Annotated in this window: 46 protein-coding genes, 1 tRNA gene and 1 pseudogene; 40 read left to right on the top strand and 8 right to left on the bottom strand. The window is 69.8% G+C overall.

Going from position 1 to position 52591, the window contains the following annotated elements; genetic code table 11:
• Positions 1-96 precede the first annotated feature (96 nt).
• Positions 97-2841 carry an SCO7613 C-terminal domain-containing membrane protein gene (locus ACFQ7F_RS23135; protein ID WP_383273321.1) on the bottom strand — a complete coding sequence of 915 codons (2745 nt, stop codon included), beginning with the start codon at positions 2839-2841 and terminating at the stop codon, positions 97-99.
• A 93-nt stretch (positions 2842-2934) separates the two neighbouring features.
• Here ACFQ7F_RS23135 and ACFQ7F_RS23130 point away from each other — a divergent pair, with 93 nt between their 5' ends.
• Both ACFQ7F_RS23130 and ACFQ7F_RS23125 read left to right on the top strand, forming a co-directional pair.
• Positions 2935-3381 (top strand): SRPBCC family protein, encoded by a 447-nt coding sequence (locus ACFQ7F_RS23130; protein ID WP_383273319.1) that lies wholly within the window; start codon positions 2935-2937, stop codon positions 3379-3381.
• Positions 3382-3443: 62 nt separating this feature from the next.
• A tRNA-Val gene (locus ACFQ7F_RS23125) sits at positions 3444-3515 on the top strand.
• Positions 3516-3588: 73 nt separating this feature from the next.
• Here the strand turns inward: ACFQ7F_RS23125 and ACFQ7F_RS23120 are convergent.
• Positions 3589-4314 carry a 3'-5' exonuclease gene (locus ACFQ7F_RS23120; protein WP_383273317.1) on the bottom strand — a complete coding sequence of 242 codons (726 nt, stop codon included), beginning with the start codon at positions 4312-4314 and terminating at the stop codon, positions 3589-3591.
• A 169-nt stretch (positions 4315-4483) separates the two neighbouring features.
• On the opposite strand from ACFQ7F_RS23120, the gene ACFQ7F_RS23115 reads away from it, so the two are divergent.
• The 3 genes from ACFQ7F_RS23115 (at position 4484) to thrS (ending at position 8396) form a co-directional block, all read left to right on the top strand.
• Entirely contained in the window at positions 4484-5050 is a 567-nt protein-coding gene (locus ACFQ7F_RS23115) for a DUF4365 domain-containing protein (RefSeq protein ID WP_383273315.1), read from the top strand.
• Positions 5047-6288 carry a hypothetical protein gene (locus tag ACFQ7F_RS23110; protein WP_383273327.1) on the top strand — a complete coding sequence of 414 codons (1242 nt, stop codon included), beginning with the start codon at positions 5047-5049 and terminating at the stop codon, positions 6286-6288. Before ACFQ7F_RS23115 ends, ACFQ7F_RS23110 begins: the two co-directional genes overlap by 4 nt.
• Before the next feature lie 131 nt (positions 6289-6419).
• Positions 6420-8396: a threonine--tRNA ligase gene (gene thrS / locus ACFQ7F_RS23105; RefSeq protein ID WP_383273313.1), complete on the top strand. Its 1977-nt coding sequence runs from the start codon at positions 6420-6422 to the stop codon at positions 8394-8396.
• 38 nt (positions 8397-8434) lie between these two features.
• Here thrS and ACFQ7F_RS23100 read toward each other — a convergent pair whose 3' ends face one another.
• Positions 8435-9091, bottom strand: coding sequence for a potassium channel family protein (locus ACFQ7F_RS23100; RefSeq protein ID WP_383273312.1), 657 nt, complete (start codon positions 9089-9091; stop codon positions 8435-8437).
• 67 nt (positions 9092-9158) lie between these two features.
• Between ACFQ7F_RS23100 and ACFQ7F_RS23095 the strand changes: the two genes are divergently transcribed.
• Complete coding sequence (locus tag ACFQ7F_RS23095; RefSeq protein ID WP_383273310.1) at positions 9159-9722, top strand: HIT family protein; 564 nt, start codon at positions 9159-9161, stop codon at positions 9720-9722.
• Positions 9723-9728: 6 nt separating this feature from the next.
• On the opposite strand, the gene ACFQ7F_RS23090 is transcribed toward ACFQ7F_RS23095, so the two are convergent.
• Both ACFQ7F_RS23090 and ACFQ7F_RS23085 read right to left on the bottom strand, forming a co-directional pair.
• On the bottom strand, positions 9729-11396 hold the full coding sequence (locus ACFQ7F_RS23090) for a hypothetical protein (protein ID WP_383273308.1): 1668 nt from the start codon (positions 11394-11396) through the stop codon (positions 9729-9731).
• A 175-nt stretch (positions 11397-11571) separates the two neighbouring features.
• Positions 11572-13770: an elongation factor G-like protein EF-G2 gene (locus tag ACFQ7F_RS23085; protein ID WP_383273306.1), complete on the bottom strand. Its 2199-nt coding sequence runs from the start codon at positions 13768-13770 to the stop codon at positions 11572-11574.
• A 259-nt stretch (positions 13771-14029) separates the two neighbouring features.
• On the opposite strand from ACFQ7F_RS23085, the gene pgsA reads away from it, so the two are divergent.
• The 15 genes from pgsA (at position 14030) to ACFQ7F_RS23010 (ending at position 29465) form a co-directional block, all read left to right on the top strand.
• Entirely contained in the window at positions 14030-14695 is a 666-nt protein-coding gene (gene pgsA, locus ACFQ7F_RS23080; protein WP_383273304.1) for a phosphatidylinositol phosphate synthase, read from the top strand.
• A complete protein-coding gene (locus tag ACFQ7F_RS23075; protein WP_383273302.1) occupies positions 14692-15630 on the top strand; it encodes a phosphatidylinositol mannoside acyltransferase in 939 nt (312 codons plus the stop codon). The genes pgsA and ACFQ7F_RS23075 overlap by 4 nt, the downstream gene beginning before the upstream one ends.
• A complete protein-coding gene (locus ACFQ7F_RS23070; protein WP_383273300.1) occupies positions 15627-16787 on the top strand; it encodes a glycosyltransferase family 4 protein in 1161 nt (386 codons plus the stop codon). The genes ACFQ7F_RS23075 and ACFQ7F_RS23070 overlap by 4 nt, the downstream gene beginning before the upstream one ends.
• Positions 16788-16865: 78 nt before the next feature.
• Positions 16866-17411, top strand: a complete 546-nt coding sequence (locus ACFQ7F_RS23065) for a hypothetical protein (protein ID WP_383273298.1) — start codon at positions 16866-16868, stop codon at positions 17409-17411.
• A 150-nt stretch (positions 17412-17561) separates the two neighbouring features.
• On the top strand, positions 17562-18473 hold the full coding sequence (gene pdxS, locus ACFQ7F_RS23060) for a pyridoxal 5'-phosphate synthase lyase subunit PdxS (protein WP_383273296.1): 912 nt from the start codon (positions 17562-17564) through the stop codon (positions 18471-18473).
• Positions 18474-18530: 57 nt separating this feature from the next.
• Positions 18531-19136: a pyridoxal 5'-phosphate synthase glutaminase subunit PdxT gene (gene pdxT, locus ACFQ7F_RS23055; RefSeq protein ID WP_383273325.1), complete on the top strand. Its 606-nt coding sequence runs from the start codon at positions 18531-18533 to the stop codon at positions 19134-19136.
• 48 nt (positions 19137-19184) lie between these two features.
• A complete protein-coding gene (locus tag ACFQ7F_RS23050; RefSeq protein ID WP_383273294.1) occupies positions 19185-19943 on the top strand; it encodes a YebC/PmpR family DNA-binding transcriptional regulator in 759 nt (252 codons plus the stop codon).
• Positions 19944-20075: 132 nt separating this feature from the next.
• Positions 20076-20669 carry a crossover junction endodeoxyribonuclease RuvC gene (ruvC, locus tag ACFQ7F_RS23045; RefSeq protein WP_383273292.1) on the top strand — a complete coding sequence of 198 codons (594 nt, stop codon included), beginning with the start codon at positions 20076-20078 and terminating at the stop codon, positions 20667-20669.
• Entirely contained in the window at positions 20666-21274 is a 609-nt protein-coding gene (gene ruvA, locus ACFQ7F_RS23040; protein ID WP_383273290.1) for a Holliday junction branch migration protein RuvA, read from the top strand. The genes ruvC and ruvA overlap by 4 nt, the downstream gene beginning before the upstream one ends.
• A gap of 47 nt (positions 21275-21321) precedes the next feature.
• Entirely contained in the window at positions 21322-22404 is a 1083-nt protein-coding gene (gene ruvB, locus ACFQ7F_RS23035; RefSeq protein ID WP_383273288.1) for a Holliday junction branch migration DNA helicase RuvB, read from the top strand.
• A gap of 164 nt (positions 22405-22568) precedes the next feature.
• Positions 22569-23039, top strand: coding sequence for a preprotein translocase subunit YajC (gene yajC, locus ACFQ7F_RS23030; RefSeq protein WP_383273286.1), 471 nt, complete (start codon positions 22569-22571; stop codon positions 23037-23039).
• A gap of 170 nt (positions 23040-23209) precedes the next feature.
• Positions 23210-24949, top strand: coding sequence for a protein translocase subunit SecD (secD, locus tag ACFQ7F_RS23025; RefSeq protein ID WP_383273284.1), 1740 nt, complete (start codon positions 23210-23212; stop codon positions 24947-24949).
• 1 nt (position 24950) lies between these two features.
• Positions 24951-26084: a protein translocase subunit SecF gene (secF, locus tag ACFQ7F_RS23020; RefSeq protein WP_383273282.1), complete on the top strand. Its 1134-nt coding sequence runs from the start codon at positions 24951-24953 to the stop codon at positions 26082-26084.
• Positions 26081-26629: an adenine phosphoribosyltransferase gene (locus ACFQ7F_RS23015; RefSeq protein ID WP_383273280.1), complete on the top strand. Its 549-nt coding sequence runs from the start codon at positions 26081-26083 to the stop codon at positions 26627-26629. Before secF ends, ACFQ7F_RS23015 begins: the two co-directional genes overlap by 4 nt.
• A 223-nt stretch (positions 26630-26852) precedes the next feature.
• Positions 26853-29465, top strand: a complete 2613-nt coding sequence (locus ACFQ7F_RS23010; protein WP_383273278.1) for a RelA/SpoT family protein — start codon at positions 26853-26855, stop codon at positions 29463-29465.
• A gap of 92 nt (positions 29466-29557) precedes the next feature.
• Here the strand turns inward: ACFQ7F_RS23010 and ACFQ7F_RS23005 are convergent, their stop codons facing one another.
• Positions 29558-30790: a DUF349 domain-containing protein gene (locus ACFQ7F_RS23005; protein ID WP_383273276.1), complete on the bottom strand. Its 1233-nt coding sequence runs from the start codon at positions 30788-30790 to the stop codon at positions 29558-29560.
• A gap of 135 nt (positions 30791-30925) precedes the next feature.
• The gene (locus tag ACFQ7F_RS23000) at positions 30926-31747 is read right to left on the bottom strand and encodes a peptidylprolyl isomerase (protein ID WP_383273274.1); all 822 of its coding nucleotides are present in this window, start codon (positions 31745-31747) and stop codon (positions 30926-30928) included.
• Positions 31748-31892: 145 nt separating this feature from the next.
• On the opposite strand from ACFQ7F_RS23000, the gene ACFQ7F_RS22995 reads away from it, so the two are divergent.
• From ACFQ7F_RS22995 to rpsD, 5 genes are all read left to right on the top strand, one after another.
• Positions 31893-32597, top strand: a complete 705-nt coding sequence (locus ACFQ7F_RS22995; protein ID WP_383273272.1) for an MBL fold metallo-hydrolase — start codon at positions 31893-31895, stop codon at positions 32595-32597.
• Positions 32598-32607: 10 nt separating this feature from the next.
• Positions 32608-33870, top strand: a complete 1263-nt coding sequence (hisS, locus tag ACFQ7F_RS22990) for a histidine--tRNA ligase (RefSeq protein ID WP_383273270.1) — start codon at positions 32608-32610, stop codon at positions 33868-33870.
• A 152-nt stretch (positions 33871-34022) separates the two neighbouring features.
• On the top strand, positions 34023-34682 hold the full coding sequence (locus tag ACFQ7F_RS22985; protein WP_383273268.1) for a vitamin K epoxide reductase family protein: 660 nt from the start codon (positions 34023-34025) through the stop codon (positions 34680-34682).
• A gap of 44 nt (positions 34683-34726) precedes the next feature.
• Positions 34727-36076 carry a replication-associated recombination protein A gene (locus tag ACFQ7F_RS22980; RefSeq protein WP_383273266.1) on the top strand — a complete coding sequence of 450 codons (1350 nt, stop codon included), beginning with the start codon at positions 34727-34729 and terminating at the stop codon, positions 36074-36076.
• 380 nt (positions 36077-36456) lie between these two features.
• Positions 36457-37071, top strand: coding sequence for a 30S ribosomal protein S4 (gene rpsD, locus ACFQ7F_RS22975; protein ID WP_361834513.1), 615 nt, complete (start codon positions 36457-36459; stop codon positions 37069-37071).
• Here rpsD and ACFQ7F_RS22970 read toward each other — a convergent pair.
• Positions 37059-39239: an ATP-binding protein gene (locus ACFQ7F_RS22970; RefSeq protein WP_383273264.1), complete on the bottom strand. Its 2181-nt coding sequence runs from the start codon at positions 39237-39239 to the stop codon at positions 37059-37061. The two genes, rpsD and ACFQ7F_RS22970, sit on opposite strands and share 13 nt — an antisense overlap.
• A gap of 160 nt (positions 39240-39399) precedes the next feature.
• On the opposite strand from ACFQ7F_RS22970, the gene ACFQ7F_RS22965 reads away from it, so the two are divergent.
• From ACFQ7F_RS22965 to ACFQ7F_RS22900, 14 genes and pseudogenes are all read left to right on the top strand, one after another.
• The gene (locus ACFQ7F_RS22965; protein WP_383273262.1) at positions 39400-39849 is read left to right on the top strand and encodes a DUF948 domain-containing protein; all 450 of its coding nucleotides are present in this window, start codon (positions 39400-39402) and stop codon (positions 39847-39849) included.
• Positions 39850-39856: 7 nt separating this feature from the next.
• A complete protein-coding gene (locus ACFQ7F_RS22960) occupies positions 39857-40222 on the top strand; it encodes a DUF6167 family protein (protein ID WP_383273260.1) in 366 nt (121 codons plus the stop codon).
• Positions 40222-42891: an alanine--tRNA ligase gene (gene alaS / locus ACFQ7F_RS22955; RefSeq protein ID WP_383273258.1), complete on the top strand. Its 2670-nt coding sequence runs from the start codon at positions 40222-40224 to the stop codon at positions 42889-42891. The genes ACFQ7F_RS22960 and alaS overlap by 1 nt, the downstream gene beginning before the upstream one ends.
• 11 nt (positions 42892-42902) lie before the next feature.
• Positions 42903-43367, top strand: coding sequence for a Holliday junction resolvase RuvX (gene ruvX, locus ACFQ7F_RS22950; RefSeq protein ID WP_383273323.1), 465 nt, complete (start codon positions 42903-42905; stop codon positions 43365-43367).
• 124 nt (positions 43368-43491) lie between these two features.
• Positions 43492-45264: an endolytic transglycosylase MltG gene (gene mltG, locus ACFQ7F_RS22945; protein ID WP_383273256.1), complete on the top strand. Its 1773-nt coding sequence runs from the start codon at positions 43492-43494 to the stop codon at positions 45262-45264.
• On the top strand, positions 45264-46097 hold the full coding sequence (locus tag ACFQ7F_RS22940) for a shikimate dehydrogenase (RefSeq protein ID WP_383273254.1): 834 nt from the start codon (positions 45264-45266) through the stop codon (positions 46095-46097). The genes mltG and ACFQ7F_RS22940 overlap by 1 nt, the downstream gene beginning before the upstream one ends.
• Before the next feature lie 129 nt (positions 46098-46226).
• A complete protein-coding gene (aroC, locus tag ACFQ7F_RS22935; protein ID WP_383273252.1) occupies positions 46227-47411 on the top strand; it encodes a chorismate synthase in 1185 nt (394 codons plus the stop codon).
• Positions 47408-47923: a shikimate kinase gene (locus ACFQ7F_RS22930; protein WP_383273250.1), complete on the top strand. Its 516-nt coding sequence runs from the start codon at positions 47408-47410 to the stop codon at positions 47921-47923. Before aroC ends, ACFQ7F_RS22930 begins: the two co-directional genes overlap by 4 nt.
• Positions 47920-49023 carry a 3-dehydroquinate synthase gene (aroB, locus tag ACFQ7F_RS22925; RefSeq protein ID WP_383273248.1) on the top strand — a complete coding sequence of 368 codons (1104 nt, stop codon included), beginning with the start codon at positions 47920-47922 and terminating at the stop codon, positions 49021-49023. Before ACFQ7F_RS22930 ends, aroB begins: the two co-directional genes overlap by 4 nt.
• A gap of 161 nt (positions 49024-49184) precedes the next feature.
• Complete coding sequence (locus ACFQ7F_RS22920) at positions 49185-50123, top strand: Pro-rich N-terminal domain-containing protein (protein WP_383273246.1); 939 nt, start codon at positions 49185-49187, stop codon at positions 50121-50123.
• Positions 50124-50219: 96 nt separating this feature from the next.
• Complete coding sequence (locus ACFQ7F_RS22915) at positions 50220-51326, top strand: M24 family metallopeptidase (protein WP_383273244.1); 1107 nt, start codon at positions 50220-50222, stop codon at positions 51324-51326.
• Positions 51327-51386: 60 nt separating this feature from the next.
• Positions 51387-51953, top strand: a complete 567-nt coding sequence (efp, locus tag ACFQ7F_RS22910; RefSeq protein ID WP_383273242.1) for an elongation factor P — start codon at positions 51387-51389, stop codon at positions 51951-51953.
• Between the two features lie 2 nt (positions 51954-51955).
• On the top strand, positions 51956-52390 hold the full coding sequence (gene nusB / locus ACFQ7F_RS22905; protein ID WP_383273240.1) for a transcription antitermination factor NusB: 435 nt from the start codon (positions 51956-51958) through the stop codon (positions 52388-52390).
• A 39-nt stretch (positions 52391-52429) separates the two neighbouring features.
• Positions 52430-52591 (top strand): annotated as a pseudogene (locus ACFQ7F_RS22900) (methionine ABC transporter ATP-binding protein); the annotation flags it as partial.

Here is a 52591-nt window from a genome sequence, read left to right as displayed (position 1 = left end):
GGCTTAAAGCCTCCGGGCCGCAGTCGTATTGGCTTGTTTTCCCGTGCGGCGCAAAGGAATTGATGCCCCGTCGGCTGCCGCGCGGAAAAGGCGGGGTCAGTGCATTCTGCCGAGAACGTCCCGGACCCTTCGTGCGTCACGCATACGCTGTTCGTACGTCGCGCCGATGGCGAGAAGCAGGAGACCGGCGAGCGCGGGCGGCAGCCAGCGCGGCAGGGCGTCCACCACCTGGACGATGTAGGGCGCGAGTTCGTGCAGCGCGTCCAGGGCGAGAACCGTGCCGCCGAGCACAAGCGGAGCCTGCAGTCGGTGCCGGGCACCCACCAGCGTGATCAGCAGCGCCGCCGTGCCGAGGAGCAGCGGACGCTGCCAGTGCGTGTCACCCCAGGTGGCGATGAGGCTCGGCAGGAGCGTCGCTGTGAGGCCGGGGCCGTAGGCCGTCCAGGAGGACGTGTCCGGGACGCGACGGCGCCGCAGCGCGCCGATCAGGAGCGCGGGGACGGTGATCGGCAGGGTGTAGGCCTCCGGCGTTTCGACGTCCCAGGCGGCCAGGCGTACCCAGGTCGCCAGGAGGAACAGTGCCCCGGCCGCGTACCCGACAGGGCGGCGGTCCGTGCGGAGCGCGGTGCCCGCGGCGATGACACCGCCGAGCGCGAGGGCCAGGGCGAGGGTCGTCGCATGCTCCGCGGTGAGGACGACGGCGAATCCGCCCGCGAGCGCCCCGGCGATCTCGACCGGCAGCGTCAGCGGGTGACGGCCGAGCCGGGCCGCGGCGAGGGCGCTGAGCGCCGGGACGACGAGCATCAGGAGCCCTATGTGGTCCGCGCGCAGGTCCAGGGCGGCCCCCGAGGCGCAGGCGAGCGCGGTGGCGTACGCGACCGAGGCGCAGGCGGTGGTGACTGCCACGCCCGAGGTGGTCCCGGGGCGGCGGGCGGCGAACACGGTCACCGCCAGCGACAGCGCCGTCAGAGCGCCGAAGGTGCCGAGCGTCGCCGGAGCGGTGGCCAGCGCCAGAAACGCGACGCTCACCGAGGAGGCGACCGCCAGGCTCAGGGAGGTGAGGGCCACCGCATTCGACCGCACGCGCGACGCGGCGGCGAGCAGGGCGGCGGTGAGTGCGATGTACGCCGATACGCCGGCCGCGTAGGGGAGTTGGAGTGCGGAGGGGAGGATGAGGAAGGCGGCCCAGGCGAGAGCAAGGGCGCCGGAGCGGGCGATGCCGGGGTTGTCGAGGTGCGGTGCGGTGGGCGGCGCCGCGGCGGGGGAGGGGACGCTACGCCGCCCTCCGCCGGGGCCTGCGGTGGGGCCTGTGCCGGGCTCTGCGTCGGGACCTTCGCCCGGTCCTGTGCGGGGACTTGTGCCGGGTCCTGCGACCAGACCTGAGATCGGCCCTGCGTCGGGGCCTGCGTCGAGTCCTTCGCCCGGCTCTGAGCTGGGCTCTGTGCCACGGGCTGTGGTGGGGGAGAGGGGCGGTTCGCCGTGTCGCTGTGCTCCGGGGCCCGTTCCGGCCTCTGTGGAAGGGGTGGTAGGCCGTGCGGCAGGGGCCGGTGCTGCATGTGTCGGGGTTTCAAAGTGCTCGGTGGCCGTGGGTAGCAGTCGGGACGCCGCGACCAGGACCCCGGCGACGACCGCGAGTACGAGCGAGGCGGTAAGGGGGTGCTCCACGGGTAGTCCGGGCACGGCAACGGCGCCGTCCATGCCGTGCGGCGCACCCGACCAGACCTTCCCGGCCCAACTCGCGGGCCCGGCAAGTGCGGAGACGAGCGCGGGCAGCGTCCACAGTGCCGCGAGCGCGTGCACCAGGAGTGCCGCCCCGGCGACCCCACGCAGGACGGGGCGAGGCAACGCGGTGCGTACGAGTGCCAACAGGGCGACGGCACACGCCAGATAGCAGGGAACCGTCCACGCGGCGGGCAGCGCCTCGCGCAGCATGCCGCCGGCCCCGGCCGCCACGAGCAGACCGCCCGCGAACGCCGCACCCGACGCCTGCGGAGCCTGCGTGATCAGCCACGCCGCCACCAGTGCGATCGCCGCCGCAAGCATCAGGAGCGCGCCCGCCCGCAGCGCGTCGGGCACATCCGTGGCCGCCCAGGACAGGTAGCCGGCACCCACCGCACCCCACAGGCCCGCGGCGCAGGCGCCGACGGTGGCGACGACGCGTACGCCCGCGTCGCCGACCCGCAGCGCGACGGCGACGTCGAACGCCGCCGTCACCAGGAGCGCCGCCGCCGTCGCGTGGTCACCCGCGTCCGCGGCGCTCACCCAGAGGAACAAGGGCAGTTGCGCGGTCGCCATGGCCAGCGGCAGAGGCAGCCGCAGCTCGCGGAACGCCAGGCCGTACGCCGCCCACAGCGCGGCGAGCACCGCGGACGCGGCCGCCGTGTAGCCGATGCCGTCGGCCTGTGGCAGGGCGACGGCATGGAGGGCGTACGCGTCGAGGACGGTCAGGGCGATGCCGAGCGCGCCCACCGTCTCCGCCGTCGAACGCAGCTTCCGGCGCAGCAGCGCCGCGGGCACGCCGAGTGCCGTCAGCGTCACGGCAGCGAGGACGGCACTGCGCCCTCCGATGCCCAGATGCCCCCAGCTCACCAGCGTGAAGGCGATCGCCGCGATGGTCAGCAGAATGCCGCCCAGGGTGAGCAGCACGTTCTGCACGTTCGGCGGTGTGGCTTCGGGGCCGCGGACCGGCCGCGGGGAAGCGGGGGCGGGTGCGGCCGCCGCCTGGAGGGCGCCGAGCAGCCAGGCGCGGCGCTGCAGCAACTGTGTCCTGCGCACGTCGAGTCGACGCAGCTCCAGGTCGAGGATGCGGAGCTCCTCGGCCGGGGGCGGAATGTTCGTCATGTCGGTGGAGTGTGGTCCAGGACACTGCGGCGGGCATCGGTTCGGATACTCAGTACGTACTCAGATCGGGCGCCCTACCGGCAGACTCGGTCCATGGACTGGAGCCACTACCGCTTCCGCAGCGTCTGGAACGTGCCCGCGCCGACCACCGACGTGTACGCCGTCCTCGAACGCGCCGAGGACTATCCGGCGTGGTGGCCACAGGTGCGCGAGGTGGCGCCCGTGGACGAACACACCGGCACCGCGCGTTTCCGCTCCTTGCTGCCGTACGACCTGTTCGTCACCGGCGAGGAACGGCGCCGCGACCCGGAGGCCGGGATCCTGGAGATCTCGATGACCGGGGATCTGGAAGGCTGGGCGCGCTGGACCGTCACGAAGGTGTCCGGCGGGACGCGGGCCGTCTACGACCAGGAAGTGGTGGTGCGCAAACCGCTGATGCGACGCCTCGCCGTTCCCGGGAGACCCGTCTTCCTCCTCAACCACGCGCTGATGATGCGTGCGGGCGAGCGAGGCCTGAAGGCGCACCTCAGGCGGGGCTGACGGTCCTCGCGGAAGCGGTTTGAAGGAAACCCGCGAAGACCTGTATTGTTCAGTCCGTTCCCGGGCGATTAGCTCAGTGGGAGAGCGCTTCGTTCACACCGAAGAGGTCACTGGTTCGAACCCAGTATCGCCCACCCGGAGAATGCCGGTCCGTCACCGACGGACCGGTTTTTTCATGCCCTCAGGCCAGTGCCAGGCCGGCAACCCTCAGGCGGCCGCGGGCATTTCAGGACGCAGTGGCCATGCGGGATCCACCGTTTCCGGCGTACCGCTGCGCGCGAACCAGGCCTGCAGACCGCGCGCCTGCGCCGCGTGCCACACCGCCTGCAGCGCGTGCAGTTCGGCCGGCGAGAGCCGTTCGAGCCGGGAGGCGAAACGCTGCCCCACGGCGCGTACGACATCCAGCGCGGCCTGCGCGTCGGCCGCCGCGTCGTGCGCCTCGTCAAGCTCCACCGCGTAGTGCGCACACAGATCCGTCAGCGTGCGACGGCCCTTGCGGTACCGGTCGAGCTGCTTGTCCAGGACCCGCGGATCCAGGACGCACAGCGGCGAGCCCGCCATGTAGCGGTCGAGCGACGACGCGCGGTGCCTGCGCAACTCCCGGTCGAGGATCGTCAGATCGAACGGGGCGTTCATGACGACGATGGGGCGGCCCGCGGCGCCCTGTTCCGCCAGTTCCCTCGCTATCTCCTCCATCACCGGCGCGGGCCAGCGGCCGTTGTGCTGCAGATGTTCCTCCGTAAGTCCGTGCACCGCGGTGGCGCCCGCGGGCACCGGAACGCCCGGGTTCACCAGCCAGCGGGTGATGCGCGGGCGGGTGCCCGCGCCTTGCTGGACGACGACGGCGGCCGACACAATGCGGTCGGTCTCGACGTCGACGCCCGTGGTCTCGGTGTCGAATGCGGCCAAGGGCCCCTCGTACCAGCACGTCATAGTGACGCAACTCCTCGTTCATGTCCGGCAGATGGCTTTCCTCCCCTGCCCACGCTGGTGATACCCGGGCCGTTTGCGCTGTACGCAGCCCGGAGACAACAGAGGTACAGGGTTTGGAAGTTGACCGGCCCGAAGCGGGGATTCACTGGTTCGGAAGGCACGTTGGAACATGGCGCTCGCGCAGCCCGAACAGGGTGGGCTGCTGCCCGAGCGGATCGCACCGCCGCGCGGCACACTCGCCACCACCGCCTGTATGGAGACCCTTCAGGTGGGTTATCTGCACGCTGTCGCCGCCGCGGCGGGGTGCTCCCTCTCGCAGCCCTTTCCCGACAACGGAATCGACTGGCACGTCAGCCACAGCGCCCCCGGGCACACGGTCGACGACGAAGTCACCATCAAGGTGCAGCTCAAGTGCACGTACCAGATACCGCCGAATCCACCGGGCGCCGCCTTCTCCTTCACGCTCGACAATCCGCACCTGGAGAAGCTCGCCCGCACCCCGGTCGCGGTGCACAAGATCCTGGTCGTGATGCTCGTGCCCCGGTCGCAGGACGACTGGCTGCGCGCGAGTCATGACCGGCTCGACCTGCGGCACTGCTGCTACTGGACCAACCTCGCCGGACACCAGGTGACCGGCCGGCGCAGGACCACCGTGCGCGTCCCGACCTCGCGGATCTTCGACGACAAGGCCCTCTGCGAGATCATGACGCGGGTCGGGACGGGAGGGAGACCCTGATGCACCGCCCGATCGAAGAGCCGCTACGCCCCGCTCGCCCGCACCCCGTTGAAGCCGCGGGCGCCTGGCCCGATCCCCGGAGCCCCCTGGGCCCTCCCGACCCTTCGCAGGTCGACCCCGCCGTGCTCGGCGCGCTGCTCGACCGGCACGGCTGGAACCGGCGCGGGGGAGCGGCAGGACGCTACGCCCGCTGGACCCCGCCGGGGCCCGGCGGCTCCGGCACGAGTCTGCTCGTGCCGGAGAGCAGAGCCTTCCCCGACTGCGACGACCTGCTCGGCGATGCGCTCACCGCCCTGTCGCGCAGCGCGTCGCCGTCCGCGCGTGACGTGCTTGTCGGGCTCACCGTGCCCAGCGACGAGATCCGCTGGTGGCGGGACGTCCCGGCAGGCCCCGCGGGCGCCGCGACCTGGACGGCGGAGGAGCAACTGAGGGCGGCGGCACGGCAGATGCTGCTCGCGGGGGCGCTCGCGGCGCGCGGCCGTGCCGGGTACTACGGGGCGCGGCACCGCGGGCCCGCCGCCGCGTCCCTGGAGAACGTCCTGGTCGGGCCCGCTCCCGGCGGGCGGCAGCTGACCGCGTTCGTGCCCGTCCTGACCGGGCGGCTCCTCGCGGTGCGGCTGCACCAGGCGCTGTACGCGGTCCGTGAGGCCGTCGACTACCACCGCGCCACCGGCGGCATGGACGCCTTCGACGGCGCCGTCGAGGCGGGCGTCAGCCATGAGCTGACGGAGGCCGTCGTGGCCCTGGTGCGGGGCACGGAAGGGGCGCGGGTCGCCGTGGAGTGGGCGCCTGCCGCCGGGGTGCCCGAGGGATGCGCCGTGGATGCCGAGCCCGTCGAGTTCTCGCCCGGTGACCTGCCGGTGCTCCGGGAGGCGGGCGCCCGCTATCTGCGGGACGAGCCGGCCATGCCGGTACGGATCACGGGGTCCGTGGTGCGGATGCGGCGGTCGGGGCCGCGGGGCGAGGGCACGGTGCGGGTCCGGGTGCTCGCGGGCGTGGACGTCCCCCACGTACGCATGACCCTCGACGAGGAGTCGTACCGCATCGCGGGCCATGCCCATCTGGTGGGGCTGCCGATCCGGGTGCACGGGCGCCTGGAGAGCCGGGGCGGCTTCAGGCGGCTCACCGGGGCATCGGGAGTGGTGCCGGTGCAGGTGGACGAGGCGGAGAAGGACCGCCTGATGAAGTCGCTCCAGGAGCATCTCGACTTCTTCGAGGAGGCGTGCGGCGGGGACTGAGGCGGGGCGCGGCCGATGCCCGGGGGATACCGGGGGATAACCGTTTCGCGATGGGCGCCCCCGGCTCGGTACGATTCGTATCGCGCGCAGGAGCAGATCTGCCGCGACCCCCTTCAGGTAGGAGAAGACCGGTGTCAGACGTCCGTGTGATCATCCAACGCGATTCCGAGCGGGAAGAGCGCGTGGTGACGACGGGCACTACGGCCGCCGAACTCTTCCCCGGTGAGCGCACCATCGTCGCCGCCCGCGTGGCCGGCGAGCTGAAGGACCTCGCGTACGCCGTACAGGACGGCGAGGAGATCGAGCCGGTCGAGATCTCCTCCGAGGACGGCCTGAACATCCTGCGGCACTCCACCGCACACGTGATGGCGCAGGCCGTGCAGGAGCTCTTCCCCGAGGCCAAGCTGGGCATCGGCCCGCCGGTCCAGAACGGCTTCTACTACGACTTCGACGTCGAGAAGCCCTTCACTCCCGAGGACCTCAAGGCCGTCGAGAAGAAGATGCAGGAGATCCAGAAGCGCGGCCAGCGCTTCTCGCGCCGCGTCGTCACCGACGAGGCCGCCCGCGAGGAGCTCGCCGACGAGCCGTACAAGCTGGAGCTCATCGGCATCAAGGGTTCCGCGTCCAGCGACGACGGCGCGGATGTCGAGGTGGGCGGCGGCGAGCTGACCATCTACGACAACCTCGACCCGAAGACCGGCGACCTGTGCTGGAAGGACCTCTGCCGCGGTCCCCACCTGCCCACCACCCGCAACATCCCGGCGTTCAAGCTCATGCGCAACGCCGCCGCGTACTGGCGCGGCAGCGAGAAGAACCCGATGCTCCAGCGCATCTACGGCACCGCCTGGCCCACCAAGGACGAGCTCAAGGCGCACCTGGAGTTCCTCGCCGAGGCCGAGAAGCGCGACCACCGCAAGCTCGGCAGCGAGCTCGACCTCTTCTCCATCCCGGAGCAGATCGGCTCGGGTCTGGCGGTCTTCCACCCCAAGGGCGGCATCATCCGCCGGGTCATGGAGGACTACTCGCGGCGCCGCCACGAGGAGGAGGGGTACGAGTTCGTCTACACCCCGCACGCCACGAAGGGGAAGCTCTTCGAGACCTCGGGCCACCTGGACTGGTACGCCGACGGCATGTACCCGCCCATGCAGCTCGACGAGGGCGTGGACTACTACCTCAAGCCCATGAACTGCCCGATGCACAACCTGATCTTCGATGCGCGCGGGCGTTCCTACCGTGAACTGCCGCTGCGCCTCTTCGAGTTCGGCACCGTGTACCGGTACGAGAAGTCGGGCGTCGTGCACGGTCTGACCCGTGCCCGCGGCTTCACCCAGGACGACGCGCACATCTACTGCACCAAGGAGCAGATGGCGGACGAGCTCGACACGACGCTCACCTTCGTCCTGAACCTGCTTCGCGACTACGGCCTGACCGACTTCTACCTCGAGCTGTCCACCAAGGACCCGGAGAAGTTCGTCGGCTCGGACGAGGCCTGGGAAGAGGCCACCGAGACCCTGCGCAGGGTCGCCGAGAAGCAGGGCCTCCCGCTGGTCCCCGACCCGGGCGGCGCCGCCTTCTACGGCCCGAAGATCTCCGTGCAGTGCAAGGACGCCATCGGCCGCACCTGGCAGATGTCGACCGTGCAGCTCGACTTCAACCTGCCGGAGCGCTTCAACCTCGAGTACACCTCGCCGGACGGCAGCAAGCAGCGTCCGGTGATGATCCACCGCGCGCTCTTCGGATCGATCGAGCGGTTCTTCGCGGTGCTCCTTGAGCACTACGCGGGCGCGATGCCGCCGTGGCTCGCCCCGGTGCAGGCGGTGGGCATCCCCGTCGGGGACGCGCACATCCCCTACCTCCAGGAGTTCGCGGCCGAGGCCAAGAAGAAGGGCCTGCGGGTCGAGGTGGACGCCTCGTCCGACCGCATGCAGAAGAAGATCAGGACGCAGCAGAAGCTGAAGGTCCCCTTCATGATCATCGTCGGTGACGACGACATGAACGCGGGCACGATCTCCTTCCGCTACCGCGACGGCTCGCAGGAGAACGGCATTCCGCGCGACGAGGCGCTCGCCAAGCTCGTCGGCGTGGTGGAGAGCCGCGAGCAGGTGTGACCTGACCCCGCGCAGGCGGGAAGAGGCCCCCGGGACGTTCAGCGTCCCGGGGGCCTCTCGTCGTCCTCCCGCGTGAACACCTGGAGCAGCCACGAGGAGAACGAACCCGTCACCGCGCCGAGCAGCGCGAGGCCGCAGAACATCAGACCCACCGCGACCAGGCGCCCCACCGGCGTCACGGGTGTCTCGTCGCCGTAGCCCACGGTCGCGAGCGTGGCCGACGCCCACCACACGGCGTCCCCGAAGGTACGGATCGTCGCGCCCTTCGCCGCGTGCTCATGCTGATAGACGGCAAGCGACGCGGCGAAGCCGAGGAGCAGCGCCGAAAGACCGGAGTACGTCACCACGCGCGCGTGCAGCGCGAGACGCGGCCTGCCGTGCCTGCGCTGGACGGTCTCGTAGATGTGCACGACGCGCAGCGGCCGGAGCAGGGGCAGGACGAGGACGAGCGTGTCCAGCCAGTGGCTGCGTACGAAGGACAGGCCCTGGCCGCTCAGCCGCCACCGCACCGCGTAGTCCACGGCGAACGCGGCCCAGGCCGCGAGGAGCACCGTGAGACAGACGTTGCGCCATACCCCGGGCAGCCCCGAGGCCAGGACCAGTACCGCGTACGAGGTCAAGTAGAGAAGCGAGGCCACGGCAAGGAGCGCCTCCGTGCGTTTCTCCCAGCGTGCCTGACGGCTGTCATCGGTCATCGACCCAGCTTCGCCGTGCCGCACCCGGCGGGCGCCCCGCCGACACGCTTCGATCGGGCTAAGTCATATGCTTCACTGCATGACGAGTGAGCCGGAGCAGCAGATCGGAGTGGGGACGCAGGACGCGTTCCAGCGCCTGTGGACGCCCCACCGGATGGCGTACATCCAGGGCGAGAACAAGCCGAGCGGTCCGGGCGCCGACGACGGCTGTCCCTTCTGCACCATCCCGGCCAAATCCGACGAGGACGGTCTGGTCATCGCGCGCGGCGAGCAGGTGTACGCGGTGCTCAACCTCTACCCGTACAACGGCGGCCATCTGATGGTCGTGCCCTACCGCCACGTCGCCGACTACACGGAGCTGACCGCCCCGGAGACGGCCGAGCTCGGTGAGCTCACCAAGCAGGCCATGACGGCGCTGCGGGCCGCGTCCGGCGCGCACGGCTTCAACATCGGCATGAACCAGGGCACGGTGGCGGGCGCCGGCATTGCCGCGCATCTGCACCAGCACATCGTGCCGCGCTGGGGCGGGGACACGAACTTCATGCCGGTCGTCGGGCATACGAAGATCCTGCCGCAGCTGCTCGCGGACACCCGCACGATGCTCGCCGACGCCTGGCCCGCCGCCCGCTAGGGCGACTCACGCGTCGTACACGTCCGCCTTCCTCGGCATCGGGTCCTGGACCGCGCCGCTGAGGAGGCCGGAGCGGTTGCCGAACTTCTCGGTGTCCACACCGTTCTCTTCGAGGACCTTGATCGCCGCCGAGTGCACCACGCGGAGCACCGGCGTGGCCGCGCGCAGCGCGTCGTCGGCCATGAAGCGGTGCCGCCACGGCTTGTCGGCCCAGGCGTGCCGCAGGCCGAAGGGCTCGGGCAGGACCAGCTTGCCGCCGAGGTGGTCCAGGATCGGCGGGTACCAGGTGAAGGGGGCGCGGAGCGCGAGGCGAACGACCTCGTCCGCGTTGACGAGCGGCAGCTTGCGCTCCGTGGTCTCCCAGAACTTGATGGGCTTGGAGACCTTCTTGACCTTGGGGTCGGGCTTGCTGGTGAACAGGGAGTGGACCGGGCCGAGCGCGTGGCCCGTGACCTCGATGCGCAGGGTCTCGTGCAGGACGGTCACCGTGATCAGCATCGTGATGACCAACTGGCCGTCCCAGAGGGTGAACTGGCAGCCCAGATAGTGCCGGTCGCCGCCGCCGAACTGCTGCTCGTTGCAGATCCGCTGTATCTCGTGGCCACGGACCTGGAAGGCATCGACCTCCGTGCCGCTGGGGCGAGCCACCGCCTTCGCGTTCTCCCCGATGGGGGTGACGATCCAGTGCTTTATCGACGGGGTCGGGAAGCCACCGGTGTGCAGCGGGCCGCGCTCGAGCAGACGCAGCTGGTCGTGCACCGCCCGGATGATGTCCCAGCTGCGGAAGGGGTGGATCTCCGTGCCTTCCTTGCTGGAGACCAGCTCCTCGGCGAGCTGCCAGCTGCCCCAGCGCGTGCCCATGCCCAGTATTCCCTTGGGGCCCGCATAGAAGACCGAGTTGCTCTGCTGCTCGGCCGAGAGGCGGGCCAGGCCCTGGCGGAGCTGCTCGGCGGCCGTCTCGCCCGGGCTGCCCGGCACCGCCTCGGGGATCTTGGCGCCGATGCCGCCGCCGGCGAGCAGGCTCGACCAGCGCTCACGCAGGCCCCTCGCGGTGCGCTCGGCGATCAGCTTGGCCCAGAACCAGCCCGCTACGGGGACGACGATCGACGCGCGTATGTACCAGCCGAGGGGGCCGCCGATCGGCAGCTTGATGAGAAAGATCACGGCGAGGACGCCCACGGCCACCAGGACGGCCGTGGCGATCGCGCTCGCCCGCTTGTTGTCCCGCTTGATGACCGCCTGCTTGGCGGTGAAGAGCAGCAGCCAGACGAGGAGTCCGGGCAGGAAGAGCAGCCCGCACAGCACCATCACGACGGTGAGCCAGCGATCGCGCTCCTTGCGGATGTTGTTCGCCGCGAGGCAGTGCTCGACGATCGACTGCGGTTCCATGCCGAAGGACTGGATGAGCGGTTTACGGGCACCGCCGAGCATCCGCACCTGCACGGCCCGCGCGAACGCCTCGCCCATATTCGGCGCGAAGAGCGACCAAAGGCCTTCCTTCACCTCGGATTTGTGCCACTCGTTGTTGGCATCGAGGATCTTCGAGGCCTTGTCGTCGCGGTACGCGGCCGACGCCAGGGCGTGGGTCGCCGCCGTCTGTCCTGCGGCCCCGGACAGCGGGACCTGGGCCCCGGGCCTGAAGTCGAATACGTCGTCCGCCACTGCCGCCCCCATCGCCGCAATACTTCGCTGCTGCGGCTCTTCCCGACTTCCCTGCCTGGCACACCTGTTGATCAGGTCATCAGCGTATCTGTGCGCACCGACATCCGGCAGGGGACATCCGGATGCCGCTCGCCCGCACAGGGCGTAACTGGCGGCATCCGGCGGGTCGTCTCCCGGAGATTCTCAACTAGGAGACGTCCTGGGCCTGTTCACGGATCCTCTCCGAGAGCTGTGGCGGCATGGGTTCGTGGCGTGCGTACGAGCGGCTGAAACGCGCGGTGCCCTGTGAGAGGGACCTCAGGTCCACGGCGTAGCGCCCGATCTCGATCTCGGGCACCTCGGCCCGTACGAGCGTGCGCCCGCCGGGCGCCTGCTCGGTCCCGACGACCCGGCCGCGGCGCCCCGAGAAGTCGCTCATCACCGCCCCCACATGGTCGTCGCCGACCAGGACCCGCACCTCGGCCACCGGCTCCAGGAGGTGGATCCTGGCGTCGGCCGCCGCCTCGCGCAGGGCGAGCGCGCCCGCCGTCTGGAACGCGGCGTCGGAGGAGTCCACCGAATGCGCCTTGCCGTCGAGCAGCGTGATGCGCACGTCGATCAGCGGGTATCCGGCGGCCACACCCCGCGCGGCCTGCGCGCGCACGCCCTTCTCGACGGACGGGATGAACTGCCGGGGCACGGCGCCGCCCACGACCTTGTCGACGAACTCGATGCCGCTGCCGCCCGGCAGCGGTTCGACCCCGATCTCGCAGATCGCGTACTGGCCGTGGCCGCCGGACTGCTTCACATGGCGGCCGCGTCCCCCCGACTTGCCCGCGAACGTCTCCCGAAGGGAGACCTTGTGGCTCACGACGTCGACCTGCACGCCGTACCTGCTGCGCAGCCGTTCCAGGGCGACATCCGCATGTGCCTCGCCCAGGCACCACAGCACCACCTGGTGGGTGTCCTGGTTCTGTTCCAGGCGCATCGTGGGGTCCTCGGCGACCAGGCGGGACAGCCCCTGGGAGAGCTTGTCCTCGTCCGCCTTGCTGTGCGCCTGGATGGCGAGCGGCAGGAGCGGGTCGGGCATGTCCCAGGGCTCCATCAGGAGCGGGTTGTCCTTGGCCGAAAGGGTGTCGCCCGTCTCGGCGCGGTTCAGTTTGGCGACGCAGGCCAGATCGCCCGCGATGCAGCTGGTGAGCGTGCGCTGCTGCTTGCCGAAGGGGGAGGAGAGCGCACCGATGCGCTCGTCGACGTCATGGTCCTCGTGACCGCGGTCGGCCAGGCCGTGTCCGGAGACGTGCACGGTCTCGTCGGGACGCAGGGTGCCGGAGAAGACGCGTACGAGTGAGACGCGCCCCACGTAGGGGTCGGACGCGGTCTTCACCACCTCGGCTACGAGCGGCCCTCCGGGATCGCAGGTCAGCGCGGGCCGCGCCGCGCCGCCCGGTGTGGTGACGGCGGGGGCCGGGTGCTCGAGAGGCGTGGGGAAGCCGCCCGTGATCAGTTCCAGGAGCTCCACCGTGCCGATGCCCTGCCGGGCGCCGTCGGCCGCGGGGGCGGCCGCGAGCACGGGGTGGAAGGTGCCGCGCGCCACGGCCCGTTCCAGATCCTCCACGAGGGTCTTGAAATCGATGTCCTCGCCGCTGAGATAGCGGTCCATGAGGGACTCGTCCTCGCTCTCGGCGATGATCCCCTCGATCAGTTTGTTGCGTGCGTCCTCGATGAGCGGGAGCTGGTCCTCGCCGGGTTCGGACTCTTTGCGTTCGCCGGACGCGTAGTCGAAGATCCGCTGCGAGAGCAGCCCGACAAGGCCGGTCACCGGCGCGTGCCCGTCAGGACCCTTGGCGCCGTGCAGCGGCAGGTACAGCGGCAGTACGGCGTCGGGGTCGTCGGCGCCGAAAGCCTCGGCGCAGGTCCGCGTCATCTCCCTGAAGTCGGCGCGGGCCGCTTCCAGGTGGGTCACCACGATGGCCCGCGGCATGCCGACCGCCGCGCACTCCTCCCACACCATGCGGGTCGCGCCGTCCACGCCGTCCGCCGCCGAAACGATGAAAAGGGCCGCGTCCGCTGCGCGCAGACCGGCCCGTAACTCGCCGACGAAATCGGCGTACCCAGGGGTGTCCAGGAGATTGATCTTGTAGCCGTCCCAGTCGACGGGGACCAGGGACAGCTGCACCGAGCGTTGCTGCCTGTGCTCTATGTCGTCGTAATCGGAGACGGCGGTCCCGTCCTCCACACGGCCCGCCCGGTTCACCGCCCCCGCGGTCAGCGCGAGGGCCTCCACCAGAGTCGTCTTGCCCGATCCGCTGTGGCCGACCAGCACCACATTCCGTACGGACGCGGGGTGGTCGGCCGCTGTAGCCCTGCCGGCGGCTCCGGGGTGTCCGTTCGCTTTGTCGCCCATGCCTTGGCCTCCCGGTTACGTGCACGGTGAGGAGGCACCGCCCCCTCGGGGATGCTGGCTGCTCGCGGACACGCGGGGGCCGTGTGCGGGTCGGCTCCGGCGACGCCCGCGGTGCTTTCGAGCTTTCCACTCGGGTCACTGTGCGTCCATACGTCGTACGCGATCGTGAGGGGGCGAGCCGGTCCGTCAAGGGCGTGACTACGATGGGCCAGCCGGTGGCCAACAGGGCCGCGCGGCTCACCGACCCCTCGGGAAGGCCATGCTGAACAAGTACGCGCGTGCATTCTTCACGCGTGTTCTCACACCGTTCGCCGCGTTTCTCATCCGTCGCGGCGTGAGCCCCGACGCGGTCACGTTCATCGGTACCGCCGGTGTGGTGGCGGGCGCGCTGGTCTTCTTCCCCCGCGGAGAGCTGTTCTGGGGCACGATCGTCATCACGCTCTTCGTGTTCTCCGACCTCGTCGACGGGAACATGGCGCGGCAGCTGGGACGCTCGAGCCGTTGGGGAGCCTTCCTCGACTCGACGCTCGACCGGGTCGCCGACAGTGCGATCTTCGGCGGCCTCGCGCTCTGGTACGCGGGCTCGGGCGACAGCAACGTCCTGTGCGCCGTCTCCATCTTCTGCCTGGCCAGCGGCCAGGTGGTCTCCTACACGAAGGCGCGCGGCGAGGCGATCGGCCTGCCCGTCGCGGTCAACGGCCTGGTGGAGCGCGCCGAGCGCCTGGTGATCGCGCTGGTCGCCGCGGGTCTCGCGGGGCTGCACAAGTTCGGGGTGCCCGGCATCGACGTACTGCTGCCGATCGCCCTGTGGATCGTCGCCGTCGGCAGCCTCGTCACCCTCGTCCAGCGTGTCGTGACCGTGCGCAAGGAGGCCGCAGAGGCGGACGCCCAGGCTCCGGCGCAGGGCAGTGAGGCCACGTCGTGAAGGACCGGCTGACCGACGCGCTCTACGGAGCCGCCTGGAGTTCGGTCAAGAAGCTCCCCGAACCGGTGGCGGTGCGCCTGGGCCGGACCATCGCCGACGCCGTGTGGAAGCGGCGCGGCAAGGGAGTCCTGCGTCTTGAGGCCAACTACGCGCGCGTGGTGCCCGACGCGAGCCCGCAGCGCCTCGCCGAGCTGTCCAAGGCGGGCATGCGCTCGTACCTGCGCTACTGGATGGAGTCGTTCCGGCTGCCGTCGTGGAGCCGGGAGCGCATCAGGGACGGCGTCGACGTCAAGGACGTCCACCACCTGACCGACGGCCTTGCCGCGGGCAAGGGCGTCATCATCGCGCTTCCGCACCTGGGCAACTGGGACCTGGCGGGCGCGTGGGTCACCACGAAGCTCGAAACGCCGTTCACGACGGTGGCGGAGCGGCTCAAGCCCGAGACGCTGTACGACCGTTTCGTCGCCTACCGCGAGAGCCTGGGCATGGAGGTCCTGCCGCACGAGGGCGGCTCCGCGTTCGGCACCCTGGCGCGGCGGCTGCGCGCGGGCGGCCTGATCTGCCTCGTGTCGGACCGGGACCTTTCGTCGTCCGGCGTCGAGGTGAAGTTCTTCGGGGACACCGCGCGTATGCCCGCGGGGCCCGCGCTCCTCGCGCAGCAGACGGGGGCGCTGTTGCTGCCCGTCACCCTCTGGTATGACGAGTCGCCCGTCATGAAGGGGCGTATTCACGGCCCCATCGATGTCCCCGAGACAGGTACCCGCACGGAGAAGACGTCTGTCATGACGCAGGCGCTGGCAGACGCCTTCGCCACGGGTATCGCCGACCATCCGGAGGACTGGCACATGCTGCAGCGCTTGTGGCTCGCTGATCTCGACCCCGCGAAGGGGACCGCCGACGGTTCCGGGCACCTCGCCGAGGGGACCACGCCGTGAGGATCGGCATCGTCTGCCCTTACTCCTGGGACGTGCCGGGCGGCGTCCAGTTCCACATCCGCGACCTCGCGGAGCACCTGATCCGCCTCGGGCACCAGGTGTCCGTACTGGCCCCCGCGGACGACGAGACACCCCTGCCGCCGTACGTCGTGTCGGCGGGCCGCGCCGTTCCCGTGCCGTACAACGGCTCGGTGGCCCGGCTCAACTTCGGGTTCCTCTCGGCCGCGCGGGTGCGGCGCTGGCTGCACGACGGCACGTTCGACGTCATCCACATCCACGAGCCGACCGCGCCATCGCTCGGCCTTCTCACGTGCTGGACGGCGCAGGGGCCGATTGTGGCCACTTTCCACACGTCCAACCCGCGCTCTCGGGCGATGATCGCCGCGTATCCGATCCTGCAGCCCGCCCTGGAGAAGATCAGCGCGCGCATCGCGGTCAGCGAGTACGCGCGCCGCACGCTCGTCGAGCACCTGGGCGGCGACGCGGTCGTCATCCCGAACGGCGTCGACGTCGACTTCTTCACCAAGGTCGAGCCCAAGGTGGAGTGGCAGGGCGGGACGATCGGCTTCATAGGGCGCATCGACGAACCGCGCAAGGGCCTTCCGGTGCTTATGAAGGCGCTGCCGAAGATCCTCGCCGAGCGTCCCGACACCCGGCTGCTCGTCGCGGGCCGGGGCGACGAACAGGAGGCCGTCTCCTCGCTGCCGGTCGAGATGCGCGAGCGCGTGGAGTTCCTCGGCATGGTCAGCGACGAGGACAAGGCGCGGCTGCTGCGCAGTGTCGACGTGTACGTCGCTCCCAACACCGGGGGCGAGAGCTTCGGGATCATCCTCGTCGAGGCGATGTCGGCGGGCGCACCCGTACTCGCCAGCGATCTGGACGCCTTCGCGCAGGTCCTCGACCAGGGCGGCGCGGGTGACCTGTTCACCAACGAGGACGCGGACTCGCTTGCCGCGGCGGCCCTGCGGCTCCTCGGCGACCCCGAGCGCCGCGAGGAGCTGCGGGAGCGCGGCAGCAAGCACGTGCGCCGCTTCGACTGGTCGACGGTGGGTGCCGACATCCTCTCGGTGTACGAGACGGTGACGGACGGAGCGGCGGCGGTGGCCGCCGACGAACGGTCGAGTTTCCGCTCACGGTTCGGACTCGCACGGGACTGAGTGCTCACGGGGCTCCCCGGCGCGGGCCGGGGAGCCCGGCGGTGAACCGGCATCGCCGATGCGACTAGCCTTCCCCCGGTGACCTCGACACTGATCTGGATCGCGGTAGCCCTCTTCGCGATCGGCCTCTATCTGAGCTGGACCGCGGGCCGGCTCGACCGGCTGCACGCGCGCATCGACGCGGCCCGCGCCGCCCTCGACGCACAGCTGCTGCGCCGCGCGTCGGTCGCCCAGGAGCTGGCCACCTCGGGGGTGCTCGACCCGGCGGCCTCCATCGTGCTCTACGAAGCGGCGCACGCGGCCCGGCAGGCGGAGGAGGAGCACCGTGAGGTCGCCGAGAGCGAGCTCAGCCAGGCGCTGCGCGCGATCTTCGGTGAGGCGCAGCAGGTCGAGGTGGTCCGCGAGGCCCCGGGCGGCGACGAGGCGGCGACCGAACTGGCGGCGGCCGTGCGCCGGGTGCCGATGGCCAGGCGCTTCCACAACGACGCCGTACGCGCGGCCCGCGCCCTGCGCAGGCACCGCAAGGTCCGCTGGTTCCGCCTCGCGGGCCACGCGCCGTTCCCCATGGCCTTCGAGATGGACGACGAACCGCCGGTCGCGCTGGCCGACCGCGCGACCGCGTAGAGCCACCGCTGAGAGCCACCGCATCCTCGCTGACCAGGAGCGTTGGGGAAAAATGAGCCACCGGTCACCCATTGGCCCTTGCTGTGGCCTGGTCGCCGGGAGTTTCCTCGTAGACGCAGGAACCCGTCTTCAGCGAGCGAGGTCAACTCCGTGTCCAGCACCCCCAGCAGCAACCAGTCGCCCGAGACCGGCACCGCGCGCGTCAAGCGCGGCATGGCCGAGCAGCTTAAGGGCGGCGTCATCATGGACGTGGTCAACGCCGAGCAGGCGAAGATCGCCGAGGACGCCGGCGCCGTCGCCGTCATGGCCCTGGAGCGGGTCCCGGCCGACATCCGCAAGGACGGCGGCGTGGCCCGGATGTCCGACCCGAACATGATCGAAGAGATCATCGAGGCCGTCTCCATCCCGGTCATGGCCAAGTCCCGCATCGGCCACTTCGTCGAGGCCCAGGTGCTCCAGTCGCTCGGCGTCGACTACATCGACGAGTCCGAGGTCCTGACCCCGGCCGACGAGGTCAACCACAGCGACAAGTTCGCCTTCACGACCCCGTTCGTGTGTGGCGCCACCAACCTGGGCGAGGCCCTGCGCCGCATCGCCGAGGGCGCGGCCATGATCCGCTCCAAGGGCGAGGCCGGCACCGGCAACGTCGTCGAGGCCGTGCGTCACCTGCGCCAGATCAAGAACGAGATCGCCAGGCTGCGCGGCTTCGACAACAACGAGCTGTACGCCGCCGCCAAGGACCTCCGCGCCCCGTACGAGCTGGTCAAGGAGATCTCCGAGCTCGGCAAGCTGCCGGTGGTCCTCTTCTCGGCCGGTGGCGTCGCCACCCCCGCCGACGCCGCCCTGATGCGCCAGCTCGGTGCCGAGGGTGTCTTCGTGGGCTCCGGCATCTTCAAGTCGGGCGACCCGGCCGCGCGTGCCGCCGCCATCGTGAAGGCCACCACCTTCTACGACGACCCCAAGATCATCGCGGACGCGTCCCGCAACCTCGGCGAGGCCATGGTCGGCATCAACTGCGACACCCTCCCCGAGGCCGAGCGCTACGCGAACCGTGGCTGGTAGGGCACTCCGTAGATGACTGACACCCCTGCAGTCGACACCCCTGTAGTCGACACCCCTGTGGGCGACACCCCTGTGGTCGGCGTCCTGGCTCTCCAGGGCGATGTACGGGAACACTTGATCGCCCTGGCCTCGGCGGACGCCGTTGCCAGGCCGGTCAGGCGCCCCGAAGAGCTGGCCGAGGTGGACGGCCTCGTCATCCCCGGCGGCGAATCCACCACCATCTCCAAACTGGCCGCCCTCTTCGGCCTGATGGAGCCCCTTCGCGCGCGCGTGCGCGACGGCATGCCGGTCTACGGCAGCTGCGCGGGCATGATCATGCTCGCCGACAAGATCCTCGATCCGCGCTCGGAGCAGGAGACCTTCGGCGGCATCGACATGATCGTGCGCCGCAACGCCTTCGGGCGGCAGAACGAGTCCTTCGAGGCGGCCGTCGACATCGCGGGCATCGACGGCGACCCCGTGGAGGGCGTCTTCATCCGTGCCCCCTGGGTCGAGTCGGTCGGCGCGCGCGTCGAGGTGCTCGCCGAGCACGAGGGGCACATCGTCGCCGTACGCCAGGGCAACGCCCTCGCGACGTCGTTCCACCCGGAGCTGACGGGCGACCACCGCGTGCACGAGCTGTTCGTCGGGATGGTGCGGGGGCACGCGGCGGCGGGATCCTAGTAGGATCTCTGCGTTCGTACAGTTGGGTAACGCGAAGGAGACAGGCAGATGTCCGGCCACTCTAAATGGGCTACGACGAAGCACAAGAAGGCCGTGATTGACGCCAAGCGCGGCAAGCTCTTCGCGAAGATGATCAAGAACATCGAGGTTGCGGCCCGCACGGGCGGCGCCGACGTGTCCGGGAACCCGACCCTCTTCGACGCCATCCAGAAGGCCAAGAAGAGCTCGGTCCCGAACAAGAACATCGACTCCGCGGTCAAGCGCGGCGCCGGTCTCGAAGCCGGTGGCGCCGAGTACGAGACGATCATGTACGAGGGCTACGGCCCGAACGGCGTCGCGGTGCTCATCGAGTGCCTCACGGACAACCGCAACCGCGCGGCATCGGACGTACGCGTCGCGATGACCCGCAACGGCGGCTCCATGGCCGACCCGGGCTCCGTCTCGTACCTCTTCAACCGCAAGGGCGTCGTCGTCGTCTCCAAGGGCGAGGGCGAGCTGTCCGAGGACGACGTTCTCGGCGCGGTCCTGGACGCGGGCGCCGAAGAGGTCAACGACCTCGGCGAGTCCTTCGAGGTGCTCAGCGAGGCCACCGACCTGGTCGCGGTCCGCACCGCCCTCCAGGAGGCCAGCATCGACTACGACTCGGCCGACGCCAACTTCGTCCCGACCATGCAGGTCGAGCTGGACGAGGACGGCGCGCGGAAGATCTTCAAGCTCATCGACGCGCTCGAGGACAGCGACGACGTGCAGAACGTCTTCGCCAACTTCGACGTGAGCGACGAGGTCATGGAGAAGGTCGACGCGTAGCGCTGCCGCGAGTTGAGCAGTTTCGGCGGGCCGGGTGGGACACACGTCCACCGGCCCGCCGCTGTTGTCGGTGGCAGCGGATAGCCTGGCGTGAAGTCAAAGATCGTCGCCGCGGCGAGGGGAGGGGCGCACATGCGCGTACTGGGGGTGGACCCCGGACTGACCCGGTGCGGTGTGGGGGTCGTCGACGGAGTCGCCGGACGCCCCCTGACCATGCGCGCGGTCGGCGTCGTCCGTACGCCCGCCGATGCCGAGCTCGGCCACCGACTGGTCGCCATCGAGCAGGGCATCGAGCAGTGGCTCGACGAACACGACCCCGAAGTCCTCGCCGTGGAGCGGGTGTTCAGCCAGCACAACGTACGTACGGTGATGGGCACCGCCCAGGCCAGCGCCGTGGCCATGCTCTGTGCGTCGCGCCGCGGCATCCCCGTCGCCCTGCACACGCCCAGCGAGGTCAAGGCCGCCGTCACCGGCAGCGGCCGTGCCGACAAGGCGCAGGTCGGGGCGATGGTCACCCGCCTCCTGCGGCTCGACGCACCGCCCAAGCCCGCCGACGCGGCGGACGCCCTCGCCCTCGCCATCTGTCACATCTGGCGCGCCCCCGCCCAGAACCGGCTCCAGCAGGCAGTCGCCCAGAACCGTCTCCAGCAGGCCGCGGCCCTGCACGCGTCGAAGACCGCCACAGGACAGACAGCTCAGACAGCCCAGAAAGGCCGTACCGCATGATCGCCTTCGTCAGCGGCCCCGTCGCCGCCCTCGCCCCCGATGCCGCGGTGGTCGAGGTCGGCGGTGTCGGCATGGCCATCCAGTGCACGCCGAACACGCTCTCCACCCTGCGCATCGGCCAGCCGGCCAAGCTGGCCACCTCCCTCGTCGTCCGGGAGGACTCCCTCACCCTGTACGGCTTCGCGGACGACGACGAGCGCCAGACCTTCGAGCTCCTGCAGACCGCGAGCGGCGTCGGACCGCGCCTCGCGCAGGCCATGCTCGCCGTGCACAGCCCTGACGCGCTGCGCCGCGCGGTCGCCACCGGCGACGAGAAGGCGCTCACCGCGGTCCCTGGCATCGGCAAGAAGGGCGCCCAGAAGCTGCTCCTGGAGTACAAGGACCGCCTCGGCGAGCCCCTCGGCAGGGGCGGCCCCGCGATCGGCACCCCCGTCACCTCCGGCTGGAGCGACCAGCTGCACGCGGCGCTCATCGGCCTCGGGTACGCCACGCGCGAGGCGGACGAAGCCGTCGCCGCCGTCACCCCGCAGGCCGAGGCGTCCGAGAAGCCGCAGGTGGGCCAGCTCCTCAAGGCCGCCCTTCAGACGCTGAACCGCACCCGCTAGCCATACGCAGCACCCTGCCCACCAGAACCACATCGCGAGGCGAGCTCATGAACTGGGACGAGACGACCGACGACGCGACCGCCGCACCCGACGCGGCCGAGCGGCTCGTCGGTGCGTCCGCCGACGGCGAGGACCAGGCGGTCGAGGCCGCCCTTCGCCCCAAGGACCTGGACGAGTTCATCGGCCAGGAGAAGGTCCGCGAACAGCTCGACCTCGTCCTGCGCGCGGCCCGCGCGCGGGGTGCCACCGCCGACCACGTCCTGCTCTCCGGCGCTCCAGGACTCGGCAAGACCACCCTCTCGATGATCATCGCGGCCGAGATGGGCGCCCCGATCCGCATCACCAGCGGTCCCGCCATCCAGCACGCGGGCGACCTCGCCGCGATCCTCTCCTCCCTCCAGGAGGGCGAGGTCCTCTTCCTCGACGAGATCCACCGGATGTCCCGGCCCGCCGAAGAGATGCTCTACATGGCGATGGAGGACTTCCGCGTCGACGTCATCGTCGGCAAGGGCCCCGGCGCCACCGCCATCCCGCTGGAACTGCCGCCCTTCACCCTGGTCGGCGCCACCACGCGCGCGGGCCTGCTGCCGCCACCGCTGCGCGACCGCTTCGGTTTCACCGCGCACATGGAGTTCTACGAACCGGCCGAGCTCGAGCGCGTGATCCACCGCTCCGCGCAACTGCTCGACGTGGCGATCGACGCGGACGGCGCCGCCGAGATCGCGGGACGCTCGCGCGGCACGCCCCGTATCGCCAACCGTCTGCTGCGCCGCGTGCGGGACTACGCACAGGTCAAGGCCGACGGAGAGATCGACAGGGACATCGCGTGCGCCGCCCTCAAGGTCTATGAAGTGGACGACCGGGGCCTCGACCGCCTCGACCGCGCCGTCCTGGAGGCACTGCTCAAGCTCTTCGGCGGCGGACCCGTCGGCCTTTCGACGCTCGCGGTCGCCGTGGGGGAGGAGCGCGAGACGGTCGAAGAGGTGGCCGAGCCCTTCCTGGTGCGGGAGGGACTGCTCGCGCGCACCCCGCGCGGCCGGGTCGGGACGCCCGCGGCATGGGCGCATCTCGGGCTTGTTCCCCCGCGACAGGCGGGCGGAATCGGACAAGGGGACCTGTTCGGGGCGTGACGGCGCGCGTAGTCGCACGGTCAGGAACTGCGGTGCCATGCTGAGCGTTGTTCGTTAGGTGCGGACTCGCTTAGACTCCGCCGATGCCGCCTTTGCGGGCGGCGCGCCCACCCCCGTCCATCAGGCCGCTTACCTGCGCGGTCATGCGAAGGAAACTCCGTCCCGTGAATATCGTGACCCTCCTCCCGTTCATCGTGCTCATCGGGGCCATGTTCCTGATGACCCGCTCCGCCAAGAAGAAGCAGCAGGCGGCCGCGGCGATGCGTAACGAGATGCAGCCCGGCACCGGCATCCGCACGATCGGGGGCATGTACGCCACCGTCAAGGAGGTTCACGACGACGCCGTCCTCCTCGAGGTGGCTCCGGGCGTGCACGCGTTCTACGCGAAGAACTCCATCGGCGCCGTTCTCGAGGACGAGGAGTACAACCGCATCGTCCACGGCACGAGTGCCGACCTGAAGTCGGACAACCCTGTCGTCCCGGACGACGCTTCCTCCCTCACCGAGACCGACGAGCCCGCCGCCGACGCTTCCGACGACTCGCCCATCGACCTCGGCAAGAAGGACGCGGACAGCGCCCCCGAGGCCGACGACGCCGAGCCGAAGAAGACCGACGGCGAGTCCGACGCGAAGTAGCCACCACCGGGGTCCGTGGGGCGCGCCGCTCGCGCTGCCACGGTCCCCTCAGTGCGTGGGTTTCGTGACGGGTCTCGACACCATTTCATGGCCGCCCAACCCGGGAACTCCCCGCTCAGCGCTGGGGCAGTGCACCGGACGCCAGGCGGTTGGACAGGGAGAACGAGAAGGTGGCAGCACCTAAGAAGGGCCGAAGGCAGAGCGCCCCGGGCAAGCCGGGCCGCTCTTTGGTCTTCATCCTGATCGCCCTCGTGGCGCTCACCGGAGGGATGTTCCTCTCAGGGAACTCGACGCCTCGCCTCGGCATCGACCTCGCCGGCGGCACGAGCATCACGCTCCAGGCGAAGAACGAGCCGGGCCAGAAGAACGCGATCAACCCGACCAACATGAACACCGCGGTCAGCATCATCAACAACCGCGTCAATGGTCTGGGTGTGTCCGAGGCCGAGGTGCAGACCCAGGGCGAAGACAACATCATCGTCAACATCCCCAAGGGCACGAACGAGAAGCAGGCGCGCGAGCAGGTCGGTACGACCGCTCAGCTCTACTTCCGTCCCGTCCTGACGGTGGCCGCCGGTGAGCCCACCCCCGAGCCGTCCGCGAGCTCGTCCGGCAAGGACAAGGAAAAGGACAAGAGCAAGGACACGCCCAAGGCGACCGGCTCGCCCAGCCCCCAGGGCCGTGCCGTCACCGACGGTCTGAAGGCCGACGCGACGCCGACCCCCAAGGCCTCGGACAAGGGCAGCGACAAGGACAAGGGGGCGCCGACTCCCACCCCGTCCGCAGACCCGGCCACCGCGGCGCTGCAGAAGAAGTTCACCGAGCTCGACTGCACCGACAAGGCGCAGCGCGGCAAGGTCGGCGACGGCGTCAAGGCGAGCGAGCAGACCATCGCCTGTGGCAAGAACAACGCGGGCCAGTGGGAGAAGTACGTCCTCGGTCCGGCCGAGCTGAACGGCAAGGACGTCGACGACGCCAAGGCGACGATCAACCAGCAGAGTGGTGCCTGGGTCGTCAACATGGAGTTCACGGGCGGCGGCTCGAAGAAGTTCGCGAAGACGACCAGCAAGCTCTCGCAGCAGCAGCAGCCGATGAACCAGTTCGCCATCGTCCTGGACGGCGAGGTGGCCTCGGCCCCCAGCGTCAACACGACGCTGAACTCGAACGCCGAGATCTCCGGCAGCTTCACCCAGGAGTCGGCCCAGGACCTCGCCAACATCCTGTCGTACGGCGCGCTGCCGCTCACCTTCCACGAGCAGAGCGTCACCACCGTCAGCCCGGCGCTCGGTGGCGAGCAGCTGCACGCCGGTCTGATCGCCGGTGCCATCGGCCTCGCGCTCGTCATCATCTACCTGGTGGTCTACTACCGCGGGCTCTCGCTGATCGCCATCGCGAGCCTCCTGGTCTCGGCCGCCCTGACGTACACCCTGATGACGCTGCTCGGCCCGGCCATCTCCTTCACCCTGAACCTGCCCGCGGTGTGTGGTGCGATCGTTGCGATCGGTATCACCGCGGACTCGTTCATCGTGTTCTTCGAACGCGTCAGGGACGAGATCAGAGAGGGGCGCACCCTGCGGCCCGCCGTCGAGCGCGCCTGGCCGCGCGCCCGGCGCACCATCCTCGTCTCCGACTTCGTGTCGTTCCTCGCCGCCGCGGTGCTCTTCGTCGTCACGGTCGGCAAGGTCCAGGGCTTCGCGTTCACGCTCGGCCTGACCACGCTGCTCGACGTTGTGGTGGTGTTCTTCTTCACCAAGCCGCTGATGACCCTCATGGCGCGCAAGCCGTTCTTCTCGAACGGCCACAAGTGGTCCGGCCTCGACCCCAAGCGGCTCGGTGCCAAGCCCCCGCTGCGCCGTCCCCGCCGCGCCACTGGTTCGTCCGCTGGCCCTGTCGACCCGAAGGAGGCGTGAGATGTCGAAGCTCGGCAATCTCGGCGCCAGGCTCTACCGCGGTGAGGTCGGCTACGACTTCGTCGGCAAGCGCAAGATCTGGTACGGCATCTCGATCCTGATCACCATCACGGCCATCGTCGGCCTTGCGGTGCGCGGCCTGAACATGGGCATCGAGTTCGAGGGCGGTGCCGTCTTCACCACCCCGAAGACCAGCGTCTCGGTAGCGCAGGCGGAGAAGTACGGCGAAGACGCCTCCGGTCATGACGCGGTCGTCCAGGAGCTCGGCTCCGGCGGTCTGCGCATCCAGGTCGCAGGTGTCGACACCGCAAAGTCCGACCAGATCAAGGCCGATCTGGCGAAGAACATGGACCTCAAGCCCGAGTCCATCAACGCCGACCTCGTGGGCCCCAGTTGGGGTGAGCAGATCAGCAAGAAGGCCTGGACGGGCCTGATCATCTTCATGGTCCTCGTGGTGATCTATCTGGCGATCGCCTTCGAGTGGCGCATGGCGGCCGCCGCGCTGATCGCCCTGATCCACGACCTCACGATCACCGTCGGTGTGTACGCACTGGTGGGCTTCGAGGTCACCCAGGGCACGATCATCGGCCTGCTCACGATCCTCGGTTATTCGCTGTACGACACCGTGGTGGTCTTCGACAGCTTGAAGGAGCAGTCGAAGGACCTCACCAAGCAGACGCGGTGGACCTACAGCGAGGTCGCCAACCGAAGCATCAACAGCACCCTGGTGCGCTCGATCAACACCACGGTCGTCGCGCTCCTGCCGGTCGCCGGACTGCTCTTCATCGGCGGCGGCTTCCTCGGCGCGGGCATGCTCAACGACATCTCGCTGTCGCTGTTCGTCGGCCTCGCCGCCGGTGCGTACTCCTCGATCTTCATCGCCACGCCGCTCGTCGCCGATCTCAAGGAGACCGAGCCGCAGATGAAGGCGCTCAAGAAGCGCGTCCTCGCCAAGCGTGCCGCTGCCGCGGCCAAGGGCGAGTCCGTGGAGAGCGCCGGGCGGGCCGAGGATGACGACGACGAGCCGCAGGACGATGAGCCCGCGGGGGCGACCCCCGCAGGTGTCGTCGGCCCGCGCATCCAGCCGGCCTCGCGGGGCCGGGGCCGCGGCCGTCCTTCGGGGAAGCGCCGATGACCGAGCTCGCCGGAACGACGGAGTTGCTGCTCAGCCGCATCCGAGACGTTCCCGATTACCCCGAGCCCGGGGTGATGTTCAAGGACATCACGCCGCTCCTCGCGGACCCGGAGGCGTTCGCCGCACTGACCGAGGCCCTCGCGGACCTCGCTGTGCGGTACGGCGCCACGAAGATCGTCGGCCTGGAGGCCCGCGGCTTCATCCTGGGCGCCCCGGTCGCGCTGCGCGCCGGGCTCGGGTTCATTCCCGTACGGAAGGCGGGCAAGCTCCCCGGAGCGACGCTCAGCCAGTCGTACGACCTGGAGTACGGCAGCGCCGAGATCGAGGTGCACGCCGAGGATCTCGCCGCCGACGACCGCGTCATGGTCATCGACGACGTCCTGGCGACCGGCGGCACCGCCGAGGCGTCCGTGCGGCTCATCCGCCGTGCGGGCGCTCAGGTGGCCGGTGTGGCGGTCCTGATGGAGCTCGGCTTCCTCGATGGCCGCGCCAAGCTGGAGACGACGCTGGAGGGCGCCCCGCTGGAGGCCCTTCTCATTGTCTGAGCAGCGACCACGCACACCCTGAGGCGGGCCCGGAGGAATCCGGTGCCCGCCTTGGGTGTTTCTTCTGTAGAGACGTCGGGTTCGCCGTGTGGAAACCTCAGGTGTTTCTTCCGTAGTGAGACGTCTCACGGGCTGAGGGCGAGCCAAAGGTCCAGGATCGATACCATGGGCTCTTCGGGGCCTGACCCAAGGACCCGGATCGCGCACGCACAGGGAGCGCCTCTTGCCAGACGAGTCCAAGGCACTCACCGCCGCCAAGGCCGCAGAGCAGGCCCAGCGCGCTGCGGCGTCCACTCCTGCGTCCGCGAAGGGCGCCACGCCCGCCAAGGGTGCGACGCCCGCGACGCCCGCCAAGGGCGCGACACCGGCGAAGCAGGAGAGCACGCCTCCCGGCGCCAAGCCCGCACCGAGCACGCCCGGCGACGCCGCCAAGCGTGACAAGCCGGCCGTCGAGCCGTCGCGGCCCAAGCCCCCCACCGATGCCCGCGCCGGCAGCACGACCCCCACGCCACGGCCCACCGCGGCCAAGAACGAGCGCTCCGGCTCCTCCAACCGCGTACGCGCCCGCCTCGCCCGCCTGGGCGTCCAGCGCTCGAACCCGTACAACCCGGTCCTGGAGCCGCTGCTGCGGATAGTGCGCAGCAACGACCCCAAGATCGAGACGGCGACGCTGCGCCAGATCGAGAAGGCCTACCAGGTCGCCGAGCGCTGGCACCGCGGCCAGAAGCGCAAGAGCGGCGACCCGTACATCACGCATCCCCTCGCCGTGACGACGATCCTCGCCGAGCTCGGCATGGATCCGGCCACCCTGATGGCGGGTCTCCTGCACGACACGGTCGAGGACACCGAGTACGGCCTCGACACCCTCAAGCGCGACTTCGGCGACCAGGTCGCCCTGCTCGTCGACGGCGTCACCAAGCTGGACAAGGTCAAGTTCGGCGAGGCCGCGCAGGCCGAGACCGTCCGCAAGATGGTCGTCGCCATGGCCAAGGACCCCCGCGTCCTGGTCATCAAGCTCGCCGACCGCCTGCACAACATGCGCACGATGCGCTATCTCAAGCGGGAGAAGCAGGAGAAGAAGGCCCGCGAGACCCTTGAGATCTACGCGCCGCTGGCCCACCGCCTGGGCATGAACACCATCAAGTGGGAGCTGGAGGACCTCGCCTTCGCGATCCTCTACCCCAAGATGTACGACGAGATCGTGCGTCTGGTCGCCGAGCGCGCCCCCAAGCGCGACGAGTACCTCGCCATAGTGACCGACGAGGTCCAGGCCGACCTGCGCGCCGCCCGCATCAAGGCCACCGTCACCGGGCGCCCGAAGCACTACTACAGCGTCTACCAGAAGATGATCGTCCGAGGCCGCGACTTCGCCGAGATCTACGACCTGGTGGGCATCCGCGTCCTCGTCGACACGGTCCGCGACTGCTATGCCGCCCTCGGCACGGTCCACGCGCGATGGAATCCGGTCCCCGGCCGGTTCAAGGACTACATCGCGATGCCGAAGTTCAACATGTACCAGTCGCTGCACACCACGGTGATCGGCCCCAGCGGCAAGCCCGTCGAGCTCCAGATCCGTACGTTCGACATGCACCGCCGCGCCGAGTACGGCATCGCCGCGCACTGGAAGTACAAGCAGGAGCCGTCCGCAGGCGCCTCCAAGGTGCGCACCGACGTGCCGAGGAAGGCCGGTGGCAAGGACGACCACCTCAATGACATGGCGTGGCTGCGCCAGCTCCTGGACTGGCAGAAGGAGACCGAGGACCCCAGCGAGTTCCTCGAATCGCTCCGTTTCGACCTGTCGCGCAACGAAGTCTTCGTCTTCACGCCGAAGGGCGACGTCATAGCGCTCCCGGCGGGCGCGACCCCGGTCGACTTCTCGTACGCGGTCCATACCGAGGTCGGTCACCGCACCATAGGGGCACGGGTCAACGGACGGCTCGTGCCGCTCGAATCGACCCTGGACAACGGCGACCTGGTGGAGGTCTTCACCTCCAAGGCGGCCGGTGCGGGCCCCTCCCGCGACTGGCTCGGCTTCGTCAAGTCACCACGGGCGCGCAACAAGATCCGTGCGTGGTTCTCCAAGGAGCGCCGCGACGAGGCCATCGAGCAGGGCAAGGACGCCATCGCGCGTGCCATGCGCAAGCAGAACCTGCCGATCCAGCGCATCCTGACGGGCGACTCGCTGGTCACGCTCGCCCACGAGATGCGCTACCCCGACATCTCGTCCCTCTACGCGGCGATCGGCGAAAGCCACGTCACCGCGCAGTCCGTCGTGCAGAAGCTCGTCCAGGCGCTCGGCGGCGAGGAGGCCGCCAACGAGGACATCGCCGAGAGCGCACCGCCCTCGCGCGGCCACAGCAAGCGCCGCGCCAACGCCGACCCCGGTGTCGTCGTCAAGGGCGTCGAAGACGTGTGGATCAAGCTGGCCCGCTGCTGTACGCCCGTCCCCGGGGACCCGATCATCGGCTTCGTCACGCGCGGCAGCGGCGTATCGGTGCACCGCAGCGACTGTGTGAACGTCGACTCGCTCTCCCGCGAGCCCGAGCGCATCCTCGAGGTCGAGTGGGCGCCCACCCAGTCCTCGGTCTTCCTGGTCGCCATCCAGGTAGAGGCACTTGACCGCTCGCGCCTGCTCTCGGACGTCACGCGCATCCTCTCGGACCAGCACGTGAACATCCTGTCCGCGGCCGTCCAGACGTCCCGCGACCGGGTCGCCACCTCGCGCTTCACGTTCGAGATGGGCGACCCCAAGCACCTGGGCCATGTGCTCAAGGCGGTCAGGGGAGTCGAGGGTGTGTACGACGTGTACAGGGTGACGTCGGCACGGCGGCCTTAAGCGGCCAGTAGAGCAGGGGGCGAGATGCCCCGAACATGCTGAGGGGCTTGCGTACGGTGCGTACGCAAGCCCCTCAGCATGTGAACCTCTGACTAGCCGCCGAACTCGTGCAGACCCTTCAGCGCCTGGTCGAGCAGCGCCTGACGGCCGTCAAGCTCCCTCTGGAGCTTGTCGGCCTTGGCGTTGTTGCCCGCCGCACGCGCCTTCTCGATCTGCTCGACCAGCTTGTCGACAGCGGCCTGCAGTTGACCGGTCAGACCCGCGGCACGCGCACGTGCCTCAGGGTTCGTACGGCGCCACTCGGCCTCCTCGGACTCCTGCAGGGCCCGCTCCACCGCCTGCATCCGGCCCTCGACCTTCGGCCGTGCGTCACGCGGGACGTGGCCGATGGCCTCCCAGCGCTCGTTGAGCGCACGGAACGCGGCACGCGCCGACTTGAGGTCCTTCACCGGGACGAGCTTCTCGGCCTCCTCGGCCAGCTCCTCCTTCAGCTTCAGGTTCTCCGTCTGCTCGGCGTCCCGCTCCGCGAAGACCGAGCTGCGCGCCGCGAAGAACACGTCCTGGGCGCCGCGGAAGCGGTTCCACAGGTCGTCCTCGTGCTCGCGCTGGGCGCGGCCCGCGGCCTTCCACTCGGTCATCAGGTCGCGGTAACGCGCGGCCGTGGGACCCCAGTCGGTCGAACCGGAGAGGGCCTCGGCCTCGCCGACCAGCTTCTCCTTGGTCTTGCGGGCCTCTTCGCGCTGGGCGTCCAGTGAGGCGAAGTGGGCCTTGCGGCGCTTGGAGAACGCCGAGCGGGCGTGCGAGAAGCGGTGCCACAGCTCGTCGTCCGACTTGCGGTCGAGGCGCGGCAGACCCTTCCAGGTGTCCACCAGGGCGCGAAGCCGCTCGCCCGCCGCCCGCCACTGCTCGCTCTGGGCGAGCTCCTCGGCCTCGACGACCAGCGCCTCCTTGGAGTGCCTGGCCTCGTCCGACTGCTTGGCCTTCTGGACCTTGCGCTCTTCCCGGCGTGCGTCGACGGTCTCGACGAGCTTGTCCAGGCGCGTGCTCAAGGCGTCCAGATCGCCGACCGCGTGTGCCTCGTCCACCTGCGTGCGCAGGTGGTCGATGGCGGTCATGGCGTCCTTGGCCGACAGGTCGGTCGTCTTCACCCGGCGCTCGAGAAGTCCGATCTCGACGACCAGACCGTCGTACTTGCGCTCGAAGTAGGCAAGGGCCTCATCAGGAGATCCCGCTTTCCACGAACCGACTTCGCGCTCAGTGCCGTCGGCCTTGCGCACGTACACGGTCCCCGTCTCGTCGACGCGGCCCCACGGGTCGCTGCTCACAGCGCCTCCTCCACATGATGCCTGCGCAGGGCCTTGAGGCCCCCCGGCATCGTCCACAGTTTCGTCACCGCCAACATAGGCGACCGGCGGGGCGGCTGTCCGCATCCCGCACATTGGAAGTTTGCCTGCCGACGGTCAGGATTTCGACACGGTCGCCTTGTTGATGACGACCGTCGCGTTCGGGGCGCCCTCGCCCTGCCCGGTGCTCTCGCCGGCGTCGGCAATCTTCTTGAGCACCTTCATCCCGGAATCGGAAATGGTCCCGAACGGTGTGTAGTCGGGCGGGAGCTGACTGTCCTGGTAGACCAGGAAGAACTGGCTGCCACCGGAGTTCCGGCCCGTCTTCTCCTGGGCCTTGTACTGGTTGGCCATCGCGACCGTGCCCGCCGGATACACGTTCCCCTTCAGCTTCTTGTCCTTGAGATTCTCGTCGGGGATCGTGTAGCCGGGGCCGCCCTCGCCGGTGCCCTTCGGGTCGCCGCACTGCAGGACGTAGATGCCGCCCGAGACGAGCCGGTGGCACTTCGTGTGGTCGAGGTAGCCCTTGTTCACCAGGAAGTTGAAGGAGTTGACCGTGTGCGGGGCCTTCGCCGCCGAGAGGGCGAGGTCGATGTCGCCGCAGGTGGTGCTCAGCTTCATCGCGTAGTCCGCCGACTTGTCGATCGAGAGCGCCGGCTCCTTCTTGAAGCTGAGCGGCTTCACCTTGCCGCCCGCGGGCTTCTCGCAGGGGTCCGCCTTGGCGGTGGGGCTCGCGGCTGCCTCGTCCTTCGGCTTGCCGTCGTCGTCGAAGGCGCCTGCCGCGTACGACACCGCGCCACCGGCCAGGACCACCGCGAGCGCCGAGGCGATCACCGCGTTGCGCATCCGCGCCTTGCGCCGCGCCGACTCCCGGCGCTGCTGCTGCCGCAAGAACTTCTCCCGGGCGAGCTGACGCCGCCGCTGATCGTTGCTGACCACCGGGTGATCTCTCCTCTGCGTGGATGACCGCTTCTGTTTGCCCCGTACCGTATATGGGTTAGCTGTGGAATCGGGAGCGCCGGTAGGCTCTGATCTGCCGCGACCTGCGCGGTCACCTCCGCCGGACGACGAACGAAGGACGATCGTGCTCATTGCCGGGTTTCCTGCCGGGGCCTGGGGCACCAACTGCTACGTGGTCGCCCCCGCCGCAGGCGAGGAGTGCGTGATCATCGACCCGGGCCATCAGGCCACCGAGGGAGTCGAGGACGCACTCAAGAAGCATCGGCTCAAGCCCGTCGCCGTCGTCCTCACCCATGGCCACATCGACCATGTCGCCTCGGTCGTGCCGGTCTGCGGGGCGCATGACGTGCCCGCGTGGATCCACCCCGACGACCGGTACATGATGAGCGACCCGGAGAAGGGCATAGGCCGTTCCTTCGGCGCGCAGCTCCTCGGTGAACTGACCGTGGGGGAGCCCTCCGACGTCAAGGAACTGACGGACGGCGCGCGCCTGAAGCTCGCAGGTCTCGACTTCTCCGTCGCGCACGCGCCGGGGCATACGAAGGGGTCGGTGACCTTCCAGTTGCCCGAGTCCGCCGAGGTTCCCTCGGTGTTCTTCTCGGGCGACCTGCTCTTCGCCGGCTCCATCGGACGCACCGACCTGCCCGGTGGATCGCAGGACGAGATGCTCGAGTCGCTGGCGCGCGTGTGCCTGCCGCTCGACGACTCGACCGTGGTCCTGCCGGGTCACAACGAGCACACGACGATCGGCCGTGAGCGCGCCACCAACCCGTATCTGCGCCAGGTGGCCGCCGGCCAGGGAGCCGACGCTCCCCGACGAGGAATGTGACGAGAAAACCGTGAGCACCTTCAAGGCCCCCAAGGGCACCTACGACCTCCTTCCGCCGGACTCGGCGAAGTACCTGGCGGTGCGCGATGCCATCGCCACGCCGCTGCGCAACTCCGGTTACGGCTACGTCGAGACGCCCGGCTTCGAGAACGTCGAGCTGTTCTCGCGCGGCGTCGGCGAGTCCACCGACATCGTCTCCAAGGAGATGTACGCCTTCGAGACCAAGGGCGGCGACCAGCTCGCCCTGCGCCCCGAGGGCACCGCGTCCGTCCTTCGCGCGGCCCTGGAGGCCAACCTGCACAAGGCGGGCAACCTCCCGGTCAAGCTCTGGTACTCCGGCTCGTACTACCGCTACGAGCGCCCGCAGAAGGGCCGCTACCGCCACTTCTCGCAGGTCGGCGCGGAGGCGATCGGCGCGGAGGACCCGGCTCTCGACGCCGAGTTGATCATCCTTGCCGACCAGGCGTACCGCTCGCTCGGCCTCTCCCAGTTCCGCATCCTGCTGAACTCGCTCGGCGACAAGGAGTGCCGCCCCGTCTACCGCGCCGCGCTGCAGGACTTCCTGCGCGGGCTGGACCTGGACGAGGAGACACGTCGACGTATCGACATCAACCCGCTGCGGGTCCTTGACGACAAGCGCGACGACGTTCAGAAGCAGCTGGTCGGCGCCCCGATGCTGCGCGACTACCTGTGCGACGCGTGCACGGCGTACCACAAGCAGGTGCGTGAGCTCCTGACGTCGGAGGGCGTCGCGTACGAGGACGACCCGAAGCTGGTCCGCGGCCTGGACTACTACACCCGTACGACCTTCGAGTTCGTCCACGACGGTCTCGGCTCGCAGTCCGCGGTGGGCGGCGGCGGTCGCTACGACGGCCTTTCCGAGATGATCGGCGGCCCCTCGCTGCCGTCGGTCGGCTGGGCGCTCGGCGTCGACCGCACGGTCCTCGCCCTGGAGGCGGAGGGCGTGGAGCTCGAACTGCCCTCGGCGACCAGCGTGTTCGCGGTGCCGCTCGGCGAGGAGGCCAGGCGGGTCCTGTTCTCCAAGGTGACGGAGTTGCGCAGGGCGGGCGTCGCGGCCGACTTCTCGTACGGCGGGAAGGGCCTCAAGGGAGCCATGAAGAACGCCAACCGCAGCGGCGCGCGCTTCACGATCGTCGCCGGTGAGCGGGACCTCGCCGAGGGTGTCGTGCAGCTCAAGGACATGGAGTCCGGTGAGCAGGACGCCGTCGCGGTGGACTCCATCGTGGACGTCCTGAAGGGCAAGCTGGCCTAGCCTCGCGCGAGGACGAAGACGGAGGGCCCCGGCGAACCGAACGCCCGGGGCCCTTCGCGCGTACCTCCTTATGTCCATCGAACGGTGGACACCCGCGCGCGTGCGGCACAATGTCCGTGCCCGCAGGCCCCCACAAGCGACGGAACGGCGTGATGAGCAAGACGACCCCGGCAAGCGAGAGCCGCCCCTCCGACCACGATCACGAGCGGGACGGGGCGGACGCGGACGCGCCACGCAGTGTCGGCGGGAGCCGTGCGTTCGCGCTGCTCCTGGTGATCACGGGTGCGGCGGGTCTGCTCGCGGCGTGGGTGATCACCCTTGACAAGTTCAAGCTGCTCGAGGACCCGAACTTCACGCCGGGCTGCAGCCTCAATCCGGTGGTCTCCTGCGGCAACATCATGAAGAGCGAGCAGGCGTCGGTCTTCGGGTTCCCGAACCCGATGCTGGGCATCGCGGCTTACGCGGTCGTGATCGGTGTCGGTATGAGTCTGCTGGGCCGGGCGCGCTTCCCGCGCTGGTACTGGCTGACGCTGAACGCGGGCACGCTCTTCGGGGTCGGTTTCTGTACGTGGCTGATGTACCAGTCGCTCTACGAGATCAACTCGCTGTGCCTGTGGTGCTGCCTGGCCTGGGTCGCCACGATCATCATGTTCTGGTACGTGACCTCGTTCAACGTCCGTAACGGCCTGCTGCCCGCGCCTTCCTGGCTGCGCACGTTCTTCAGCGAGTTCACGTGGGTGCTTCCGGTGCTGCACGTCGGCATCATCGGCATGCTGATCCTCACGCGCTGGTGGGAGTTCTGGACCAGCTGACAGCGCTGACGGTGTTGTCAGTGGGCTGACGTAGGGTTCGAAGCGTGGAGCCCGATCTGTTCACCGCAGCCGCCGAGGACCGCCAGGAGAAGGACCCTTCGACAAGTCCCCTGGCCGTCCGGATGCGCCCGCGCACCCTCGAAGAAGTAGTCGGCCAGCAGCATCTCCTGAAGCGGGGCTCGCCCCTGCGCAGGTTGGTGGGCGAGGGCGGGGGAGGACCGGCGGGACCGTCGTCGGTGTTCCTGTGGGGGCCGCCGGGCATCGGCAAGACGACCCTCGCGTACGTGGTCTCCAAGGCCACGAACAAGCGCTTCGTGGAGCTCTCCGCGATCACCGCGGGCGTGAAAGAAGTCCGCGCGGTCATCGAGGGGGCCCGCAGGGCCCTGGGCGGCCACGGCAAGGAGACCGTCCTCTTCCTGGACGAGATCCACCGCTTCAGCAAGGCCCAGCAGGACTCACTGCTCCCCGCCGTCGAGAACCGCTGGGTGACCCTGATCGCGGCGACGACCGAGAACCCGTACTTCTCGATCATCTCCCCGCTCCTGTCCCGCTCCCTCCTCCTCACGCTCGAACCGCTCACGGACGACGACCTGCGCGGCCTGCTGCGCCGGGCGCTCGCCGAGGAGCGGGGCCTGGGCGGTGCGGTGGAGCTGCCCGAGGACACCGAGGAGCATCTCCTGCGGATCTCGGGCGGCGACGCCCGGCGCGCGCTCACCGCCCTGGAGGCGGGTGCGGGCTCGGCCATCGCCAAGGGCGACAAGGAGATCACCCTCCAGACCCTGGAGGAGTCGGTCGACCGCGCGGCCGTCACGTACGACCGTGACGGCGACCAGCACTACGACGTCGCGAGCGCCCTCATCAAATCCATCCGCGGTTCGGACGTGGACGCGGCCCTGCACTATCTGGCCCGGATGATCGAGGCGGGCGAGGACCCCCGCTTCATCGCACGCCGCCTGATGATCTCCGCGAGCGAGGACATCGGCCTCGCCGACCCCACGGCGCTGCCCACGGCGGTCGCCGCCGCCCAGGCCGTCGCCATGATCGGCTTCCCGGAGGCCGCGCTCACTCTCAGCCACGCGACGATCGCCCTCGCTCTGGCCCCGAAGTCGAACGCCGCGACGATCGCCATCCAGTCCGCCCAGGCCGACGTCCGCGCGGGACTGGCCGGCCCCGTCCCGCCCCACCTGCGCGACGGTCACTACAAGGGAGCGGCCAAGCTCGGCCACGCCCAGGGCTATGTGTACCCGCACGACGTGCCGGGCGCGATCGCCGCCCAGCAGTACGCACCGGACACCGTCGCCGCCAAGCGTTACTACCAACCCACTCGCTACGGAGCCGAGGCGAGGTACGCGGACGTGGTCGAGCGGGTCCGCGAGCGCCTCAAGGGCGAGTAGCCCCACCCCGTCGCGGCCCCTCGCGGCCGTGGCGGAGGCACCCCCTGTCACCCGGTACACTTGCCCGAAGTGCTGCGTCCCGTGTCCGGTCTTGTACCGGCACCACCAGAACGGGACATCCAGCCGGAGCCCCGGACCTCACCGTCCAGGAGTCTCCAGGAGCGTCGCGCACCGTCGAAGGTGTCGCGGGCAGCCCACCACCATCCCGTCCTGCGGGAAGCGGTCGGTGGGCCACTCGCGTGCTGCACATAGTGCCCAGACCAGGGAGCGGCTGCCCGCCGGATCCAGAACCACCGGATCCGATGGGTTTCCCAGGCTGCGGATGCGACCTCCCCTAACCCTGGTGAAGCCGTATTCACATGGAACAGAGAGGTTGGTTCATGACGAACCAGTCCCGCCCCAAGGTCAAGAAGTCGCGTGCCCTCGGCATCGCGCTGACCCCGAAGGCCGTCAAGTACTTCGAGGCCCGCCCCTACCCGCCGGGTGAGCACGGCCGTGGCCGTAAGCAGAACTCGGACTACAAGGTCCGTCTGCTCGAGAAGCAGCGTCTGCGCGCGCAGTACGACATCAGCGAGAAGCAGATGGCTCGTGCCTACGACCGCGCCAAGAAGGCCGAAGGCAAGACCGGCGAGGCTCTGGTCATCGAGCTCGAGCGCCGTCTCGACGCCCTGATCCTTCGTTCGGGCATCGCCCGCACGATCTACCAGGCCCGTCAGATGGTCAGCCACGGCCACATCGAGGTCAACGGCGGCAAGGTCGACAAGCCGTCGTTCCGCGTCCGTCCCGACGACGTCGTGATGGTCCGCGAGCGCAGCCGTGAGAAGCCGCTGTTCGTGGTTTCGCGTGAGGGTGGCTTCGCCCCCGACGGCGAGATCCCGCGTTACCTCCAGGTGAACCTGAAGGCTCTGGCCTTCCGTCTGGACCGTGACCCGAACCGCAAGGAGATCCCCGTGATCTGCGACGAGCAGCTCGTCGTCGAGTACTACGCCCGCTGACCCGGACGTAGCTCTCCCTGCTTCAGCCCGTCGCCCGCCCTGCCTTCCTGGTGGGGCAGGCGGCGGGTTTTTGCATTGCCCTCGGCGCCTGCGCCCAGGGCCCGGGACACCGCCGCCTCCGCGGTCAGACGGGTCCCGGCAGCGACGCACTCCTCGTAGCCCGCGTCGCCGAGCTGCTCACGTGCCTGCGACTCGCACAGCTCGTGCGGCCCGCCGAAGTACCCGGAGCCGAACAGCGGAAGGCCCACCGACGGCCAGATACGGGACGCTGCGCCCTGCAGGACCGCGGCCTCGGCCGGGTCGCCCTCCACCGCGGTGAACAGGGCGAGCAGCTCGATCGCGAGCACCGTGCCGAGCAGATCGTGGAAGGCGTGGTCCAGGGCAAGGCACCGCATGACCAGCTCACGGGCGGACGCGGCCTCACCGCGCGTCCAGGCCGCGAAGCCGAGCACATAGAGGGCGTAGGCGAGAGTCCAGCGCTCGCCGTGGTCCTCGCAGACCTGGCGAACGTCCTCGCAGAGCACGACCGCGTCGGCGAGCTCGCCGCGGAAGGCGAGGGCCATCGCCAGCTCGACCTGGCCCATCAGGACGTTGCTGTTGAGCTCGCCGATCTCGTGGTACTGGTCGAGGGCCGAGCGCAGCAGGGTCTCGGCGCGCGGCATGTCGTCGGCCAGGAGCGCGAGGCAGCCGATGCGGTGCACGGCGTACGCGGTCGCGATGGCGCTGCCCGTGCGTTCCGCCTCGTCCTTGCACTCCTGCAGCGCGGCAAGCGCGGCGACCGTGTCGCCCTGCAGGACCGCGACGTAGCCGAGCACCCACAGCGCCTTGAGCCGGGAGTCGTCGTGGCCGCCGTCCAGTTCGAGGGCGCGGTCGAGCCAGTGCCGGCCCTCCGCGAGCCGCCCGCAGCCGACCCAGTAGAACCACAGGCTGCCCGCCAGATACTGGCCCAGATGTGTCTCGTCCGGCTCGGTCAGGCAGTACTCGAGAGCGCCCCGCAGATTGGGCAGTTCCAGGTCGACGAGTTCGGCGACCCGCGCCTGGCGCGGCGAGAACCAGTCCAGCTCGCACCAGGTGGCGAGCCCCATGTACCAGTCGCGGTGCCTGCGCCGCATCCGTGCGGCGTCGCCGGACGCCTCCAGCCAGTCGGCGCCGTACGCCCGGACCGTGTCGAGCATGCGGTAGCGGACACCCGTCGGTCCTTCCTCGCGGGTCACGACGGACTGGGCGAGCAACTCACCGAGTACGTCGAGCACGTCGTCGGCGTGCAGGCCGTCCCCACTGCAGATGTACTCGGCCGCCTCCAGGTCGAAGGGGCCGCAGAACACCGAGAGCCGCGACCACAGCAGACGCTCGCCCGCCGTGCACAGCTCATGGCTCCAGCCGATGGCCGTACGCAGGGTCTGATGCCGCGGCGGCACATCGCGCCTGGTCCCGGTGAGCAGCGCGAAACGGTCGTCGAGCCGGGAAAGCAGCTGCGCGGGCGAAAGCGCCCGCAGCCGCCCCGCCGCCAGCTCGACGGCCAGCGGGATCCCGTCGAGGCGGCGGCAGAGCTCCGCCACGTCGGCTTCGTTCCGCTCGTCAAGGGCGAACCCCGAAAGCCCCGCGGCCGCACGGTCGGCGAACAGCGCGGTCGCGTCGGGTGTGGGCAGCGGCGCGAGCGGGAAGATCCGCTCGCCCCCGGTGTCGAGGGGCCTGCGCCCCACCGCGAGCACGCGGAGCCCGGGGGAGCGGAGCAGCAGATCCCCCACAAGGGAGGCGCACGCATCCACCAGGTGTTCGAACCCGTCGACGACGAGGAGGACTTCGCGCTCCGCGAGATGCTCGATGAGCACCTTGCGCGGTGTGCGGTGCGTGTGATCCGTCAGGCGCAGCGCGTCGGCGACCGCGTGTTCCACCAGATCCGGGTCACGAACCGCCGCGAGCTCCACCAGCCAGGCGCCGTCCCGCGGCGCGGCGTCGGAGGCGGCCCGGACGGCGAGACGCGACTTCCCGACGCCGCCGACACCGGTCACCGTGACAAGACGTCCGGCCTCCAACGCGGCGGCGAGAGAGGCGAGTTCGTCGGTACGTCCGACGAAGGCGTTGAGCTCCAGAGGGAGATTGCCGGGTCTCGGCGGCTGTACGGAGGAGCTGTGCCGGTGGTCGCCCGTGCGCTGATCGCGTCGCATGATCTACGGAGCGTACCCATGCGTAAGCACTCCGTACAATCACTTGAGGCAACTCCCTTGGTCCGACGCGGTAATGCGGTGCGGAGCCTTGGCCCCGGCGCGATAGGGTCGGGTGACGACTTTTCGATGTTCAGGGCCGATGTTCAGGGAGCGGTGCACAGTGTCGGGTGGAGAGGTGGCCGGGATCCTGGTGGCCGTCTTCTGGGCGATCCTGGTCTCCTTCCTGGCCGTGGCGCTGGTGAGGCTGGCGCAGACGCTCAAGGCGACCACCAAGCTCGTCGCGGATGTGACCGAGCAGGCCGTCCCGCTCCTCGCGGACGCCTCCAGCGCGGTGCGCTCCGCGCAGACCCAGATCGACCGGGTCGACGCCATCGCCTCCGACGTACAAGAAGTCACGTCGAACGCATCTGCGCTCTCCTCGACGGTGGCCTCCACCTTCGGCGGGCCCCTCGTCAAGGTCGCGGCGTTCGGTTACGGGGTGCGCAGGGCCCTGGGCCGCAAGGCAGGACCCGAATCAACCAATGTGCCCCCGGCGCCCGCCCGACGTACCGTGATCGTGGGGCGCACTCTCCCCTCAGCGCGGCGGCGGGGCAAGCGGAAGAAGGACTGACGCAGCGATGTTCCGCCGTACGTTCTGGTTCACCGCGGGCGCCGCTGCCGGTGTGTGGGCCACCACCAAGGTCAACCGCAAGATCAAGCAACTGACCCCCGAAAGCCTCGCGGCGCAGGCCGCGAACAAGGCGGTCGAGGCGGGTCACAAGCTCAAGGACTTCGCTCTCGACGTCCGCGACGGCATGGCCCAGCGCGAGGCCGAACTGGGTGAGGCCCTCGGCCTCGACGCCCCGGTCGACCCCGAACTCCCCGGGCCGCGCCGTGTGGTCGTGGCCATCGAGAACGGCAAGACCAGCAAGACCGACAAGAACAAGCAGGGCAAGTACCTCTCGAAGTCGAAGTACTCGTACAACCGGAATGAGGACCACTGATGGAGTCGGCCGAGATTCGCCGCCGCTGGCTGAGCTTCTTCGAGGAGCGCGGGCACACCGTCGTCCCTTCGGCGTCGCTCATCGCGGACGACCCGACTCTGCTCCTCGTCCCCGCCGGCATGGTGCCCTTCAAGCCCTACTTCCTGGGTGAGGTCAAGCCGCCGTTCTCGCGCGCCACGAGCGTGCAGAAGTGCGTGCGTACGCCCGACATCGAAGAGGTCGGCAAGACCACGCGCCACGGCACGTTCTTCCAGATGTGCGGCAACTTCTCCTTCGGGGACTACTTCAAGGAAGGCGCCATCACGTACGCCTGGGAGCTGCTCACCAGCTCCGTGGCGGACGGTGGCTTCGGCCTCGACCCCGAGCGCCTCTGGGTGACGGTCTACCTCGACGACGACGAGGCCGAGACCATCTGGCGCGAGAAGGTGGGTGTCCCCGCCGAGCGCATCCAGCGCCTGGGCAAGAAGGACAACTACTGGTCCATGGGCGTCCCCGGACCCTGCGGCCCCTGCTCCGAGATCAACTACGACCGCGGCCCCGAGTTCGGTGTCGAGGGCGGCCCCGCCGTCAACGACGAGCGCTACGTGGAGATCTGGAACCTGGTCTTCATGCAGTACGAGCGCGGCGAGGGCACCTCGAAGGAAGACTTCGAGATCCTCGGCGACCTGCCCAGCCAGAACATCGACACCGGCCTCGGTCTCGAGCGTCTCGCCATGATCCTGCAGGGCGTGCAGAACATGTACGAGACGGACACCCTGCGCGTCGTCATGGACAAGGCCACCGAGCTGACCGGCGTGCGGTACGGCGCCGAGCAGGGCTCGGACGTCTCCCTGCGCGTGGTCGCCGACCACATGCGTACGTCCGTGATGCTCATCGGTGACGGTGTCACGCCGGGCAACGAAGGCCGTGGCTATGTGCTGCGCCGCATCATGCGCCGCGCCATCCGCAACATGCGCCTGATGGGTGCCACGGGCCCGGTCGCCCTCGAACTCGTCGACACGGTCATCGAGTCGATGGGCGAGCAGTACCCCGAGCTCCGGACCGACCGCAAGCGCATCGAGACCGTCGCGCTCGCCGAAGAGGCCGCCTTCCTCAAGGCGCTCAAGGGCGGCACGAACATCCTCGACACCGCCGTCACCGAGACCAAGACCGCCGGTGGCAAGGTCCTCTCCGGCGACAAGGCGTTCCTGCTGCACGACACGTGGGGCTTCCCGATCGACCTCACCCTGGAGATGGCCGCCGAACAGGGCCTCTCCGTGGACGAGGACGGCTTCAGGCGCCTGATGAAGGAGCAGCGGGAGCGGGCCAAGGCCGACGCGCAGGCCAAGAAGACCGGCCACGCCGATCTGCACGCCTACCGCGAGATCGCCGACAGCTCCGGCGCCACGGACTTCACCGGCTACACCCTCACCGAGAACGAGGCCGTGATCGTCGGCCTCCTGGTCAACGGCGCATCGTCCCCCGCCGCCCGCGAGGGCGACGAGGTCGAGGTCGTCCTCGACCGCACCCCCTTCTACGCCGAGGGCGGCGGCCAGATCGCCGACTCCGGCCGGATCCGCCTCGACAACGGCGCGGTCGTCGAGATCCGTGACGTGCAGAAGCCGGTCCCCGGAGTGCACGTCCACAAGGGTGTCGTCCAGGTCGGCGAGATCACCGTCGGCGACCAGGTCTGGGCCTCGATCGACGTGCACCGCCGTCGCGCCATCGCCCGCGCCCACTCCGCCACGCACCTCACGCACCAGGCGCTGCGCGACGCGCTCGGCCCGACGGCCGCCCAGGCCGGTTCCGAGAACCAGCCCGGCCGCTTCCGCTTCGACTTCGGCTCCCCGTCGGCCGTGCCCACGGCCGTCATGACGGACGTCGAGCAGAAGATCAACGAAGTACTCGCACATGAGCTCGACGTACAGGCCGAGGTCATGTCGATCGACGAGGCCAAGAAGCAGGGCGCCATCGCCGAGTTCGGCGAGAAGTACGGCGAGCGGGTGCGCGTGGTCACCATCGGCGACTTCTCCAAGGAGCTGTGCGGCGGCACGCACGTGCACAACACCGCCCAGCTGGGCCTGGTGAAGCTGCTCGGCGAATCGTCCATCGGTTCGGGCGTGCGCCGCATCGAGGCCTTGGTCGGCGTCGACGCGTACAACTTCCTGGCCAAGGAGCACACGGTGGTCGCCCAGCTCCAGGAGCTGGTCAAGGGCCGTTCCGAGGAGTTGCCTGACAAGGTCTCCGCCATGCTCGGCAAGCTGAAGGACGCCGAGAAGGAGATCGAGAAGTTCCGCGCGGAGAAGGTCCTTGCGGCCGCCGCCGGTCTTGTCGACCAGGCCAAGGACGTACGAGGCGTCGCTCTCGTCACCGGTCAGGTGCCTGACGGCACGGGCGCCGACGACCTGCGCAAGCTGGTCCTCGACGTACGCCACCGCATCCCCGGCGACCGTCCGGCCGTGGTGGCCCTGTTCACGACGGCCAATGGCCGCCCGCTGACGGTCATCGCCACGAACGAAGCCGCCCGTGAGCGCGGTCTCAAGGCCGGTGACCTCGTCCGTACGGCCGCCAAGACTCTCGGTGGCGGTGGCGGCGGCAAGCCGGACGTCGCCCAGGGCGGCGGTCAGAACGCCGCGGCCATCGGCGACGCCATGGCCGCCGTCGAGCGCCTCGTGGCAGAGACGGCCTGATGTCTGAAGGAATGCGCAGGGGCCGGCGTCTGGCCATCGACGTCGGCGATGCCCGGATCGGGGTCGCCTCGTGCGACCCCGACGGGATCCTCGCCACTCCGGTGGAGACGGTGCCCGGCCGCGACGTCCCGGCCGCGCACCGCCGTCTGAAGCAGCTCGTCGACGAGTACGAACCGATCGAGATCGTCGTCGGACTTCCTCGCTCCCTCAACGGGGGCGAGGGCCCGGCGGCCGTCAAGGTCCGCGCGTTCGTCCAGGAACTCGCCCGCTCGGTGGCCCCCATTTCGGTGAGGCTCGTGGACGAGAGGATGACCACAGTGACGGCCAGTCAGGGACTGCGCGCCTCGGGCGTGAAGTCCAAAAAGGGCAGGTCTGTCATCGATCAGGCGGCGGCCGTCATCATCCTGCAGCAGGCCCTGGAGTCCGAACGGGCGTCAGGTAGTGCTCCGGGCGAGGGCGTCGAAGTGGTCATCTGATCGCGATACGGTAACGTTCCGCGCGATACGGCGGTGTTCGAACAGCTGCCGCACAGCAGCAAGAGGCGGAACGGTTGCCCGACCACTCAGACGGCGGCCCCGCCTCGCGGCGTGTAGGGGATCGATGACTGAGTATGGCCGGGGCCCAGGCTCCGAACCGTGGCATCCCGAGGACCCGTTGTACGGGGACGGCGGATGGGGAGGACAGCAGGCCTCCGACGGCCCGTCCTCCTACGGCGGCCAGGGGCAGTACTACCCTCAGCAGCCGCAGCACCCTCAGCAGCACGCGCAGTACGACGACTGGAGCACGGGCGCACAGCAGGCTTACGGTCAGCAGCAGTACGGCGGACCTGTCGGTCAGCAGCAGTACAACGGCAACCCGGAACAGCAGTACAACGGTGGTCCGGAGCAGCAGTACAACGGCAGCCCGGAGCAGCAGTACGGCGGAGGTCAGGAGCAGCCGTACAACGGCGGCCACGATCAGCAGTACAACGGCGGCTGGGACACCGGCCACCAGGGCCAGGTCCCGTACGCCGCCGACCCGTCGGACCCCTACGGCAACCAGCCCGGCGGCTACGGCGCGGAGAGCCCGGACTATTACGGCACCCCCGACGCGTACCCCCCGCCGGAGCCGCCGTCCCGTCGCCGTCCCGAACCCGAGCCGCAGCAGGACTGGGATCCGGGTCCGGACCAGGGCGAGCACGCCTTCTTCTCCGGCGCGGATGATGACGAGGACGAGGACGACGACGATTCGCCGGGGCGCCGTGGTGGCCGCGGGGACCGTCGAGGCGGACGGGGCGGCAAGAAACCGAAGAAGCGCAGGAGTGGCTGCGCTTGCCTGGTCGTGACGCTGGTCTTCGGCGGCGGTCTCGGCGGGGTCGGCTATTTCGGCTATCAGTTCTACCAGGACCGATTCGGTACGGCCCCGGATTTCGCGGGCGAAGGCACCGGAACTGCCACCGTGGACATCCCCAAGGACTCCGGCGGGTATGTGATCGGCCAGAAACTGAAGGAAGCCGGAGTCGTCAAGAGCGTGGATGCTTTTGTCTCCGCGCAGGCGCAGAACTCCGATGGTAATTCCATTCAGGCAGGCGTCTATACCCTGAAGAAACAGATGTCGGCCAAGAGTGCCGTAGAGCTGATGCTCAGCCCGAAGAGCCGCAATAACCTCATCATTCCCGAAGGTAAGCGGAACTCGTGGGTCTACAAGCAGATCGATACGCGCCTCAAGCTCGAAAAGGGCACGACCGAGGGTGTCGCCAAGAAGGAATGGAAGACGCTCGGACTTCCTGACTGGGCGAACACCAACAAGGACATCAAGGATCCGCTCGAGGGATTCCTTTACCCCTCCAGCTATCCGGTCGCCAAGGGCCAGAAGCCTGAGGTCGTCCTCAAGAACATGGTTTCTCACTCCGCAGAGAAGTACGACGAGTTGGGCCTCAAGTCGAAGGCCGCCGAGCTGAACCTGAAGGATCCGCTGCAGGTACTCACGGTGGCGAGCCTGGTCCAGGCGGAAGGCAAGTACAAGCACGACTTCGAAAAGGTCGCGACGGTCGTCTACAACCGCCTCAAGCCCAACAACACCGAGACCTACGGACTCCTTGACTTCGACTCGACGGTGAACTACGCCAAGGCGGAAAGCACCCTGGACACCGGCACGGTCGACGATCTGCGCAAGTTCAACGACCCGTACAACACGTACAAGATCAAGGGCCTGCCCCCCGGGCCGATCGGGAACCCCGGAGACGAGGCGCTCAAGTCCGCGCTCAGCCCGGCCAAGGGGAACTGGTACTACTTCGTCTCCATCAACGCGGACAAAACACTGTTCGCCGAGACGAACGAGCAGCACGAGCAGAACCGTAAGAAGTACCGCGAGGAACAGAAGAATCCCGGCTGATGAGTACAACGCGCCGAGCCGCAGTCCTAGGCTCACCCATCGCCCACTCCCTCTCCCCGGTGCTGCACCGCGCCGCATACGGGGAGCTGGGCCTGGCCGACCGGACGTATGACCTGTTCGATGTCGACGAGGCGGCCCTGCCCGGCTTCCTGAAGAGTCTCGGGCCCGAGTGGGCCGGGCTCTCGCTGACGATGCCGCTCAAGCGCGCGGTGATCCCGCTGCTCGACGAGATCAGCGAGACGGCCGCCTCCGTCGAGGCGGTCAACACCGTCGTCTTCAGGGACGACGGTCGTCGCGTCGGCGACAACACAGACATCCCCGGCATGGTCGCCGCCCTGCGCGAACGCGGCATCGAGCAGGTCGAGTCGGCCGCGATCCTCGGCGCGGGCGCCACCGCGTCGTCCGCGCTCGCCGCGCTGGCGCGGATCTGCACGGGCGAGGTCGTCGCGTACGTACGCAGCGAGGCGCGCGCAGCCGAGATGCGGCAGTGGGGAGAGCGGCTCGGCGTGGAGGTGCGGACGGCGGACTGGGCGGACGCCGAGCGCGCGCTGAGCGCGCCGCTGGTGATCGCCACGACGCCCGCGGGCGCGACCGACGCACTGTCGGCCGCCGTGCCGGAGCGGCCCGCGACCCTCTTCGACGTCCTGTACGACCCGTGGCCCACCGCTCTGGCGGCCCGCTGGTCGATGTACGGCGGGGCCGTCGTCAGCGGGCTCGACCTGCTCGTGCACCAGGCCGTGCTGCAGGTCGAGCAGATGACCGGGCACACATCCGCGCCGCTGGCCGCGATGCGCAAGGCCGGGGAGCACGCGCTGGCCGCGCGCCAGGACTGACCCCGAGCCGTCCGCTTTCTGGACCGGAGGCCGGGCCCCGACCCCCGACGTGGGAGGATCAGGGTGGCGGGCCAGGGCCGCGCACCCGGTCGCGCCACGCAGTTCCAGGCGCGAGCAAGAGGAGCACCGTTGAGCAGGTTGCGTTGGCTGACCGCGGGAGAGTCCCACGGACCCGCACTTGTCGCGACGCTGGAGGGTCTTCCCGCCGGCGTGCCGATCACCACGGAGATGGTGGCGGACCACCTGGCCCGGCGGCGCCTCGGCTATGGGCGCGGCGCGCGCATGAAGTTCGAGCGCGACGAGATCACCTTCCTGGGCGGCGTCCGGCACGGCCTGAGCATGGGCTCGCCGATCGCGATCATGGTGGGCAACACCGAGTGGCCCAAGTGGGAACAGGTCATGGCGGCCGACCCGGTCGATCCGGAGATCCTCGCCGACCTGGCCCGCAACGCCCCGCTGACCCGGCCCCGGCCCGGCCACGCCGACCTCGCGGGCATGCAGAAGTACGGCTTCGACGAGGCCCGGCCGATCCTGGAGCGTGCCTCGGCCCGCGAGACCGCGGCGCGCGTCGCGCTCGGCGCGGTCGCCCGCTCGTACCTGAAGGAGACGGCCGGGATCGAGATCGTCAGCCACGTCACGGAGCTGGCGGCGGCGAAGGCGCCCTACGGCGTCTACCCGACCCCGGCCGACGTCGAGAAGCTCGACGCCGACCCGGTGCGCTGCCTCGACGCGGACGCGAGCAAGGCGATGGTCGCCGAGATCGACCAGGCCCACAAGGACGGCGACACCCTGGGGGGTGTGGTCGAGGTCCTGGCCTACGGCGTGCCCGTCGGGCTCGGGTCGCACGTCCACTGGGACCGGCGGCTCGACGCGCGGCTCGCCGCCGCGCTCATGGGCATCCAGGCCATCAAGGGCGTCGAGGTCGGCGACGGCTTCGACCTCGCGCGGGTGCCGGGCTCCAAGGCGCACGACGAGATTGTTTCCACGGATGACGGCATCCGGCGCACCTCAGGGCGCTCCGGCGGCACCGAGGGCGGCCTGACCACCGGTGAACTGCTGCGCGTGCGCGCCGCGATGAAGCCCATCGCGACCGTGCCGCGCGCACTCGCCACCATCGACGTCGCCACCGGCGAGGCCACCAAGGCCCACCACCAGCGCTCCGACGTGTGTGCGGTCCCGGCCGCCGGCATCGTCGCCGAGGCGATGGTCGCGCTGACCCTGGCAGACGCCGTCGCCGAGAAGTTCGGCGGCGACAGCGTGCCCGAGACCCGGCGGAACGTGACGTCGTACCTCGAGAACCTCCAGATCCGGTGACCGGCCCGCAGATCGTTCTGGTCGGGCCGATGGGCGTGGGCAAGTCGACGGTGGGCGCGCTGCTCGCCGAGCGCCTCGGCACCGTCTACCGGGACACCGACGCCGACATCGTTCTCGTACAGGGCCGGGAGATTTCTGACATCTTCCTGGACGAGGGTGAGACGCACTTCCGCGACCTGGAGCGGGCGGCCGTCCGCACGGCGCTCGCCGAGCACGAGGGGATCCTCGCTCTCGGCGGGGGCGCGATCCTCGACGAGTCGACCCGCGCGCTCCTCGCCCCGCACCCCGTCGTCTATCTGTCGATGGACGTCGAGGAGGCGGTCAAGCGCACCGGCCTGAACGTCGCGCGCCCGCTGCTCGCGGTCAACCCGCGCAAGCAGTGGCGCGAACTGATGGACGCTCGCCGCCAGTTCTACGCCGAAGTCGCCCGCGCTGTCGTCGCCACCGATGACCGCACCCCCGAAGAGGTCACCCAAGCGGTCCTCGACGCACTGGAGTTGAAGGAAGCATGACGGAGATTTCGGGGCAGGCGCCCACTCGCATCCAGGTCGGCGGCACTGCGGGCACCGAGCCGTACGAGGTGCTCGTCGGACGGCAGCTCCTCGGCGAGCTGCCCGGCCTGATCGGCGAGCGGACCAAGCGCGTCGCGATCATCCACCCGGAGGCGCTCGCCGAGACCGGCGACGCACTGCGCCAGGACCTGGCCGACCAGGAGTTCGAGGTCGTCGCCATCCAGGTGCCGAACGCGGAGGAGGCCAAGACCGCCGAGGTCGCCGCGTACTGCTGGAAGGCCCTTGGCCAGTCCGGCTTCACCCGCAGCGACATCATCATCGGTGTCGGCGGCGGAGCCACCACGGACCTCGCCGGGTTCGTGGCCGCGACCTGGCTGCGCGGGGTCCGCTGGATCGCCGTTCCGACCACCGTGCTCGGCATGGTGGACGCGGCGGTCGGCGGCAAGACCGGTATCAATACCGCCGAGGGCAAGAACCTGGTGGGCTCCTTCCACCCGCCCACCGGTGTGCTGTGCGACCTGGCCGCGCTCGACTCGCTGCCGGTCAACGACTTCGTGTCGGGCCTCGCGGAGATCATCAAGGCCGGCTTCATCGCCGACCCGGCGATCCTCGAACTGATCGAGGAGGACCCGCAGGCGGCGCGCAGCCCGCAGGGCCGGCATACCGCCGAGCTGATCGAGCGCTCCATCAAGGTCAAGGCCGAGGTCGTCTCCGGCGACCTCAAGGAGTCGGGCCTGCGCGAGATCCTGAACTACGGCCACACCCTCGCTCACGCCATCGAGAAGAACGAGCGCTACAAGTGGCGGCACGGCGCCGCCGTCTCCGTGGGCATGGCCTTCGCGGCCGAACTCGGCCGCCTCGCCGGACGTCTTGACGACGCGACCGCCGACCGGCACCGCGCCGTCCTGGAGTCGGTGGGCCTCCCCTTGAGCTACCGCTACGACCAGTGGCCCAAGCTCCTGGAGACCATGAAGGTCGACAAGAAGTCCCGCGGTGACCTGCTGCGCTTCATCGTCCTCGACGGCCTCGGCAAGCCGACCGTCCTGGAGGGCCCCGACCCCGCGGTGCTGCTCGCCGCGTACGGCGAAGTGGCGAAGTAGCGCTCAAGGAGCGCCGAATCGGCCCATCGGAACAAGCCACGGGCACCCTGCGGCCTCCCCGGCCGTTCACACAACGTCGGCCGGGGGCGGTACCGTTCGGTAACGGGTGGCCCCGGCCGCCGCCCGACCAGCGTCAGTCGCACGAGACGGAGTGGCACCGGATGCAGCACGCAGTGGGGTCTCCGCTGCCGCCGCCCCATCAGCCGGGGCACGGACCAGCCACCGGCTGGTCCCCGGCCGCACACCACCCGAGCGGTCCGCCGCCGGGTGCCGCGCCGGGCGGCCCACCGCCTCCCGCGCCGGGCTTCGCCGGCGCCCCGCACCCCCCGGGCACGGCCCCTCATCCGCAGGGCCCCGGCCCCCATCCGCAGGGACCGGCCGTGCACCCGCACGCCCCGGTGCCGGGAGCCCCTCAGCACCACCACGTGCCCGGTGCCCCCGTGCCCCCGACCCCGGACACGACGGGCCACATCCAGCTCCCGCCCGGCGGCCCCGTCGCCATGCCGAGCCCCCCGCCCGGCACGGCCCAGTCGGACAGCGGCGCCACCACCCTCGCGGTCCTTCTGATCGGCCCCGCGGGCGCGGGCAAGACGAGCGTCGCCAAGTTCTGGGCGGAGCACCGCCGGGTGCCGACCGCCCACATCAGCCTCGACGACGTACGCGAATGGGTGCGCTCGGGGTTCGCGGACCCCCAGTCCGGCTGGAACGACCACTCCGAGGCGCAGTACCGCCTGGCGCGCCGCACCTGCGGCTTCGCCGCACGGAACTTCCTGGCCAACGGCATCTCGTGCATCCTCGACGACGCGGTCTTCCCCGACCGCCCGGTCGTCGGCCTCGGCGGCTGGAAGCGCCACGTGGGTCCGGGGCTGCTGCCGGTCGTCCTGCTGCCCGGTCTGGAGATCGTCCTGGAGCGCAACGCCGAGCGCAGCGGAAATCGCCGCCTCACGGACGAGGAAGTGGCCCGCATCCACGGCCGTATGGCCGGCTGGTACGGATCGGGACTGCCCATCATCGACAACTCCCAGCTGGACGTGCCCGCTACCGCCCGCGTCCTGGACGACGTGCTCGCACGCTCCATCGCGAGCCCGCCGCAGTGGTAGGTCCGTCCGCGGCCATAGGCCCCCAGGAAAGCCCTGGGCCCCTCGGTCGGACGCGCTGAACCGGCCGTCCCGCGCCGCCGCTCATAGGCTCGTCCCATGTCAGAGGTGTACGCGGCCCGCCGTGAGCGGCTGAGGGAGCGCTGTGCCGCGGGTGGCAGCGCGTCGGCGTTGGTGTCCCGTCCCGCCAACGTGCGGTATCTCGCGGGAGCGGCGCCGCACGGCTCCGTGCTCCTGCTGGGCAGCAGCGAGGATCTGCTGCTGTGCGGCGGTCCGCTCGGTGACGAGCAGGGCGAGGGGCGGCCCGACGCAGGACTGAGGGTGCAGTTGCTCGACGCGTCAAGCGGGGATCCCGCCGTCGCGGGGGCCGATCTCGCGGCAGCGCAGGGCGCCGACTCGCTGGCCATCGAGGAGCACGACCTCACGGTCGCCCGGCATCGCGCCCTTGGTTCCGTCGCGCCGCGGCTGCGGCTCGCGGACCTCGGGGGAGCGGTCGAACAACTGCGCCTCGTCAAGGACGAGGAGGAGATCTCCTGTCTGCGGATCGGCTCCGAGATCGCTGACCAGGCACTCGGTGAGCTGCTCGAATCCATTCTGGTGGGGCGTACGGAACGCCATCTCGCCCTGGAACTCGAGCGCCGTCTCGTCGACCACGGGGCGGACGGGCCCGCCTTCCCGACCTCCGTCGGCACCGGGCCGAACTCCGGCCGCGGCGCTCACCGGCCGTCGGACCGTCGGGTGGAGGAAGGAGATTTCCTCTCCGTGTGCCTGGGGGCCAGCTATCGCGGCTACCGTTGTGAGATCGGACGTACGTTCGTCATCGGTACGTCTCCCGCGGACTGGCAGATCGAGCTCTACGACCTCGTCTTCGCCGCTCAGCGGGCCGGCAGGGAGGCTCTCGCACCGGGTGCCGCCTACCGTGACATCGACCGCGCGGCACGCCACGTACTGGACTCCGCAGGGTATGCGGACGGTCTCCCTGCGTTGATGGGACATGGTGTGGGGCTCGAAATCGACGAGGACCCGCAGTTGGCGCCCGCGGCCATGGGTAAACTGGACGCTTGCGTGCCGGTCACCGTCGAACCGGGGGTTCACATCCCGGGACGGGGTGGTGTCCGGATCGATGACACGCTCGTCGTGCGCCCCGAGGCGGACGGCGGACCCGAGCTACTCACCATCACGACCAAGGAGCTGCTCGCGCTCTAGCTTTCAGAGCTGTGCGCGTGCGCCGGGGTCGTCCACGTCAGTCCAGGAGATTCCGCAACCGTGGCTTCCACGAACGACCTCAAGAACGGCCTGGTGCTCAAGCTCGACGGGGGCCAGCTCTGGTCCGTCGTCGAGTTCCAGCACGTCAAGCCCGGCAAGGGCCCCGCCTTTGTGCGCACCAAGCTCAAGAACGTGCTGTCCGGCAAGGTCGTCGACAAGACCTTCAACGCCGGCGTCAAGGTCGACACGGCGACGATCGACAAGCGCGACATGCAGTTCTCCTACATGGACGGCGACTACTTCGTCTTCATGGACATGGAGACGTACGACCAGCTGCACGTCGACCGCAAGTCCGTCGGTGACGCCGCCAACTTCCTGATCGAGGGCTTCACGGCCTCCGTCGCGCAGCACGAGGGTTCAGTGCTCTTCGTCGAGCTGCCCGCCGCCGTCGAGCTGGTCATCCAGGAGACCGAGCCCGGCGTCCAGGGCGACCGCTCCACCGGCGGCACCAAGCCCGCGACGCTGGAGACCGGCCACCAGATCAACGTGCCGCTCTTCATCACCACGGGCGAGAAGATCAAGGTCGACACCCGTGACAGCGGCTACCTCGGCCGGGTGAACAGCTAACCGTGGCTGCTCGTAATACGGCCCGCAAGCGCGCCTTCCAGATCCTCTTCGAGGCCGACCAGCGTGGTGCCGACGTGGTGACGGTCCTCGCGGACTGGGTGCGTCACTCGCGGTCCGACACCCGGCAGCCGCCGGTGAGCGAGTTCACGATGGAACTGGTCGAGGGGTACGCGGAGCACGCGCGCCACATCGACGAGCTGATCTCCCAGTACGCCGTCGGGTGGACCCTGGACAGGATGCCGGTCGTCGACCGCAACATCCTGCGGCTCGGTGCCTACGAGCTGATCTGGGTCGACGCGACGCCTGACGCCGTGGTGCTCGACGAGTCCGTACAGCTCGCCAAGGAGTTCTCCACGGATGACTCGCCGTCCTTCGTGAACGGACTGCTCGGCCGCTTCAAGGACCTGAAGCCGACCCTGCGCCGCGACGAGGCGTAAGGCCGCGACAACGCGAGGCGCAAGCCTCCTATGCCGCTCAGAGGGCCCGCAGCGACGCGCTGCGGGCCCTCTGGCGTTCCCTGGGGCTCATGGGGCCCCTGGGCCCTCGCAAGCATCCTGACGCCCAGCGGCGGCCGGCTGCGGGTCGCCGGCATCGACCCCTCCCGCGAGCGGACCCGGCTCGCCCGGCGCATCGGGGTG

This window comes from Streptomyces sp. NPDC056486 (assembly GCF_042795295.1).
GTDB lineage: Bacteria > Actinomycetota > Actinomycetes > Streptomycetales > Streptomycetaceae > Streptomyces.
Note: the sequence above shows the minus strand (reverse complement) of the source record. Positions and strands in the feature narration are given on the sequence as shown.

Coding starts and splice junctions, on each gene's coding strand:
- ACFQ7F_RS23100 (WP_383273312.1), bottom strand. CDS start 9,091: ATGACCGATGACAGCCGTCAGGCACGCTGGGAGAAACGCACGGAGGCG.
- ruvB (WP_383273288.1), top strand. CDS start 21,322: ATGAACTGGGACGAGACGACCGACGACGCGACCGCCGCACCCGACGCG.
- ACFQ7F_RS23115 (WP_383273315.1), top strand. CDS start 4,484: ATGGCGCTCGCGCAGCCCGAACAGGGTGGGCTGCTGCCCGAGCGGATC.
- ACFQ7F_RS22915 (WP_383273244.1), top strand. CDS start 50,220: ATGTCAGAGGTGTACGCGGCCCGCCGTGAGCGGCTGAGGGAGCGCTGT.
- ruvX (WP_383273323.1), top strand. CDS start 42,903: ATGCGCAGGGGCCGGCGTCTGGCCATCGACGTCGGCGATGCCCGGATC.
- ACFQ7F_RS23130 (WP_383273319.1), top strand. CDS start 2,935: ATGGACTGGAGCCACTACCGCTTCCGCAGCGTCTGGAACGTGCCCGCG.
- mltG (WP_383273256.1), top strand. CDS start 43,492: ATGACTGAGTATGGCCGGGGCCCAGGCTCCGAACCGTGGCATCCCGAG.
- rpsD (WP_361834513.1), top strand. CDS start 36,457: ATGACGAACCAGTCCCGCCCCAAGGTCAAGAAGTCGCGTGCCCTCGGC.
- ACFQ7F_RS22920 (WP_383273246.1), top strand. CDS start 49,185: ATGCAGCACGCAGTGGGGTCTCCGCTGCCGCCGCCCCATCAGCCGGGG.
- ACFQ7F_RS22970 (WP_383273264.1), bottom strand. CDS start 39,239: ATGCGACGCGATCAGCGCACGGGCGACCACCGGCACAGCTCCTCCGTA.
- pgsA (WP_383273304.1), top strand. CDS start 14,030: ATGCTGAACAAGTACGCGCGTGCATTCTTCACGCGTGTTCTCACACCG.
- ACFQ7F_RS23135 (WP_383273321.1), bottom strand. CDS start 2,841: ATGACGAACATTCCGCCCCCGGCCGAGGAGCTCCGCATCCTCGACCTG.
- ACFQ7F_RS22960 (WP_383273260.1), top strand. CDS start 39,857: ATGTTCCGCCGTACGTTCTGGTTCACCGCGGGCGCCGCTGCCGGTGTG.
- ACFQ7F_RS23085 (WP_383273306.1), bottom strand. CDS start 13,770: ATGGGCGACAAAGCGAACGGACACCCCGGAGCCGCCGGCAGGGCTACA.
- ruvC (WP_383273292.1), top strand. CDS start 20,076: ATGCGCGTACTGGGGGTGGACCCCGGACTGACCCGGTGCGGTGTGGGG.
- alaS (WP_383273258.1), top strand. CDS start 40,222: ATGGAGTCGGCCGAGATTCGCCGCCGCTGGCTGAGCTTCTTCGAGGAG.
- ACFQ7F_RS23090 (WP_383273308.1), bottom strand. CDS start 11,396: ATGGGGGCGGCAGTGGCGGACGACGTATTCGACTTCAGGCCCGGGGCC.
- aroB (WP_383273248.1), top strand. CDS start 47,920: ATGACGGAGATTTCGGGGCAGGCGCCCACTCGCATCCAGGTCGGCGGC.
- ACFQ7F_RS22940 (WP_383273254.1), top strand. CDS start 45,264: ATGAGTACAACGCGCCGAGCCGCAGTCCTAGGCTCACCCATCGCCCAC.
- ACFQ7F_RS22985 (WP_383273268.1), top strand. CDS start 34,023: ATGAGCAAGACGACCCCGGCAAGCGAGAGCCGCCCCTCCGACCACGAT.
- ACFQ7F_RS23050 (WP_383273294.1), top strand. CDS start 19,185: ATGTCCGGCCACTCTAAATGGGCTACGACGAAGCACAAGAAGGCCGTG.
- ruvA (WP_383273290.1), top strand. CDS start 20,666: ATGATCGCCTTCGTCAGCGGCCCCGTCGCCGCCCTCGCCCCCGATGCC.
- ACFQ7F_RS23095 (WP_383273310.1), top strand. CDS start 9,159: ATGCTTCACTGCATGACGAGTGAGCCGGAGCAGCAGATCGGAGTGGGG.
- ACFQ7F_RS23120 (WP_383273317.1), bottom strand. CDS start 4,314: ATGACGTGCTGGTACGAGGGGCCCTTGGCCGCATTCGACACCGAGACC.
- secF (WP_383273282.1), top strand. CDS start 24,951: ATGTCGAAGCTCGGCAATCTCGGCGCCAGGCTCTACCGCGGTGAGGTC.
- ACFQ7F_RS23015 (WP_383273280.1), top strand. CDS start 26,081: ATGACCGAGCTCGCCGGAACGACGGAGTTGCTGCTCAGCCGCATCCGA.